This is a genomic window from Dysgonomonas sp. GY75 (assembly GCF_015234155.1).
In the GTDB taxonomy this organism is placed as follows: Bacteria; Bacteroidota; Bacteroidia; order Bacteroidales; family Dysgonomonadaceae; genus Dysgonomonas; species Dysgonomonas gadei.
Genome location: NZ_JADCLQ010000017.1, coordinates 115,344 through 173,014, shown reverse-complemented (window position 1 = coordinate 173,014; position 57,671 = coordinate 115,344). Strand labels below are relative to the sequence as shown.

At 36.9% G+C, this 57,671-nt stretch carries 54 protein-coding genes and 2 tRNA genes (2 of these 56 cut by a window edge); 12 read left to right on the top strand and 44 right to left on the bottom strand.

Annotated elements, in window-relative coordinates; all coding sequences use genetic code 11:
• The 6 genes from IR083_RS09880 to IR083_RS09855 all read right to left on the bottom strand — a co-directional run.
• On the bottom strand, positions 1–1,190 hold the 5' portion of the coding sequence (locus tag IR083_RS09880) for a tetratricopeptide repeat protein (RefSeq protein ID WP_194224166.1). It extends 226 nt beyond the left edge of the window; the window shows 1,190 of its 1,416 coding nt (coding positions 1–1,190); the start codon lies at positions 1,188–1,190; the stop codon falls past the left edge of the window.
• A 327-nt stretch (positions 1,191–1,517) separates the two neighbouring features.
• Complete coding sequence (locus IR083_RS09875; protein ID WP_006800678.1) at positions 1,518–3,212, bottom strand: glutamine--tRNA ligase/YqeY domain fusion protein; 1,695 nt, start codon at positions 3,210–3,212, stop codon at positions 1,518–1,520.
• 109 nt (positions 3,213–3,321) lie between these two features.
• Positions 3,322–3,582 carry a hypothetical protein gene (locus IR083_RS09870; protein ID WP_194224165.1) on the bottom strand — a complete coding sequence of 87 codons (261 nt, stop codon included), beginning with the start codon at positions 3,580–3,582 and terminating at the stop codon, positions 3,322–3,324.
• Between the two features lie 167 nt (positions 3,583–3,749).
• Positions 3,750–4,562 carry an SDR family oxidoreductase gene (locus IR083_RS09865; RefSeq protein ID WP_044216480.1) on the bottom strand — a complete coding sequence of 271 codons (813 nt, stop codon included), beginning with the start codon at positions 4,560–4,562 and terminating at the stop codon, positions 3,750–3,752.
• 121 nt (positions 4,563–4,683) lie between these two features.
• Entirely contained in the window at positions 4,684–5,262 is a 579-nt protein-coding gene (locus tag IR083_RS09860) for a Crp/Fnr family transcriptional regulator (RefSeq protein WP_006800681.1), read from the bottom strand.
• A 39-nt stretch (positions 5,263–5,301) separates the two neighbouring features.
• A complete protein-coding gene (locus IR083_RS09855) occupies positions 5,302–5,760 on the bottom strand; it encodes a hypothetical protein (RefSeq protein ID WP_006800682.1) in 459 nt (152 codons plus the stop codon).
• Between the two features lie 450 nt (positions 5,761–6,210).
• On the opposite strand from IR083_RS09855, the gene galE reads away from it, so the two are divergent.
• A complete protein-coding gene (galE, locus tag IR083_RS09850) occupies positions 6,211–7,245 on the top strand; it encodes a UDP-glucose 4-epimerase GalE (protein WP_194224164.1) in 1,035 nt (344 codons plus the stop codon).
• A 56-nt stretch (positions 7,246–7,301) separates the two neighbouring features.
• Here the strand turns inward: galE and IR083_RS09845 are convergent, their stop codons facing one another.
• Positions 7,302–8,162, bottom strand: a complete 861-nt coding sequence (locus IR083_RS09845; RefSeq protein WP_194224163.1) for a GyrI-like domain-containing protein — start codon at positions 8,160–8,162, stop codon at positions 7,302–7,304.
• Between the two features lie 263 nt (positions 8,163–8,425).
• Between IR083_RS09845 and IR083_RS09840 the strand changes: the two genes are divergently transcribed.
• Positions 8,426–9,046, top strand: a complete 621-nt coding sequence (locus IR083_RS09840; RefSeq protein ID WP_194224162.1) for a porin family protein — start codon at positions 8,426–8,428, stop codon at positions 9,044–9,046.
• Positions 9,047–9,108: 62 nt separating this feature from the next.
• Here IR083_RS09840 and IR083_RS09835 read toward each other — a convergent pair whose 3' ends face one another.
• The 3 genes from IR083_RS09835 to sppA are packed head-to-tail and all read right to left on the bottom strand — an operon-like array spanning position 9,109 to position 12,752.
• The gene (locus tag IR083_RS09835; protein ID WP_194224161.1) at positions 9,109–9,924 is read right to left on the bottom strand and encodes a purine-nucleoside phosphorylase; all 816 of its coding nucleotides are present in this window, start codon (positions 9,922–9,924) and stop codon (positions 9,109–9,111) included.
• Positions 9,881–10,981 (bottom strand): tetraacyldisaccharide 4'-kinase, encoded by a 1,101-nt coding sequence (gene lpxK, locus IR083_RS09830; RefSeq protein ID WP_199343218.1) that lies wholly within the window; start codon positions 10,979–10,981, stop codon positions 9,881–9,883. Before lpxK ends, IR083_RS09835 begins: the two co-directional genes overlap by 44 nt.
• Before the next feature lie 16 nt (positions 10,982–10,997).
• The gene (gene sppA / locus IR083_RS09825; RefSeq protein ID WP_194224160.1) at positions 10,998–12,752 is read right to left on the bottom strand and encodes a signal peptide peptidase SppA; all 1,755 of its coding nucleotides are present in this window, start codon (positions 12,750–12,752) and stop codon (positions 10,998–11,000) included.
• A gap of 557 nt (positions 12,753–13,309) precedes the next feature.
• Between sppA and IR083_RS09820 the strand changes: the two genes are divergently transcribed.
• The 7 genes from IR083_RS09820 (at position 13,310) to IR083_RS09790 (ending at position 18,655) form a co-directional block, all read left to right on the top strand.
• Positions 13,310–14,044, top strand: coding sequence for a GDSL-type esterase/lipase family protein (locus IR083_RS09820; protein ID WP_006800689.1), 735 nt, complete (start codon positions 13,310–13,312; stop codon positions 14,042–14,044).
• A gap of 7 nt (positions 14,045–14,051) precedes the next feature.
• Positions 14,052–14,564 carry a hypothetical protein gene (locus tag IR083_RS09815; protein WP_194224159.1) on the top strand — a complete coding sequence of 171 codons (513 nt, stop codon included), beginning with the start codon at positions 14,052–14,054 and terminating at the stop codon, positions 14,562–14,564.
• A gap of 88 nt (positions 14,565–14,652) precedes the next feature.
• Positions 14,653–15,342, top strand: coding sequence for an SGNH/GDSL hydrolase family protein (locus tag IR083_RS09810; RefSeq protein ID WP_006800691.1), 690 nt, complete (start codon positions 14,653–14,655; stop codon positions 15,340–15,342).
• 144 nt (positions 15,343–15,486) lie between these two features.
• Positions 15,487–16,590: a redox-regulated ATPase YchF gene (ychF, locus tag IR083_RS09805; protein WP_006800692.1), complete on the top strand. Its 1,104-nt coding sequence runs from the start codon at positions 15,487–15,489 to the stop codon at positions 16,588–16,590.
• Between the two features lie 17 nt (positions 16,591–16,607).
• A complete protein-coding gene (locus tag IR083_RS09800; RefSeq protein WP_194224158.1) occupies positions 16,608–17,429 on the top strand; it encodes an alpha-1,2-fucosyltransferase in 822 nt (273 codons plus the stop codon).
• Positions 17,430–17,452: 23 nt separating this feature from the next.
• Complete coding sequence (locus IR083_RS09795; protein ID WP_194224157.1) at positions 17,453–17,887, top strand: GNAT family N-acetyltransferase; 435 nt, start codon at positions 17,453–17,455, stop codon at positions 17,885–17,887.
• A gap of 114 nt (positions 17,888–18,001) precedes the next feature.
• Entirely contained in the window at positions 18,002–18,655 is a 654-nt protein-coding gene (locus IR083_RS09790; protein WP_194224156.1) for an HAD family hydrolase, read from the top strand.
• Positions 18,656–18,829: 174 nt separating this feature from the next.
• On the opposite strand, the gene IR083_RS09785 is transcribed toward IR083_RS09790, so the two are convergent.
• The 9 genes from IR083_RS09785 to IR083_RS09745 form a co-directional block, all read right to left on the bottom strand.
• Positions 18,830–20,146 (bottom strand): sensor histidine kinase, encoded by a 1,317-nt coding sequence (locus IR083_RS09785; protein WP_194224155.1) that lies wholly within the window; start codon positions 20,144–20,146, stop codon positions 18,830–18,832.
• A 4-nt stretch (positions 20,147–20,150) separates the two neighbouring features.
• Entirely contained in the window at positions 20,151–21,515 is a 1,365-nt protein-coding gene (locus tag IR083_RS09780) for a sigma-54-dependent transcriptional regulator (RefSeq protein WP_194224154.1), read from the bottom strand.
• A 235-nt stretch (positions 21,516–21,750) separates the two neighbouring features.
• Positions 21,751–23,235, bottom strand: a complete 1,485-nt coding sequence (locus IR083_RS09775; protein WP_006800698.1) for a TolC family protein — start codon at positions 23,233–23,235, stop codon at positions 21,751–21,753.
• Positions 23,236–23,248: 13 nt separating this feature from the next.
• Positions 23,249–24,520: an ABC transporter permease gene (locus IR083_RS09770; protein ID WP_194224153.1), complete on the bottom strand. Its 1,272-nt coding sequence runs from the start codon at positions 24,518–24,520 to the stop codon at positions 23,249–23,251.
• A 2-nt stretch (positions 24,521–24,522) separates the two neighbouring features.
• On the bottom strand, positions 24,523–25,779 hold the full coding sequence (locus tag IR083_RS24895) for an ABC transporter permease (protein WP_006800700.1): 1,257 nt from the start codon (positions 25,777–25,779) through the stop codon (positions 24,523–24,525).
• A gap of 23 nt (positions 25,780–25,802) precedes the next feature.
• Complete coding sequence (locus IR083_RS09760) at positions 25,803–27,062, bottom strand: ABC transporter permease (RefSeq protein ID WP_194224152.1); 1,260 nt, start codon at positions 27,060–27,062, stop codon at positions 25,803–25,805.
• 2 nt (positions 27,063–27,064) lie between these two features.
• Entirely contained in the window at positions 27,065–28,315 is a 1,251-nt protein-coding gene (locus IR083_RS09755) for an ABC transporter permease (RefSeq protein WP_194224151.1), read from the bottom strand.
• A 79-nt stretch (positions 28,316–28,394) separates the two neighbouring features.
• The gene (locus IR083_RS09750; RefSeq protein WP_006800703.1) at positions 28,395–29,063 is read right to left on the bottom strand and encodes an ABC transporter ATP-binding protein; all 669 of its coding nucleotides are present in this window, start codon (positions 29,061–29,063) and stop codon (positions 28,395–28,397) included.
• Between the two features lie 33 nt (positions 29,064–29,096).
• Complete coding sequence (locus tag IR083_RS09745) at positions 29,097–30,341, bottom strand: efflux RND transporter periplasmic adaptor subunit (protein ID WP_194224150.1); 1,245 nt, start codon at positions 30,339–30,341, stop codon at positions 29,097–29,099.
• Positions 30,342–30,608: 267 nt separating this feature from the next.
• Between IR083_RS09745 and IR083_RS09740 the strand changes: the two genes are divergently transcribed.
• Complete coding sequence (locus IR083_RS09740) at positions 30,609–32,420, top strand: VWA domain-containing protein (RefSeq protein ID WP_194224149.1); 1,812 nt, start codon at positions 30,609–30,611, stop codon at positions 32,418–32,420.
• Positions 32,421–32,767: 347 nt separating this feature from the next.
• Here IR083_RS09740 and IR083_RS09735 read toward each other — a convergent pair whose 3' ends face one another.
• The 25 genes from IR083_RS09735 to IR083_RS09615 all read right to left on the bottom strand — a co-directional run bounded on the left by IR083_RS09735 (position 32,768) and on the right by IR083_RS09615 (position 56,395).
• Entirely contained in the window at positions 32,768–33,382 is a 615-nt protein-coding gene (locus tag IR083_RS09735) for a hypothetical protein (RefSeq protein ID WP_194224148.1), read from the bottom strand.
• Between the two features lie 14 nt (positions 33,383–33,396).
• Positions 33,397–33,942, bottom strand: coding sequence for a hypothetical protein (locus IR083_RS09730; protein WP_194224147.1), 546 nt, complete (start codon positions 33,940–33,942; stop codon positions 33,397–33,399).
• A 94-nt stretch (positions 33,943–34,036) separates the two neighbouring features.
• Positions 34,037–34,459 carry a hypothetical protein gene (locus IR083_RS09725; RefSeq protein ID WP_194224146.1) on the bottom strand — a complete coding sequence of 141 codons (423 nt, stop codon included), beginning with the start codon at positions 34,457–34,459 and terminating at the stop codon, positions 34,037–34,039.
• 393 nt (positions 34,460–34,852) lie between these two features.
• On the bottom strand, positions 34,853–35,194 hold the full coding sequence (locus IR083_RS09720) for a hypothetical protein (protein WP_194224145.1): 342 nt from the start codon (positions 35,192–35,194) through the stop codon (positions 34,853–34,855).
• 4 nt (positions 35,195–35,198) lie between these two features.
• Positions 35,199–35,642 (bottom strand): hypothetical protein, encoded by a 444-nt coding sequence (locus IR083_RS09715; protein ID WP_194224144.1) that lies wholly within the window; start codon positions 35,640–35,642, stop codon positions 35,199–35,201.
• Positions 35,643–35,760: 118 nt separating this feature from the next.
• Positions 35,761–36,108: a DUF2845 domain-containing protein gene (locus tag IR083_RS09710; protein WP_194224143.1), complete on the bottom strand. Its 348-nt coding sequence runs from the start codon at positions 36,106–36,108 to the stop codon at positions 35,761–35,763.
• A gap of 644 nt (positions 36,109–36,752) precedes the next feature.
• The gene (locus tag IR083_RS09705; protein WP_194224142.1) at positions 36,753–37,802 is read right to left on the bottom strand and encodes a DUF3871 family protein; all 1,050 of its coding nucleotides are present in this window, start codon (positions 37,800–37,802) and stop codon (positions 36,753–36,755) included.
• 166 nt (positions 37,803–37,968) lie between these two features.
• Positions 37,969–38,241 (bottom strand): hypothetical protein, encoded by a 273-nt coding sequence (locus tag IR083_RS09700; RefSeq protein WP_194224141.1) that lies wholly within the window; start codon positions 38,239–38,241, stop codon positions 37,969–37,971.
• Positions 38,242–38,720: 479 nt separating this feature from the next.
• On the bottom strand, positions 38,721–40,376 hold the full coding sequence (locus IR083_RS09695) for a hypothetical protein (protein WP_194224140.1): 1,656 nt from the start codon (positions 40,374–40,376) through the stop codon (positions 38,721–38,723).
• A gap of 27 nt (positions 40,377–40,403) precedes the next feature.
• Positions 40,404–40,976, bottom strand: a complete 573-nt coding sequence (locus tag IR083_RS09690; protein WP_194224139.1) for a hypothetical protein — start codon at positions 40,974–40,976, stop codon at positions 40,404–40,406.
• Between the two features lie 49 nt (positions 40,977–41,025).
• Positions 41,026–42,786, bottom strand: a complete 1,761-nt coding sequence (locus IR083_RS09685) for an AAA family ATPase (protein WP_194224138.1) — start codon at positions 42,784–42,786, stop codon at positions 41,026–41,028.
• 63 nt (positions 42,787–42,849) lie between these two features.
• Entirely contained in the window at positions 42,850–44,061 is a 1,212-nt protein-coding gene (locus IR083_RS09680) for a site-specific integrase (RefSeq protein ID WP_194224137.1), read from the bottom strand.
• A 100-nt stretch (positions 44,062–44,161) separates the two neighbouring features.
• Positions 44,162–44,234: transfer RNA gene (locus IR083_RS09675), tRNA-Gly, on the bottom strand.
• An 8-nt stretch (positions 44,235–44,242) separates the two neighbouring features.
• A tRNA-Tyr gene (locus IR083_RS09670) sits at positions 44,243–44,325 on the bottom strand.
• Between the two features lie 36 nt (positions 44,326–44,361).
• Positions 44,362–44,859 (bottom strand): 6,7-dimethyl-8-ribityllumazine synthase, encoded by a 498-nt coding sequence (ribH, locus tag IR083_RS09665; RefSeq protein ID WP_194224136.1) that lies wholly within the window; start codon positions 44,857–44,859, stop codon positions 44,362–44,364.
• A gap of 55 nt (positions 44,860–44,914) precedes the next feature.
• A complete protein-coding gene (gene deoC, locus IR083_RS09660; protein ID WP_194224135.1) occupies positions 44,915–45,781 on the bottom strand; it encodes a deoxyribose-phosphate aldolase in 867 nt (288 codons plus the stop codon).
• Positions 45,782–45,891: 110 nt separating this feature from the next.
• Positions 45,892–46,218: a nucleotide pyrophosphohydrolase gene (locus IR083_RS09655; protein ID WP_194224134.1), complete on the bottom strand. Its 327-nt coding sequence runs from the start codon at positions 46,216–46,218 to the stop codon at positions 45,892–45,894.
• A gap of 93 nt (positions 46,219–46,311) precedes the next feature.
• On the bottom strand, positions 46,312–46,764 hold the full coding sequence (gene dtd / locus IR083_RS09650) for a D-aminoacyl-tRNA deacylase (protein ID WP_194224133.1): 453 nt from the start codon (positions 46,762–46,764) through the stop codon (positions 46,312–46,314).
• A 637-nt stretch (positions 46,765–47,401) separates the two neighbouring features.
• Positions 47,402–47,998, bottom strand: a complete 597-nt coding sequence (locus tag IR083_RS09645; RefSeq protein WP_194224132.1) for an HdeD family acid-resistance protein — start codon at positions 47,996–47,998, stop codon at positions 47,402–47,404.
• Positions 47,999–48,246: 248 nt separating this feature from the next.
• Complete coding sequence (locus tag IR083_RS09640; RefSeq protein WP_194224131.1) at positions 48,247–49,314, bottom strand: acyltransferase; 1,068 nt, start codon at positions 49,312–49,314, stop codon at positions 48,247–48,249.
• A 39-nt stretch (positions 49,315–49,353) separates the two neighbouring features.
• Positions 49,354–51,153 carry an excinuclease ABC subunit UvrC gene (gene uvrC, locus IR083_RS09635; RefSeq protein WP_194224130.1) on the bottom strand — a complete coding sequence of 600 codons (1,800 nt, stop codon included), beginning with the start codon at positions 51,151–51,153 and terminating at the stop codon, positions 49,354–49,356.
• A 3-nt stretch (positions 51,154–51,156) separates the two neighbouring features.
• Positions 51,157–51,708 (bottom strand): adenine phosphoribosyltransferase, encoded by a 552-nt coding sequence (locus tag IR083_RS09630; protein ID WP_194224129.1) that lies wholly within the window; start codon positions 51,706–51,708, stop codon positions 51,157–51,159.
• 87 nt (positions 51,709–51,795) lie between these two features.
• Positions 51,796–53,670, bottom strand: a complete 1,875-nt coding sequence (gene mnmG, locus IR083_RS09625) for a tRNA uridine-5-carboxymethylaminomethyl(34) synthesis enzyme MnmG (protein ID WP_194224128.1) — start codon at positions 53,668–53,670, stop codon at positions 51,796–51,798.
• Positions 53,671–53,780: 110 nt separating this feature from the next.
• Positions 53,781–54,515: a copper homeostasis protein CutC gene (locus IR083_RS09620; RefSeq protein WP_194224127.1), complete on the bottom strand. Its 735-nt coding sequence runs from the start codon at positions 54,513–54,515 to the stop codon at positions 53,781–53,783.
• Positions 54,516–54,568: 53 nt separating this feature from the next.
• A complete protein-coding gene (locus IR083_RS09615; RefSeq protein WP_194224126.1) occupies positions 54,569–56,395 on the bottom strand; it encodes a YgiQ family radical SAM protein in 1,827 nt (608 codons plus the stop codon).
• Positions 56,396–56,525: 130 nt separating this feature from the next.
• Between IR083_RS09615 and IR083_RS09610 the strand changes: the two genes are divergently transcribed.
• Positions 56,526–57,251 carry a helix-turn-helix domain-containing protein gene (locus IR083_RS09610; protein ID WP_194224125.1) on the top strand — a complete coding sequence of 242 codons (726 nt, stop codon included), beginning with the start codon at positions 56,526–56,528 and terminating at the stop codon, positions 57,249–57,251.
• Positions 57,252–57,338: 87 nt separating this feature from the next.
• Positions 57,339–57,671, top strand: the 5' portion of a protein-coding gene (locus tag IR083_RS09605) for a VOC family protein (RefSeq protein ID WP_006800720.1). It continues 63 nt past the right edge of the window; only the first 333 of its 396 coding nucleotides appear in the window; it begins with the start codon at positions 57,339–57,341; the stop codon falls past the right edge of the window.

Here is a 57,671-nt window from a genome sequence, read left to right as displayed (position 1 = left end):
GGATCGAGTTCGAGCAGCTTCTCTGTATAAAAAGCAGCCTGCTGGTAATCTTCTTCCTTTATATATACCATCGCCAGCCTGTCCAACAGTTGGAAGTTTTCTTTATTCTGAGAGTAGATACTCAGGTAATAAAGTTCGGCTTCCTTATACTCCTCACGCAGAAACTCAACCTCTCCGGCAACCATATTCAGATCCAGTGAATAAGGATTATCCTTTAATCCCTTCTCTACTATTGCCAATGTCTTCTGATAGTCTCCCTTTCCCAGATAAAGGTAAGCACGCTTAGATAGCAATTCGGTGGTTTCTCCTTCTATATCTTCATATTTCTGTAAGCAGGACAACGCCTCATCATACATTTCCAACGATTCATAGCATTCTGCAAGCAGGAAATGGATGGAAGTATCATCCGGATCGGAAAGCAACAAGTCGTTGAATATCTCGATAGCCTCCCCTACCCTGTCTACCAGAGACAAACAGTGAGCCTTCAATTTCAACACATTGCCATCTGCATCATTAATAGTAAGCGCAAAATCGAAAGCATCGATAGCCTTTTCGAATTGCTCCTTCAGAGAGTATAATTTTCCGAGGCTTACCCAGGCTTCGTAGGTGTATGGTTCTATATCGAGTATCTTATTTGTGGCATCTATGGCTGCCTCAAAGTCTCCAAGCATCTCATGGGCATAAGCCAGGTCAGACAGTACTTCTATATTTTCGGGATTGTACTTCAGGCTTTCCTGCAGATATAACACGGCTTCTTTAAAACAATCGGCCTCTACGTGAAGAAATCCGAGTTCGGCAAGCATATTATCCAGAGGTTCGTCTTCTTCTTTCTCAAGCAACTCCTCCGACAGCGCAAAGGCATCCTGATACTGCTCCAGTTGCAAATAACACTCGATCTTTAACAGGTAAAGGTCAAAATCATATTCGGATGAAGAATCCAGAAGCTCCAGAGCCAGCTCGTATTCCCCATCATAAACAGCCAGTTTTGCCTTCTTTATAAGCAAAGGAGTATTACCCGGATGGATAGCCAGTCCGGCATTTATTATTTCGCGGGCGGTATCCAGTTCGTCTATAGAATCGAAGTATTCGGCCAGATCGCTGAATTCGTCCGCGTCGAAATAGGGACTCTTACCCGATTCATGGGCTTGCTGATATCGTTTTACAAGTGATGATATATCTTTATCCGGCATTCGGTGTTGTTTTAATCTTAAAAGGTTACAAAGGTAACACTTTTTCAGTGAACAGTTAACAGTCGGCGATTAACACAAAATCCCTCTTATCTTTATCGCCGGCAATTTTTAACTTTCCTCTCAAAAAAGTTACAAAAGTGACACTTTTGTAGTATTTTCTATCTATCTTTTTACCCTCATTGTAAGTCCTCCTTTGGGGGAAACAACTATTGACTACATTACATTCCGTCGATTTTCAATTCAAGAGAGCGAAGCGGAGTCAATGATGGGGCCAGCCAATCTTTCAAAGAACTATAAGCTATCGGCTAAATACATAGATAAAGATTTTTATTTATCTTTTGCTTTTGCCCACGAATCTTTAAGCGATACCGTACGGTTGAATACCATATTACTATCGGTAGTATCTTTGTCTACACAGAAATAGCCTGTACGCTGAAACTGGAATTTATCCCCCACTTTGGCCTCTTTCAAATATGATTCCATCTTGCACCCTGTAAGGACACGAAGTGAATCGGGGTTCAGCAGTTCGGTCAAATCCCTCCCGTCGTCGGCCGGATTCTCTACTATGAACAAACGGTCGTAAAGGCGTACTTCTGCATCGAAACAATCTTCGGTAGATACCCAGTGGATAGTACCTTTCACCTTGCGGCCGCTTTCAGGCATACCGCTCCTGGTCTGGGGATCGTATTCGGCATATACCTCCGTTACATTTCCGTCTTCATCTTTCTTACAGCCTGTGCATTTTACTATATATGCATTTTTGAGACGAACCTCATTGCCCGGTGTCAGGCGGAAATACTTTTTAGGAGCATCCTCCATAAAATCGTCCCTTTCGATAAACAATTCACGGGAGAAGAGTATATTATGGCTTCCTGCCGTTTCATCCTCCGGATTGTTTTGAGCATCCATTACTTCGGTCTGCCCTTCTGGATAATTTGTTATAACCAGTTTCACAGGGTCTAGCACAGCCGATACGCGGGTCGACTTCTTATTCAGGTCTTCACGTACCGCATATTCCAAAAGGCTTATATCGTTTATTCCGTCGTATTTGGTATAGCCTATACGGTCTATCAGGTTGTGAATAGACTCGGGAGTATATCCCCTGCGACGAAATCCGACAAGAGTAGGCATGCGCGGGTCGTCCCAGCCGGTAAGTATTTTTTCTTCTACCATACGTCTCAGATTACGTTTGCTGAGCAGGGTATAGGTAAACTGCAACTTGTTGAATTCATACTGACGCGGGCGGTATGTATCGGTAGCAAGCTGATCGATAAACCAGTCGTATAGGGGACGGTGTACCTCAAACTCAAGGGTACATATAGAATGTGTCACCCCTTCGAAATAGTCACATTGCCCATGTGCGAAATCATACATCGGATAGGCCTGCCATGTGGTTCCCGTACGGTGATGCGGGTGTTTGATGATACGATATATGATGGGGTCGCGAAAATGCATATTCGACGAGGCCATATCTATCTTGGCACGAAGCACCATACTACCTTCCTCGAACACTCCTTCATTCATCTTGTGGAACAAATCGAGGCTTTCTTCGATAGGGCGGTCACGATAAGGACTGTTAACTCCCGGTTGTGTAGGGGTACCCTTCTGTCTGGCTATTTCTTCCGCCGATTGTTCGTCAATATAGGCTTTACCTTCTTTTATCAGCTGTACGGCAAAATCCCATAATTTACCAAAATAGTCGGATGCATAGTAAACATTAGGCCAATCGTAACCCAGCCATTTTATATCCTCCATAATGGAATCTACATACTCCACATCTTCCTTTACAGGATTGGTATCATCGAAACGAAGGTTGCAAACACCTCCATATTCTTTTGCAATGCCGAAATCTATACAGATGGCTTTTGCATGACCAATATGCAGATAACCGTTCGGTTCGGGCGGGAAACGGGTCTGGACACGGCCGTCGTTTTTACCTGTTGCCAGGTCGTTTTCCACTGCCGCCTCTATAAAATTGAGGCTCTTTTTCGGCTCTTCTGCATTTAATATATTCTCAGACATATGGCTAAAATAAGTAATGGATAGAATCTAATGATGTGCTATCGAATTATAATTTGTTCTTGTTTCTTTGTAATAAACAGGTCTATGACCTTACGTTAGTTTTTTATTATCAGTTATTTGGAGACTCCCCGTGCATATAAGTATTGTATGCCGTCTGAAACTCATCATTTTTTTCTGTCCCTTTATAACGGGATAAAATCTCCTGCGCTTCTTTATATGCCCTTTCGGCTTCCTCTAAATCACCTTCTTTTACATATTCTATCGATTCTTTATTCAATTGAGCCGCTTTCCTGGCATCGCTGTCCACAGAGGAGCAGGCTGTGAATAAAATAACGAGAAAGATAAAAGTCAGTAAAAATGCAAGTTTCATATAAAAAATAAATTAGGGTACAAAGATAATTCTTTAGTAATAAGTTAGAAGTAATAAACAGTAAGTTTTTTAGACTTTACGTAAGGATGAAGGAAAAATGAACAATATTTAATAAATTAATGCGAATCAAGAGTTGAGATTACTCATTACCATAACTATCTATTTTTTTACAGCCTATTCATTCTTTTTATTATACGGCGAAATGTAGATAATGGAAGAAGCCAAGTAAGGAAAACAGCCATTTTTGTTGTAGTATCAGTCGGATATCTCAATTTGGAACTTTTACTATTAACTGCTTTGTAGACTGTTTTTGCATCCAATTTAGGAGAATATCCGTTTTTTAAAGTTTTAAGCTGCGAATCATATCCTTTTACAAAACTCTCCTGATATTCTTTAGGGTACTCTTCGAAATTAAGGTTTGAAAGCGATTCGTAGAGGTTCGTCTTTACTACGCCGGGCTCAACAACTTTAACCCGTATGCCCATAGGCTCTAGTTCATAATAAAGGCTTTCACTAAAGCCCTCAACTGCCCATTTGGATGCATGATATACAGATTGGAAAGGAAATGTTGCACGCCCGGCAACCGAAGATATATTGACTATCGTTCCGGATCTATTCTCTCTGAAATGTTTCAGTACTATTTTGGTTGTGTATAAAACTCCTTTAATGTTTGTTTCTATTATATCCTCAATAACCTCATCGGGAATAATTTCTAAAGGGTTGGTGGTATAGATACCTGCATTATTTACAATCATATCGATTCTCCTATAATCTTCTATGACCTGATCAATACAAGACTTCACGGAATCTCTATATTTTACGTCTAATAAATAGGTACTTATATTTTTATTATCGCCAAATATTGACAGGCTTTCCCGGCTTCTCATTGTTGCTGCTACATTCCAACCTTTATCTGCAAATAAAAGAGCTGTTTCTTTACCTATTCCGTTCGAAGCTCCTGTAATTAAAATTGTTTTCATATTTATCTTGTTTTTTGACAAAGGTAAATATGACGTTGTTCCCAACACCTTAACAAATGTTAGTTAATTCATTGTCCTTCTATAATTTTCACATGAATTGTCCGGTAATAGATACGATACCTCAAATTATAATTTCACTTCTTATTCTACTTAAAGATTCGGGTTGTACTCCTATAAATGACGCAATGTATTTTACGGGTACATTTTGAATTACATCCGGTTGTTTCCGGAGTAGTTTCTTATACTTATCTTGTGCTGTCAAGGTTAGCTGATCAATAACTCTTTCTTCTTTTTCTATTAATGCATCTTCTAATAATTTCCGCCCGAAACTATGCCACTTATAGCTTACGGAATATAGGTTTTCCAAATCTTTTTCTGTAATCCACAGATATTCACAGTCAGTAATAGCCTGTAAGGATTCTTCCGCTTTTGCTCCCAGAAAGAAACTTTTTAAAGACAATACGAAACTTTTTGGAGTATATAAATGTATTATTAGTTCGTTACCAGATTCGAGTATTTTGAAATATTTCAGATAGCCTGAGAGTATGAAATATGCTTTATCTGCTAATTCTCCTTCTTTAATAAGAGATTTTCCTTTCTCTGCGTATTCGTATTTAAAAAAGGATTGGATTAACTTCTTTTCCTCTTCCTCAAGGTTGATATAACTCGAAATCGCATCATATAGTTTGGAATATTTCATTTGCCTAGCTTCTTTTAATATTTTCAATAATTATACGGGTCATTTAAATCGAATTTTATCATAATTATACGGAATGCTTGTCCCTACAACAACATCTTCTATTTTGTCCATCATCAACCAGTCATCCATAGTTGACTGATGATCGAAATCAAGAGCGGGTTCTATCTCCCGAACATCGGAAAATTCGATAAGTATGAGGCATTTTTTATGCCAGCGTTCTTTCTGTTTATCTGTCAGATTGAGTTTTGATTGATTATGCTTAAGTATATTGATAGCTTGATCATCCGTAAGCTTCACATAATTCTCCACATGGGTAACAATCGCTTCGGCAGAAATCTTCTTTGTACCCTTTTGTATGAAGTAAAGAATTTCTCCTTCATTAACACGGCTATGAGGAAACTTGCGACCGGCTGCTCCCCGCACCACCATTGTTTTACTACCTTCAAGTATCTTATTCAATACTTTTGCTTTATCATCACAATATACTAAATGTACCATGTATTTATTTTATGAGTATTAACTTTAATATGGCAAATGAATCACTTCTTCCAAATTATCGGAAAAATCTGAGATGCTAATATATAGAAATTTGAGATACAGGAATTACTTTTGCGACAAAATACCATTTTTTAGTGACGAAACCATGTATTTAAGAGGTATCAAATAGGATAAAGAACGTTTTTTTACTTCCATTTCAGCTACATTTCCGATTATTATAATGTAAAGGGAATACCAGCTTATATATTGATAGATAAACAAAGAAAAATTATTGCCAAATGAGAGCATATAGGAGAAGAACAGTTGAGGGAGTTGGATAAAATACTAAAAAACAAATAATAAAGAGAAAGAAATATCTATTCTATCTATACATTCTTATAAACTTTCTCTCTTCGTTTTTACTTTATTCTCGATTTTGTATCTTTACCTCCTAATTAAAATACACTAAGAATGAAAGGGAAAATACTTGTAACAGGCGGAGCCGGATATATTGGTTCACATACTGTTGTAGAACTGCAAAACGCAGGGTATTCGGTTGTTATAATCGACGACTTATCCAATTCTACAGCCGACTCTATTGACGGAATAGAACGCATCACAGGCATCAGGCCTGTTTTCGAAAAACTGGATTGCAACGACTTCGAAGGGCTGAGAAAACTATTTACTGCTCATCTCGACATCAAAGGAATCATACACTTTGCTGCGAGTAAGGCCGTAGGCGAATCGGTACAAAAACCATTACTTTATTACAGGAATAACCTGAATTCCCTTATCAATCTGCTCGATCTTATGCCGCAGTTTGGCGTTAAGAATATTGTTTTCTCATCGTCTTGTACTGTATACGGTGAACCGGATGTGAACCCTATCGATGAAACTGCCCCTGTAAAACCGGCAGAATCACCATACGGAAATACAAAACAAATCAATGAGGAAATAATTAAGGATTTTGTACGTTCAGGAGCCGATATCAAAAGTATCATCCTGCGCTACTTCAACCCGATAGGCGCACACCCTTCTGCCGAAATAGGTGAATTACCGAATGGCGTTCCTCAAAATCTTGTTCCTTATATCACACAGACAGCTATCGGTGTACGGGAGCAAATGAGCGTATTCGGAGACGACTACAATACACCTGACGGTTCTTGTATCCGCGATTTTATCAACGTGGTAGACCTTGCCAAAGCGCATGTAATAGCTATCGACCGTATGTTGGAAGACAAATCGAAAGAGAAGGTAGAAGTTTTCAACCTGGGAACAGGTCGTGGAGTTTCTGTTCTGGAACTTATCAATGTATTTGAAAAGGTGTCGGGAGTAAAACTAAATTATAAAATTGTAGCTCGCCGTGTAGGTGATATTGAAAAGATATGGGCCGAACCTAAACATGCTAATACAGTGCTTGGATGGACTGCTAAGGAAAACATTGAGAATACAATGGATTCGGCATGGAAATGGCAATTAAAGCTGAGAGAGAAAGGGATTATGTAATTCTATTTTTGAAGATAAAAGAGGGTTGGATTTTATTTGAATCCAACCCTCTTTCTTTATTCTACCGGAATATATATTTCCGTTTTCAACTTATCAGGTGCAGTACTTTCCGGATCATTTACATATTTCTCAAATAAAGGGGCATTCCGTACCTGATATCCACTTTCCGGAAACCATTTTCCGTAAATAGTATCATAAACACTGCTTAACTGGTCGTAAGGTCCCTGATAATGGAATACCGCATACTTGCCTCCCTCTATTTCTTTAACACCTATTTCTCCTTTTGCTACAGCCGGTTTATGTATTACAAGGCATATATCTGTCCGTAGTTTATGTGATTCGGTCACTTTAGGATCATCATAATAAAAACAAATATGCTCTATGCCTGCCGAAAACAGCTTGTTTTCTTTTACAAACTGCCAGAGACGTTTCCATGTACCGGGAAAATCAAGCGAAGAATACTCCCCGAATAGCCGGATATAAATGGCTTGTTTAGTTTCTACCTCCTGTATTTTCGGAGCTTTCAGATTCAGGTTCTCATTAATTAGTAATGGTTTCATAATCGTGTAACTTTTATTGTTTCTATAATCTGTAGGTGAAATATTATAGAACTGCCGGAAAACCTTGGTCAGCGAAGAAGGTGTAGCATACCCCACATTGTATGCAATATCCTGTACAGGAAGTTCTGTGTACCTCAACAGCCGGGCTGCAGTCTCGACCCGTATCCGTACCACGAAAGCCCCTATCGGTTCACCTACAATAGCCCTGAATATCCGATGGAAATGATATACTGAAAAGTTGGAAACTTCGGCCAGTTTATTCAGATCCATTTCTTCATCCAGATTACTACCGATATACTCGATAACGGTATTGATACGTTTGGCATATTCTTCTCTGGTGATTGTTTTCTGTTCCATAGTCTATAAATGTTTCGATACAAAATTATACACCATTCATTTCATTATCTTTTCCAATCTTGCTAACTTGCGGAATGAATTTATCCTGCTGAATCAGTAATCAGATCTGTTGACAAATATATTTAGTTAAAGTATAATTGCCAAAACTCCGTTCCACCCATACCTGCCAAGCGCTCTTTTTAATCTTTTTTGTTAAACAGAATTATTTATTTAATTTTAAAACGTCTTACAACATACATTAATTTATTAAATCAATTAATATTATGAGAATTATTAGAAATTCTATTGTGTTGCTTATCGGTATGGTAAGTAGTATAAGCATGTTCGCACAACTCCCTGTATCGTTTGGTGTAAAAGCCGGAATGAATCTATCGGAGATACAAAAAATAGATGATAACGTTAAAGTAGGCTTCAATATCGGATTAACTGCAGAGCTTGCATTACCAAGTAACTTTTACCTGATGTCAGGTCTGGAATTTACAACCAAAGGAGCCAAAAGTAAAGAAATAAATGTTGTCTCTCCTGCCGGAAGTAATCCTATCAAAAGTAAAATTACATATAATGCTATGTACCTTCAGCTACCTATACATGCGGGGTATAAACTGGACTTAGTACCCGGTACTAAACTCATATTCCGTGCAGGACCCTATCTGGCTTACGGTGTAGGAGGAAAAATAAAATGGGGTGTAGAAGGTATTGAAGATCAGGATATCTTTAGTGATGATAGTAATCGCTTCGATTTTGGAATTGGAGGTGCTGTGGGTATCGAATTCCTGAATAAAATAAGCGTTAGTCTGGGTGCTGACCAGGGTTTAACAAAAATATTTAAAGATACCAGTACAAAGAACCGGAGCGCACATATCAGTGTAGGATATAAATTCTGATAGAATCCGTAAACTTATATAAAAAATAACAGGGTGTTCAGATCTAACACCCTGTTATTTTTTTAATTTATCTTTTTTATTACTTCCTGCATAATATATGCCATCTTCGGCTGGGCTATTTTAGCGGCTTCCTGCACATCTTCGTGTGTTACCTCCACTATCTTACCTATTACACCCAGATCGGTGATTATAGAGAATGCCAGCACCTTCATTTTGGCATGATTGGCTACTATAACTTCCGGTACAGTGGACATACCTACGGCATCGCCGCCTATAATACGGAACCAGTTATATTCGGCCGGCGTCTCGAATGTCGGCCCCTGAGTTCCTACATAAACCCCATGTTGCAGTTTTATATTGTTTTCTTTGGCTATCTGCATCGCCAACAAACGAAGCTCCTTACTGTATGCATCGCTCATATCGGGGAAACGTACGCCGAGCTCCTTATAATTCTTCCCACGCAACGGATGTTCGGGGAAAGTATTGATATGATCGTCGATAAGCATAATATCGCCTATATCGAAACTGCCGTTCATTCCACCGGCCGCATTCGACACAAAAAGGTATTTAATGCCCAACGCCTGAAATACCCGGATAGGAAATGTTACTTCCTGCATGCTATAGCCTTCGTAATAATGAAAGCGTCCCTGCATGGCTATCACATCTTTACCTCCGAGTTTCCCGAAAATAAGTTTTCCACTGTGGCCTTCTACTGTGGAAACAGGGAAGTTCGGTATGTTTTCGTATGGGATATCTTTTTTGTCGCTTATCTCGTGTACCAGTTCGCCAAGTCCTGTACCCAGTATGATGGCGATATTGGGAATAGTCTGTACTCTACTTCTTATAAAGCCTGCGGTTTCCTGAATTTTCTCTAACATGTTTATATATTTTTTCTTTAAAATCGTCCTCTTTATCCAAGAATGTGACCTCGATAGGCAAATAGTACATATGCCTTTTTATTTCTTCATCTATATTTTCGTTCAAAACAAGACGGGTAGCATCTTTTTCCGTCACCAGAATAATCTTATTTTCGGACGGTATTCCCGCAAATTTGTTTACAATATGTTGAATGTCTTTTGCCTTGAAACTATAATGATCGGGATAGGTTAATGTATCTACTTTATCTGTATATTCCTCCAGTTTCTTTAATATCATCTTTGGCGATGCTATTCCGGTAGTCAGTAAGATATGTTTGCCTTTCAGGATATCTAACGGCTGTTTGAGGGCAGAATCCTTAAACACCGGCTGTAACTGTTTATAAGTAAATTGCGTAAAATATAATCCCTGATACGGAAAAGCATTTATATCGTGCGAAATGATACGATAATCGATTGGCTGCATATCATCGGGACATTTGGTTACGATTATCATATTCGCATTTACAAGAGCCGATGCAGGCTCTCTCAATCGTCCGGCAGGAAGCAATTCATCTTCATAGACAGGACGGTTGAAATCGGATAAAATAATGGTATAAGAAGGTTTCACATACCTGTGCTGAAATGCATCATCCAATAAGATCACTTCGGGAGGGTTTTCTAATGCCAGCATTTCTTTAATACCTCTTCTCCTGTTGGCGTCGACGGCAACTATAGCATCCGGAAATTTTTGTTTCATCTGGAACGATTCATCACCCAAATCACGACTGTCAGAATCTTCCGTAGCCAGCACGAAGCCTTTCGATTTTCGTTTATATCCGCGACTGAGTACCCCTACCCTGTATTTTTGCTGCAACAGGCGCACAAGATATTCGGTATGGGGAGTTTTCCCAGTTCCTCCTACTGTGACATTGCCGATGCAGATAACAGGAATATCAAATTCTTCATACTTAAGTATTCCCCAGTCGAAAAACTTGTTGCGTATGAATACAATCAACCTGTACAACCATGAAAACGGCAGCAACCATTTGTTGATATATACAGGCTGATTCTTTATCATTTTTCCTAAAAAGAACTTATCTGATATTAATATCGTAAGGCATACGTGCTTGGATAAAGTCCTGCTCTTTTATTTCCTTGATTGTTTTGAACAGTTGATAGTCACTACCAAGATATTCTTTCATGGCCCGTGTGGTCAGTTCTTCTTTCTGATCGCTAAGGAAGGATTCGAAGAAGTCCCTTTTCTTAGGGAAACTGTTTAAAGAATAATCTTCGAGATTTGCCAGTTTAGCTGCTTCTTCAATAGCTTTGTCTATACCTCCCAATTCGTCTACCAAACCTATTTTTAAAGCCTGGTTACCGGTCCATACACGGCCCTGTGCGATAGAATCAAGGGAATTTTTATCAATGCCGCGTCCATCCGAACAACGGGTAAGGAATAAATCGTATCCGCGCTCTATATAATTTTGAAGTATAGCCTTTTCATCATCACGCATAGGACGTGTCAGATCGCCGAAATCGGCAAGCTTATTCGTCTTCACATTATCGAATGTAAGACCTACTTTCTTTGTAAGGCCCTCCACATTCGGGAACATTCCGAATATACCGATAGAACCTGTCAATGTATTTGGCTGAGCTATAATTTTGGAAGCATTACAAGATATATAATATCCACCAGAAGCTGCATAGTCTCCCATGGATACTACTACAGGTTTCTTCTCTTTCAGGTCGGTGACAGCTTTCCAAATCTGCTCGGAAGCATAAGCGCTGCCTCCGGGAGAATTTACACGGAATACAACGGCTTTTACCTTGTCGTTGTCTTTCAATTTCTCCAGTTCTTTTACAAAGCGTTTGCTTGTAATACCATCCGTACCCGAACCATCGGTTATAGAACCTTCGGCATACAATATAGCTATGATATCTTTCGATTTGCTTTTGTTTTCGAATGGTACGGTGGTCATATCTTTTACCGAAGCCAGACGTACATCTTTGGCCTTTTCTACTCCTGTGAGCAGTGTTTTCAGATATTCTCTTACTCCCGTTTCATACATCAGTGTATCCACCAGGCCATCCTGTACACATACTTCAGATTTTTTGAAAAGGGCAAGTGAGTCGGTAATCACATTTAATTTTTCCACAGAGATATTCCTCGAAGCTGATATTTCACTTGTGATAGTCGACCACATATCACCTATATAAGAAGATACCTGCTCACGGTTCGCATCACTCATTTTATCAAGCATAAAGGGTTCTACCGCGGATTTGAATGTACCCACTTTGAATATCTGCATCTCTATACCTATTTTATCCAGCAATCCTTTGTAAAACATAGGTGAAGCTGAAAGCCCGTGCAGGTCAAGGTGGCCTTCCGGATTCATTATTAACTTATCAGCTACAGACGAAAGATAGTAACAACCCTGTGTATATACATCACTGTAGGCAACAATAAATTTTCCGCTTTCTTTGAAATCTACCAACTGATCTCTCATCTCTTTAAGAGAAGCACTGGATGCGGAAAAAGCTCCTGCATTTATATATATACCTTTTATCTTATCGTTCTCCTTTGCCTTTTTTATAGACGAAATAATATCATCGAGTCCGATTTGTGGTTCGCTATTTTGATTCAGCATAGCGAGTAAAGGATTTTCTTCTTCTATCCTTTCGGACAATATACCTTCAAGTTTTAATGTCAATACTGTATTATCTTTCAATGTATAACTCTCTTTGGCCGACATTGCTGCCAAAACAATAAAAAATATAAGGAAACAAATTCCTAATACTATCGAACAGCCTAAAATAGAGGCTAATAAACTTTTAAAAAACTCTTTCATCTCGTAGTTTTTATATTTAAATAAGTAACAAAATTATATATTTATCTGGTAATATGCTATTTAAAATCTATAAATCATTAAAATTTATAATTATTGATTGTATGTTCATAACCTGTTGATAACTGTTGATATATTTTTTAAATAAAAATCATGGTTTATCGGAACTAATCATCATATATGAAATAAGTCGCAAATAACAATTAAAAATCACATCAATTTATCAGGACACATTTCAAAGGATTATCAACAGTGATAAGCAAAACAGAAACAAGTTATTTTTCAACAAATATAGTTATCAACATTGTTTTAATAAAGTTCACAATACGCTATATACAAATAATTTGCCTAATTTTATACCGGTTAATAACTCACAATCTTATGCAAACAGATTTTTAATAATGAAATATGCAAGCTTTTTCCAAAAAAACAATGAACACAATTAACAGCCTATAATGATCAACATGATTTTTTTTAAAGTTTTAAACAAAAAGAATAATATTAATATAATTTGGTAATAACTCCGTAATCCGAAAAAGAAAGAGATACAATAAGAATATATGAATAAAGGAAAATTTTTCAGAATTATTTTAGTCTTGTCTATAATATTGAATATTGCGACAGTAGCTTATATAGGTATCAACTATTATATAAACAGAAAAAACGGCAATATTTTTAAACTAAATGCCTATGCATGGGCCAACAGCCAGTTGGAAGCTCCCGAACCGGGTGAAAACCGGGTAGTATTTATAGGTAATTCCATTACTGAAAACTGGGTACACCTGAGATATAAGTTTTTTAAGGACAACAATTATACCTGCCGTGGCATTGGCGGGCAGACCAGTCCTCTGCTTTTGCTTCGTTTCCGTCGGGATGTCATAGAGCTTAAACCCAACATAGTGGTTATAAATGCAGGCATAAACGATATAGCCGAGAATACAGGTGAATATGATCCTGTATTCACGATGGATAATATCAAATCCATGGCTCAACTAGCACAAATAAACGGGATAAAGGTTATACTGACATCTGTACTGCCTTCGAGCGGATATGGATGGAAAGGGCATATAAGGAATATTACGCAGAAAATAAAAGACCTCAATGTAGAAATAAAGGCTTATGCCGAAGAAAACGGCTATGAGTATGTGGATTATTACACAGCTATGGTTAATGATCAGGACAGAGGAATGAAAGAAGGATATAGTTTCGATAGCCAACATCCAAGTGAAAAAGGCTATTCGGTTATGGAACCTCTGATACAGAAAGCTATAAATAATGTATTGAATCAAAATTGAAAACGATATGAAAAGAGCATTTTTATTATTTTCCTTATTGGTGAGTATGACGGTTGCCGGATTTTCTCAACAGTTCGATCCGTCGAAACTGTCCGTTGGAGGTAACTTCAGTTTACAGTTTGGAGACTATACTGTTGTGGGTATTTCGCCGCAGATAGGATATGATTTTTCCAAATATCTTACTGCAGGGGCAGGTTTCGGATATACTTATTTTAAAGATAAGCATTACGATTATAAATGGAATAACAGTTATCTGAGTTTCGATGTATTCGGACGTTTTTATCCTGTCGAATATCTGGTTATCAGTGTACAGCCCGAAATGAGCCGTATGTGGCAGAATATAAAATATAATAACGGTATGGAATTCAGTGAAAGTAAATTTGTACCTTCGTTCCTCATTGGTGGAGGTGTGCGCCTTGGCGGTATGATGGCCATGATACAATACGATGTGGTGCAGGATAAAAATTCACCTTATGGAGATAATATATTTTATAGTGTGGGATATACATTCAGATTTTAAGCTCATATTTAGTAAGTAAAACACCTAAATATAGATATATCATTAAATCCTTTTAATCTCTTATATATTATAAAAACTTTAATTAATCATGAAGAAACTTATTTTAATGGCTTCGTTTTTTTCTCTGTTCAGTTTGTTTTCCAACGCCCAGAATTTTAATGAATTGATAAATTTGAAAAGGTATGCTAAAGCTAACAGCGAATTACCTGCACCTGCTAAAGGTGAAAACAGAGTTGTATTCATAGGTAATTCTATTACCGACGGGTGGGCGTCTCAGCGTCCCGATTTCTTCAAATCCAATAATTATGTGGGTAGGGGGATAGGTGGTCAGACCAGTCCGCAGCTTTTATCCCGTTTCCGTCAGGATGTTATTAACCTGAAGCCTGCGGCTGTTGTAATTAATATAGGTACAAATGATGTGGCTGAAAATACGGGACCTTACGATGCTGATTTTACACTCGGTAATATAAAATCAATGGCAGAACTGGCGAATGCCAATGGTATAAAGGTTATCCTGTCATCAGTAACTCCGGCAGGAGAATATCCATGGAGAAAAGAGATTAAGGAAGTACCTCTTAAAATTGCTGCATTGAATGCCGGTATTAAGGAATATGCCTCATCTAATGGATTTGCTTATATAGATTACTATACCCTTCTGAAAGATGAAAACAGAGCTATGATCGCCGCATACACTACCGATGGCGTACACCTTACAAAAGAAGGTTATGCTGTAATGGAAAAGGCAGCAAAGGCTGTGATAGATGAAGTACTGAAATAGTAGAAATATAGATTATAAGTGAGCCTTTTAATAATAATATTAAGAGGCTTTTTTATGTAATAAGAAAAGTTTAAGATTGCCAATATTAAAAGCGATAAATAAAAAAATAGTAACTTTGTACCCAAAATAATTTAAAACTGAATAATGGCATTACAATGTGGTATAGTAGGCCTTCCGAATGTAGGAAAATCTACTCTTTTCAATTGCTTGTCGAATGCGAAGGCACAATCGGCAAATTTTCCGTTCTGTACTATCGAACCGAATGTAGGGGTTATTACTGTACCTGATGAAAGGTTGAATAAACTTTCGGAACTGGTAAAACCTAATCGTATAGTGCCTACTACTGTCGAAATAGTAGATATAGCAGGCCTTGTAAAAGGTGCAAGCAAAGGAGAAGGATTAGGGAATAAGTTCCTTGCCAATATCCGTGAAACAGATGCCATATTGCATGTTCTTCGTTGCTTCGACGATGATAATATCACACATGTCGATGGTAGTGTAAATCCTGTACGCGATAAAGAGATTATAGATATAGAACTGCAATTGAAGGATTTGGAAACTATCCAATCCCGTATACAAAAAGTAGAAAAGCAGGCTAAAACAGGAGGCGATAAGGATGCCAAACGTGCTTACGATATTTTGTTACAGTTTAAAGAAGCATTGGAACAAGGCAAGTCTGCCCGCACAGTCAAATTCGATAACAAAGAAGATGAGAAAATAGCCAGAGAAGTTTATCTGCTGACCTACAAACCTGTACTTTATGTATGTAATGTAGATGAAGCCAGTGCTGTATCGGGTAATAAATATGTGGAACAAGTACGTGAATCGGTGAAAGAAGAAGATGCTGAAATACTGGTTGTAGCCGCAAAGATAGAATCGGAAATAGCTGAATTCGAATCGTACGAAGAGCGTGAAATGTTCCTTTCCGAAATAGGATTGCAAGAATCCGGAGTGGCACGTCTGATTAAGTCAGCTTATAAATTACTAGGCCTGCAGACATATTTCACAGCCGGAGTTCAGGAAGTACGTGCATGGACATTTACAGCCGGATGGAAAGCTCCTCAATGTGCAGGCGTGATACATACCGATTTTGAAAAAGGCTTTATCCGTGCAGAGGTAATTAAGTATAATGATTTTATTACTCTGGGTTCCGAAGCTGCAGTAAAAGAAGCCGGGAAGATGAACGTGGAAGGTAAAGAATACATCGTTCAGGACGGAGATATAATGCATTTCCGATTTAATGTGTAAAAGATAACCTTAAGGTTATGATAATAAACTATGATTCTCCAGGTCAGTTATGCAACAGAATATGGTCATTGTTACCGTCTATTGCTTACGGGCTCGAATATAAAGAGAAAGTCCTTGCGATAAATCTTGATAAGTATTCGGTAGACTTTGAGAATCTGAATAGTAATAAATATATCCGGTTTGCTTCCCGGAAACTTGTCCAAAGATTCCTCTTATCTATGAAAGCGAGAGGATATATACAAAACGGAAAGCCTAATATTTTTTCGAAGTTGTTTAAGCTCAATCTGATAGAAGGCTGGTCGAACCGCTTGGGCAATGAAGAATTGGTAATAAAACATTCTGGTGAAATAAGGAAGATATTCACATTCAGGAGTGAAGTGACAAGTGCAGTAGACACTGTATTCTCAAAGTTCGATAATACTATTATCATTGGTGTGCATATTCGCAGGGGCGATTACGCTGAATGGAATAATGGTATTTATTATTATACTGATCAGGAATATCTTCATGTGATGAAGGACATAGAAAAGCAATTTGATGATAAGGGACAAAATATAAAGTTCCTGCTGTGTTCGAATGAAAATCTGGATATTGAGTATTTCAAAGAATTGGATTGTTTTATAATACCAGATTCGTCAGGGCCTAAAGATTTGTATGCTTTGTCGAAGTGTTCGTATATAACAGGGCCGCCGAGTTCATATTCGCAGTGGGCTTCCTATTTAGGGAAGAAACCTCTCAGGCTGATATTAAAAGCTAATGATAACGTCTTATTATCGGAGTTTTCGCAGATTATAGCATTGAATAAATTTGAAAACGGAGACGTTATTAATATAGATTAAATAAACCTTAAAATAACACTGATATGATTAGTCCAGCAGACAAAAAAGATTACCCGGTACTGATAGCTGTATGGGAAAGCGCTGTAAAAGCTACTCATGATTTTCTGTCAGACGAAGATTTTGAATTTTATAAAAAACATATACCCATTTATTTTGAGCATGTGTCGTTATACAAATATAAAGATGACAAAGGCGTCGTTAAAGCATTTCTTGGAGTGGCGGACAATAGCATCGAAATGTTATTTGTAGATAATGAAAGCCGGGGATCAGGTGTAGGTAAGATACTACTCGACTATGCCGTAAATAAGCTGAATGCCAGAAATGTGGATGTCAATGAACAGAATAAGCAGGCGTTGGATTTCTATTATCATTTTGGTTTTAAAGAAGTAAGCCGCGACGAATATGATGGTGAAGGAAAAGGTTATCCTATCTTACATTTAGTTAAGCCGGAAGAATAATAAAGAGAAAAAATTAGTTTACTTTGTACATCATTTGTTTACTTATAAATGAATGCTGCATATATAAAAAATAATAAAAAGGTCTGAGACCTTAATGTTTTTAATATCTGAAATATGGCTCAAAAAAATAAAATCACTACGGTATTGTTCGGTTTAGATGGAGTTGTTGTAGACACAGAACATGATTATGACAATTTTTGGAGTAAAATAGCACAAGATAATGAACTGAAAATAAGTAACTTTCCTGATATAATAAAAGGAATGACCCTAAACTCGATCATAGAGCTTTATTTTGCTATCTCCAGTCCTGAAGAAAAACAGGCTATAAGACAGGCATGCTATGATATGGAACAATCTATCGATTACAGAAAGATAGTGATTCCGGGTGTACTCGATTTTATCAGATATATCAAAAAAGAAGGCTATAAAGTAGGTTTGGTAACCAGTTCTCCTGCCAGCAAAGTAAAAGTTGCACTTGCTCAACTATCGTTGGAAGATGCGTTTGATACGGTTATTACATCCGATAGTATAAAGAAAGGTAAACCCGATCCTATGGGATATGTTTTGGCTAAGAACAATTTGGGTGTTTTGTCTTCCGAATGTGCCGTATTTGAAGATTCATTTACCGGAATTAAGGCTGCTACGTATGCATTTATGCGTGTGATAGGGATTTCCACTACATTATCGGCCGATTATCTGAAAGATTACACTTATGCGGTTGTATCTGATTTTTCGGATACAGATAAGTTGAAAACACTTTTAGGATAAAAATAATAGTTAGATATATGATGAAAGAGTACCTGTGTGTACTCTTTTTTCGTTTCTTTCCGGCGGTTTAAAGTAAATATTTAGATTTTTATTATTTCAAAGAACGATAAGCTGACAACTATAAACTGACAGCTCATTATATTGATAAAATTTTTCTGACAAAATACAAAATAGCTAGAATTTCTTATTCTCAGGGAAATAAATATCGAATCTTGTCCATCCATTCTCAGACTTCAGATCAAATTTACAGTTGTGATTTATCAGTACCTCACGCACGAACATCAGACCTATCCCCTGTCCCGACGACTTTGTAGTAAAAAATGGTGTAAAAAGCTTTTGCTTTACATCATCGGGTATTCCGGGACCATTATTTGCAATTTGGATGGATAAAGGGTTCGATCGTGTAACTATTCGTATCTCCCCGTTCTCCCCGATAGCTTCATAAGCGTTTTTAATCACATTTACGAGTACTTGCTCAAATTGGATACCATCCAATCGGATAACGTTATTATCTTCCGTTAAATCCAATTTAAGACCTATATTACGGTGTTTACATTCGAGCCGTGTAAGTGCATCTACCGAACGTGCGAGTTCATTGAGGTCTGTTTCTGCCAGGGAAGGCTCAGGTATTTTAACCACTTCGGCAAAGTTGCTGATAAAATAACCCAGATGCCTGCACCTGTCGAAAGATGCATCTACCGCAGGAAGAACATCTGCCAGTTCGTTATTATAATTTTGCCGTAAGATATCCGATATTACATTCAAAGTAGAACTGACAGCGCCCACCGAATTATTTACTTCATGCGCCATCATGCGGATAATGTTTTCGTACGATTTCTTTTCTATTTCCAGCAGTTCATGCGTAAGTTCTTCTATCAGTATAAACGGATGGGAAAATCCCCTGTCGATAAATGAAGAGCGCATGCAGCGGTACATGGTGATACCCGAACTCCTGATAACTACATCTTCGCTTGCTTTAAGCATTTCCAACTGACTGCCTATGCTGATACCCGAATCCGAGAGTTTCTTCCCTTTTACTTCGTTTATATTATTGATGTCGAGTAAACGCAGGCCTGAAGGATTGATCTCGGATATATGGTCATCAAAATCAAGGATAATTACTCCCTGTGGCGATGCCTGTATAAGCAGATCCAGAAAGTGGTTTTTTTCCCTTACTTGTAACCGTTCGTCTTTTAGCTGGTCCATCATTTTGTTGAAAATAGAGATCAGCTTATTGGCTTCACTATCGGAGATAAGGCGTAAGCGTGTCGAAAAATCCTGTTCTTTCAGCAGTTCCATCCCATCAGCTATTATCTGGTAGGGTTTTATGAGCCGGTAATATAAAATGATGAACAGGATAATAGCCAGAATAGCCACACCCTCTATTATCATAAATTTATATATATCCGTTTTATAAAAAAGGAACCCTATGGAAAGCAGTGCCCCAAATACTAATATAACCAATAGCCAAAAGAGAATTTTCGATTTCATACGATTATTGTTCGTTGGTGCTTATACCATATTTTTCCATACGCCTGTATAGAGCCTGACGTGTCAGTCCCAGAGCCATTGCCACTTTAGAATGATTGCTCCCATATAGTTCTATCGCTTTCAATATCATGTTTTTTTCCAGTTCTTCAAGAGGATAAACGGAATCGGTTAATCCCGTAGAAGGACCGGGTATCTCAGTATATTGTTCTTTAAAATCCTTATCAGTAATAAGATCCTTACCAGATACGAGGATAACACGGTCGACCAGGTTTTTTAGTTCACGGATGTTTCCCGGATATGGAAGCCTTTGCAGGTAATTCATTGCATCGGATGAAATTTCTATACTATTCAGTCCGTTCAGTTCTGCTTGTTTCTTTGCAAAATGATTGACCAGTAAAGGAATGTCTTCTATACGTTCACGCAACGAAGGCACACGAATAGTGATTAAGTTTATACGATAAAACAGGTCTTCGCGGAAAGTACCTTTCGATACCATTTCGGCCAGATTTCTGTTCGTAGCACTTATCACACGTATATCTACCTGCTTTTGTTTGCTATCGCCCAGCGATTCAAATGTTTTATCCTGTAATACCCGCAGCAGTTTTACCTGACAGGTGGCATCTAGTTCTCCTATCTCGTCCAGAAATATACTGCCCTTATTCGCCAGTTCGAAGCGCCCTACCCTATCATAATGCGCATCTGTAAAGGCTCCTTTCTTATGGCCGAACATCTCGCTTTCGAACAATGATTGGGAAATACCTCCCAGATTGACCTTTACAAATGGATTCTTGCTGCGGTTACTATTTTCATGTATTGCCTCGGCTATAAGTTCTTTTCCTGTCCCACTCTCGCCTGTTATCAGTACAGATGCATTGGTTTTTGCTATACGTGAAATGGTATTGAACACGTTTTGTAAAAGGGGCGATTTTCCTATGATTTTGTCACTCCGGAAAGTCTTTATTGTTGAACTACTGCCAGTTTCCGTTTCTTTTTCTGTTTCTTCTTTCAGCTGTATGGCAGTTTGTATGGTATTCAGCAAAGCCAGATTATTCCAGGGTTTGGTTACAAAATCGAATGCGCCTGTTTGTATTCCCTTTACAGCCAAACTGATAGAACCCCATGCTGTAATCAGTATCACGGGTATACCGGGTGCGAATATTTTCACCTGACGAAGCAATGTAAGGCCTTCTTCACCACCGGTACCTTTTGTATAATTCATATCCATCAGGATGAGGTCGGGTAGGGTAGTGCGCACAAAGTCAATGGCTTCTTGTGGGGAAGCGACATTTGCTGTCTTATATCCTGCCCGGTTAAGAACCAGAGTCAGTGAGGAGCGTATGGCAGCATCATCGTCGCAGATTAATATCATAGATTATCTTTTTTGAATCAGTAAAAATAGTTATTTCCAGTATATTGAATCGAAAAAGGTAACAAAAGTAACACCTTTTACACATTTTCAATGGTTGTTACTTTTTGGTTTCCTTGGTCATTAACTCTGTATTTCTCATAAAAGGTAACAAAGGTTACACATTTTCATTCATTTGCTAACTAATTCATTCTTTCAAAGAGCTAAAATAACAGCTTACTGTATAGATAAACCTTATTTAATTTGTTGCACTTCCATAGTCAACAAAAATCTCCCTGTCGCTGATGAAGTCATATAGCGTCAGACTTCTTATCTGATAATAATAAGACCATAGCTGATACATCTGCTCTATATAATTCCTGCGTGCTTCATCTTTCGATGATTGTGAATCATTCAGGTTCAATACATCTATTTTTCCCAATACGAATGCTTCGATAGATGTATTGTAGCGCTGTTGGGCTATCTTGTCAGTTTCTTTGGCAAGTTCGAGTTGCTTCGACTGGCTGTTGAAATTCTGTACCCGCAGGAAAACGTTCTGATTAAAGTCCATTTGCTCTTTTTCTATTCGTGAGTTTTCTACATCACGTTCTGCTTCGGCGATTTTTACTTTCCCTTTTCCTTTTCCCCAGTCGAGGATAGGTATTTTTATACCTACATTTACTATCTGGTTATTGCGCCAGTTGTTACTGTTGAATGCACGGGAGAATGTATCTTCCTGCCCCGACATGCCGAAGGATACAAACAGTTTTGCATTCCACCGGTCGGCCTTTGCCTGACTTACGTCACGGTTAGCTTCGAGCATCCTTTTCTGTACATTCTGGGTAAATGAATTGTTTTCCCGGGCCAAAGCTATTACCTGCGCATACGAAAGGACAGGTAATTTATCTGCCAGTGATTGGGGTATTACAGGTTCCAATATAATATTTTCCCCATAATTCAGGAAAGAGCGCAGCTGAAACATACGCGCATTGAGTGAAGCCTGAGCATCGGTAAGATACGATTCGGCTTTAAGCAACGATACTTTCAGCTGTAATAAATCGTTTTCCGAGATCTGTCCTATTTTTCGCTTGGCTTCGGCAATCGTATATAGTTTCTCTGAGTTTTTAAGGTTTTGCTGTGCTATTTCCATATTTATCTGTCCCAGCAACAGATTGAAATAGTACTGTATGGCCGTATTGGAAACTTCTTCCATATCTCCTATAAGTTTTTGCTGCGCTTCCTTATATTTTACAGGTTCTATACGTTGAAGCCATTTTACACGGTTGAATCCGAAAATAGGCTGTTCTAATGTAACGGATGCCGGTATGCCCATATAACGTGTAGAGCCTCCTTCCCCATATTGCTGTAAACGTTCGAAGCTGCTTTCTACAGACAGGATACCTCCTGTGAGAGGAATGTTCTGCGATATGGACAGGCCCCCGTCTATCCGGCTGTAATCATTGCTTACATAGGTGTATGTTCCGTCCGTATTCTGGAATTGGTTGTACGACTTTGAATAATAGGGTAGGGTAGAGTTGAGAGTTACTTCGGGTAACAACTCGGCTTTATAGGTACGGTAGCCCCAGTAACTGGACTTGTACTGGTTGCGTGCCACAACTGCATCTACCGAATTGGATACACTGCGGTTAATGGCATCCGTCAGGCTGATAGCAATAGTGTCTTGTGCAGTCAGCCCGGCAGAGAACCAAAGAGAAATTGCTATGGTAGAAAGAGTTTTTTTCATAATCCTTTATTTTTTATTCATCCCTTAGTGCTATTGCCGGTTGTATCTTCGATGCTCTCTTTGCCGGATACCATACGGCAGCGATAGCTATTACGGCCAGTATAATAAACGTGAGCCCGTAATTGATGAAATATTGCGATATGTGTATAGGATTCCATTCCCTGTTGATAGATGGTACTCCTATGTCTTTTAATACATCTACTAATGTCACATTTATGCAAATAACTGTGGCTATTATACTTGCCAGAAACAACAGAATCAACGTTTCGGTCATAAACAATCTTTTTACCCTACTGTGAGATGCACCCAGTGCGATCCGTAATCCTATCTCGCTCCTGCGGGATTGTATACGGAACCAGAATGTACCTACAACAGCGAGGAATATATTGATAAGCAGAAATGCACTGATAGAATAGATGCTTTTCAGGTTATTATCCCAACCATTCCATTTTATATAATTACTGCGTATATCTCTGAAAGATTGTACCGATGACAGGAAGTAGGGGCCTACAGCAATCTGTTCCTGCATATTTTTAGAAAATCTTTCTTCAAAACCCTTAGTTGTTCCGGGTTTTACACGGACACTGATTTCTATGGAAGGTGTATAAAGCAGGTCGCCTTCATCCCTTCTCAGAGGTATATATACCATCGTGTTGTATGCGTCGAACTGGCTTCTCTTCGATTTATTGGCGACCCCTGTTACCTTCAAACGTAGATAATCCTGACTGTTGTGATCTCCGTAATTTATTGTGTCTATCTGGAATACACTTTTTTTCAGGAGTATGTTATCCACATCTCCGGAAACAACAGCTTCGTTCATATTATCTCCGGAAAAACTCTTTCCTTTTTCCATATTGATTCCGAATACATCGAAAAATTCAGGAGTAACACTTTTTTTCTGAGGATAATCTATTACCGTATCTATAAAGAATTCCCGGCTCATCCATGAACCAGAATGAGGTACCGCCGCAGAGGATATACAGGCGTTCTCTATTTCGGGATATGCTTTTATACGATCGAAAATAGTCCATATATTTTCAAATAATTCAGCCTTTTTTTCTTCGTCATCGGAATTAATAACTGACTGTCCTTCATCCTTTATTCCCAGATTTATAGCATAGACTTGTTCTATATCGAACCCTTCCGGTTCTATATACTTCTTGGCGAGAAAATAGATGTAATCGACACAAAACCACATAATACAGAAGACCAGAATAAGCTCGATCAATATCCATATATTCACCTTTCTTTCTGTCCAGATTATTTTGAGAGTATGAAGTATCATATTTATACATTTTTTTGATTAAGAGAATCTACTATTTTCATTGTGGAGGCACGATATGCAGGTAGGCCGGCCGATAACAGGTTGAGAAGGAAACATGCTGCAAATACTCCCAGAAATACCGGAGCTGATACTAAAGCGCCTATTGGTATACTACTGTCTGTACCAATATCGAGCAACCATTGTTTGAGCCATATTACTACCAGATAGGAAAGGATCAGGCCGATGATACCTCCAATGAAAGAAGTAATCAGATTTTCATATATTACCTGAATGAGTATCACGTATTTTTTTGCACCGAATGCTTTTCGTATACCGATCTCTTCGGTGCGCCTTTTTATACGCGACATACTGAAGCTGGAAAGGTTGACGGCAGGTATAAGCAAAAGAATCAATATGATAAAAACCATTTTTCGTGTTGCTTTGCCGTCCTCCGGATCTTCATTCGAATACCGGGCCAGTTGCATTTGTTTATGGTCGTATGGCCCTCTCAGAGTCAGATCCCATTCATTATCCACGGCATTGAATTTCCGTTCGGCAGCCCTGAACTCTTTCCTTAGCAAATCAAAATCTGCCTTGTCTTTCATCAGAAAAAGTATAAGAACCTGCCTGCTTTCATATCCGCTTTTAGATGTATAAGGAATATAAATTTCGCCATATGCGTAGGTGAAGGCCTGTGATACATCTTGTATAATACCTATGACTTTATATTCTTTAAAATCTATTTCTATATTTTTCCCTATTGGATTTGTGTTACCGAATACTTTTGTCGCCATGCTTTCTGTAATTACAGCATTTCTTATACCCGAGTTAAATTCTTCCTGATTGAATGGTCTGCCTTCGATGAATGAGAAAGAAAGCACTTTCCAGAAGTCGGCATTTGTCAGTTTTGTTTTAGCCAGAAAGCGTTGGTTATTATTGTTCTCCTTCACCATATACTGGTCTCCACTCCATGTATTATCTATGACGGCAGTATATTCCGGACTTTTTACCTCCGACAGATAATTCTTATAGACATCATATGGGAGATTACCGCTCCACATACGGTCTTTCTTTTCTTTACCGTATTTAGTGAAATGTTTTATGTACATCGTCCTGTCTCTGTTAATTTCGGGAGCGATACTTATATTTTTTATAGAATCGGTTACTACGATCACCATTATCATCATAATAGCGAGGGCTGTACCTATAATGGTTATAATACTCACAAACTTGTTTAGTTTGAGTATCTCTATGGCTTGTTTGAAGTAGGTTTTATACACGGCTTCTATTTTTATGTTGTTTTTTACTCATCTCTCAGTGCTTCTGTTGGTTGTATATCCGATGCTTTCTTTGCAGGATACCATACGGCAACAATTGCTATCAGTGCAAGGAAAAGGAATGTAAATCCATAGTTTATAAAATATTGTAAAATACCTGCGCTTTCTCCTTCCCTGTTAGGTATAGGTACATTGATGTCCCTGATTACATCTGTTACCGATACATTTATACAGATTATGGTTGCTACGATACTTGCCAGAAACAGCAATAAGATAGTCTCCAATACAAACATATTTTTTACATTCGATTTTGATGCTCCCAATGCGATACGCAATCCTATTTCACTCCGGCGCGATTGTATGCGGAACCAGAATGTCCCTATAATGCCGAGGAATATATTTACAATAAGGAAAGCTGTGATAGAATATATGCTTTTGAAATTGTTTTCATAACCATTCCAGTTCATATATTGCTCCCTGTCTTCTTCTATCGATATTACTGATGAGAGGTAATAAGGGCCTACTTCCAGTTGGTTTCGCATATCTTTAGTAAATTTCTCTTCGAAATTCTTATCGGCTTCCGGTTTTACCCTCACACACACTTCCCTGTATTCGGCTACATAATGGTGGTCCTTTTTCATAGGCCTGTAGAGGACGGCACTATAATTCTCATATTCATTTCTTTTGGTTTTAACAGCTGTTCCTATAACAGTCTCTTCATGTTCTCCTCCGGGGTTTGTACATTTTACTTCTTGTGGAAGTTTATTGGCTATCAGTCCGTCCCGTCCGGGGCTTATTATGATAGGCCTGCCTACAATTACATTATCCCAATTGAAGGGAGAGCCCGAAAGGATATCTATTTTGAATACATTGAAAAATTCGGGAGTTATGGTTTTAAATTGGAAATACGCGCTTACCGAATCTATCATCATGTCTCCATTCGACCAGGAACCGGAATAAGGATAGGCTGAACTGGAATAACTTAGATACTCTATTGCCGGATAGCTTTTTATGCGATCATAAATAGTCCATATATCGTCCCTCATCTCATTTTTCTTTTCTTCATCCGATGAGGCCAGTATTTCGCGTCCTTCATCTTTCAGATCTATTCCTATCCGGTATGTATGTTCTATATTGAATCCCCGGGGTTCAAGATATCGCTTTGTCATAAAGTATAAATAATCGGTACAAAACCACAATATGCAAAACACGAGAATCAGTTCCAGTAATATCCACGCATTTACCTTACGTTCTGTCCAAATCAGTTTTAAAATGTGCTTTATCATGGTTATAAGTTATTTCGGTTAAGAGAATCCACTATATTGACCTTAGAGGCTCTGTAAGCCGGAATACCAGCCGAAAGAAGGTTCAGGAGCAGGCATACGAGAAATACAGCGAGGAATACCGGGAACGACACTAACGTTTCCAGCGGGATAGAACTATCTTCTCCTACATCCAGGAGCCATTTCTTCAGCCACATTACCACAGCAAAAGAGAAGATAAGTCCTACGACACCCCCTATAAGGGATGTAATGAGGTTTTCGTATAGTACCTGCATCAGTATGACATCTTTTTTTGCTCCGAATGCTTTTCTTATTCCTATTTCTTCTGTCCGTCTTTTTATTCGCGAAAGGCTAAAGCTGGACAGGTTTATGGCCGGTATGATCAATAAGATGGCCAAAACAAATATAATTTTCCTTATATTTCCTTTAATGTCCGGATCGCCGAGAGAGTTGGTCATCTTATGCACCGCGTGACTATACGGCCCTAAAAGTTTAAGTGTCCATTCTTCGTCTGTCGCATTATACTTCCGCTCGGCTGCACGTACTTCTTCTACAATAGAGTCAAAGTCTTTTTTGCTTTTTGCCAAAAATAAAATCTGAAAAGATCCCTGTTCGTAAGCAGAGCGTGATGTATATGGAATATAAATATCTGTAGAGGCATATTTGAATATTTGTGATACATCTTTCACTATTCCCACTATAGTATACGGTTTAAAATCGATGTGAATGGTTTTACCTAAAGCATTTTGATTCCCGTAAAGTGTTTTTGCTGTTTTTTCTGTTACAACGGCCTTTTTCAGACCGGATTTAAAATCCTCTTCACTGAATGGGCTACCTTCGGTAAACGAAAAAGACATGATTTTCCAGAAATTTGCATCTGTCGATTTCAATTCAAAAGGCATTCGTTCCATCAGGTCTTCAGATGTTGTTACCTGACTTTTGTTCCATGCATTAGCTTGTATGCTGATTAATTCAGGAGACTTCATTTCCGACAGATAGTCCTTGTATACCTGGTAACTGGTATTACCATTGCTTTGCCTTCCTTTGTTGTTTTTCTGTTCTTTTATTTCGCCGCGGATGTACATCGTTCTGTCGCGGTTGACTTCGGGTGCTACACTTATATTTTTGATAGATTCGCTGACTATGAGAACCATAATCATCATAATAGCCAATGCCGTTCCCGCAATAGTTATTATACTGATAAACTTGTTCTGTTTCAGCATTGCAATGGCTTGTTTGAAGTAGATCTTATACATGATATGTGGTTTTCAATTGTCGGATAATCATATTAATACGAATTTGTTATTACCTGTATTTCTGTTGCCGGATAAAGGTCTATTCAACTCTTCTGCCATCAAAGAAGCGGATAATCCGTTTTGTGGTTTTGGCGATATGTTCATCATGCGTTACCATCACTATGGTTGTGCCTTCGTTGTTCAGTTCAAATAACAGGTCCATGATTTCAGCTCCCATTTTGCTGTCCAGATTTCCGGTAGGCTCATCGGCAAGTATGATCTGCGGGTCGCCGATGATAGCACGGGCGATAGCTACACGTTGACATTGCCCGCCCGATAGTTGTGACGGGAAGTGTTTCATACGGTGCGATAAACCAACTTTCTCCAATACTTTTTTAGCCATCTCACGCCGACTGCTATCTCCCGATTTGCGATAAAGAAGGGGGAGTTCCACATTGTCGAGCACATTGAGCGAGTTTATCAGATGGAAACTTTGAAATACAAAACCCAGAGTTTTATTCCGGAACTCCGCCATCTCTTTATCTTTCATATTATGAGTTTCGGTATTACCGATAAGCACTTTACCCTCGCTGGGTACATCGAGCAGTCCCATGATGTTCAGCATTGTACTCTTTCCACATCCCGAAGGCCCCATTACGGAGAGGAAATCTCCTTTCTGTACTTCCAGATTTACATTTTCCAACGCTACTGTCTCGACCTCTTTTGTGCGGTAAATCTTTGTTATACCTTGTAAGTTGATGATTGACATAATTTTATGAATTATAGGTTATTGATTTCTTGTTTATTTTATCTTTATTGATTTCTTCCCCTTATATTGGCTCATATCAGAGACAATTACCTGTTCTCCCTGATTTAATCCATTGATCACTTCTACATATTCGAAGCTGCTCTCTCCCAGTTTCACTTTACGAATCTCTGCCTGCCCGTCTTTTACTACCCATAGTTCATATTCTCCTGCACCGATGTAGTAGGATGCATTTGGTATGCGTAAGGCATCTTCCTGAATGCCATGCGATACAAATACGTCGGTTTTAAGCCCACTTCGCAGGCGTGAATTCCCTGCGTCTTTCAGCATAACTATGAATTGGATAACCCCATTTTTTACAGATGGCGTAATGTTGACGACGGTCCCTTCCAGTTGCAATTGTCCGATTTTGATGATTGCTTTTGCTCCTGTGCTTAATTTTTCGGCGTAGCTGTCTGCTATATCGGCTTCTACCTTAAAGTGGCTTAAATCGGATATAATCGCTATTTGCGTGCCTGCTGATACCTGCGAACCAATCTGGTTGTTTACATAAGTCAGGGTTGCCTTTTGCGGCGACAGTATCCGTGCATCTTTTAGCAGGCGTGCACTTTCGGCTAACGATTTTTCAAAAATGCTTATTTCCAGTTCCTGTACTTTTGTTTCTGCAGAAGCGTTTTTCTTCTGATTCTCTATTTGTTGTTTCAGCTGTTGAAGCTCGAGTTTGGCTACTTCATAGTTCAATGCTGCCTGACGCACTTTATCTGTTGTGCTTGCTCCGATACTGTCGAGGTATTGCTCATTTTTGAGTTCGGTCTGCATCTGTTTCAGGTTCATGTCTTTCACCTGCATCTGCATTTGCAGTTCCGATATTCTATTTTCGAGGGTAATCTTCGATTGGATCAGCTTGCTGGCCTTCATCTCTTTCTCGTCCAGTTTTTGGTTATAGTCCGTTTCTACGGAAGCCAGTTCCAGTTTCAGGATGGGTTCACCGGCGAGTACCGAATCCCCTGCATTTTTATATACTTCAAGTATCCGGCTGTTGATGGGGGAAACGATAATTTCTTCGGTCAGAGGAATCACTTTACCCGATGCGTTTACTGTTACTTCTATTGTACCTTTATCCACTGTACCTATCGTTATACTTTTATAGGAGAGTGTGCTTTCCAGTATATTCATTAAGAAAATAATAACAATTATTATTGCCAATGCAATTATTCCATACCGGAGTATTAATTTCCGTTTTTCTTTTCGCTGTATACTGAGTGGTATTTCCCTGTCCATTTCTGAAATTATTTAGTATTGCATACTTTATTTATCAATGAATATGCCAATAAGTCAATATGTTTATTTTCAATGTTTTGATGATATCCAGATTGTCCGTTTTCGGACAGTTGTGTACGGAAAGTAATATTCGGGCCAGCATGTTTTATTGCTATTTTCTTTTATTGGATGCTTTATATTTAACTTTCCTCATTATATTTATGGAATTTATATCAAAACGCAATCTATCTTCTAAACTACTTAATCATTAATCTAATTATTTATGCTATGGGACTACAAACAAAACGATACATTATCCTGTTTTTAACCTGCTGTTTTTTCATGTTCTCTTATACTATACATGCCATTACTGTAACAGGTACAGTGCGAGAAGATAATGGAGATGCGCTGATAGGTGTATCGGTGATGGTGAAAGGTACTACAAAGGGCACGGTAACAGATGTTAATGGAGAATATACCATCGAAGCTAATATAGGAGATCAGCTTCAGTTTAATTATGTGGGATTTATATCACAAACAATTAAGGTAACCGGATCAAAACATGATGTAGTGCTAAAAGAAGACAATAAATCGCTTGATGAGATGGTAGTAATAGGCTACGGGGTATCATCTTCAGATAGTTATTCTTCATATTCCTACAGCGAACCAGTACCTCCTGCCTATTTCGATAATACTGAAAGTTACAGGGCATTTACTGATAATAAGTTTGTCAAGGTTTCTGCTGAGCCTCTTTCTACTTTCTCCATAGATGTGGATAAGGCTTCGTATAGTAATATGCGCCGTTTCATCAATAAGGGTGAAGTGCCTCCTGCAGATGCTATCCGTGTAGAAGAGCTGGTAAATTACTTTAAATATGATTATCCGAAGCCTGAGGGGGATGACCCTGTAGCATTCGGGATAGAGGTAGGGAAATGTCCATGGGATGGTAAACACCGTTTGGTGAAGATAGGTCTGAAAGCTCGAGAGATAGATACGGATAACCTACCTGCGACCAATTTTGTATTCCTGATTGATGTTTCGGGTTCGATGGATTGGGATGGCAAGCTCGATCTGGTAAAATCATCTATGAAGCTTCTGGTAAATAATCTTCGCCCTATCGACCGTGTTGCTATAGTGGTATATGCGGGCGCAGCGGGACAGGTTTTGCCTTCTACTCCAGGCAGTGAGAAGTCCAAAATATTGGATTCTCTGAACGATTTGATTGCAGGTGGTTCTACAGCAGGCGGTGAAGGAATAATGCTTGCATACAAAATTGCGAAAGAGAACCTTATTAAAGGAGGAAATAACCGTATAATCCTTTGTACAGACGGGGATTTTAATGTAGGTGTATCCAGTAACGACGGATTGGAGAAGCTGATTGAGAATGAACGTAAATCGGGTGTATTCTTATCAATACTCGGTTATGGAATGGGCAACTATAAGGATGATAAAATGCAGACACTTGCTCAGGCTGGGAATGGTAATCACGCTTATATAGATAATATGCAGGAAGCAAATAAAGTATTGGTTTCCGAGTTTGGAGGGACTATGTTTACTGTGGCTAAAGATGTCAAGTTACAGATAGAGTTTAACCCTCTGAAAGTTGATTCCTATAGGCTGATAGGTTATGAAACCCGTTTGCTGGAAAAAGAAGATTTTAATAATGACCAGAAAGATGCTGGAGATATGGGTATGGGACATACTGTGACAGCTTTCTACGAGGTAATACCTGCTAAAGAGAAGAAAGATAAGAAGAGTAAGGGAGAAGATACGTCTGTAGATCCGCTCAAATATCAGACAATGTCTCCTACAGGTTCGGATGAGTTGCTGACAGTTAAATTAAGATATAAACATCCCGAAAGTGAGGAGAGCAAGCTAATGTCTGTGCTTGTGATAGACGATGGCCTGGATAATGTCTCCGAGGACTTTAAATTCGGATCTGCGGTGGCTATGTTCGGTATCATGCTTCGTGATGATAAGCAACATGGTTCAGGTGACCTGTATAAGGTTATTTCACGGGCCAGATCGGGTTATGGAAAAGATGAGGATGGGTATCGAAGGGAGTTTGTTCGATTGGTACAGTCGCTAACCGGAGAGTGATAATTTAATCAATTAATATAAAGAGAGTTATCAGAATGATGGCTCTCTTTCTCTATGAGTTAGCTACAAAGAAAAAAGACACTCACATTTCTGTAAGTGTCTCTTCATCAGAGCGGAAGACGGGGCTCAAACCCGCGACCCTCAGCTTGGAAGGATTTTCTATTATAATCTAAATAATAGCAATACCTTCTTATTATAAGATACTTACAGAGTTTGTAATGTCACTCTTGCTTTCTTGGGTTACTTGATGGGTTACTTTGATAAAAAAGTAACTGAGATTGATTAATAATTTTATTGTTAATTCACTCTTTAAAATTTCCTAACATAATGGATAAGAAATTATGTTATTATAGTTTAGTATTAAAGTATATACTTATAGAGTCATATAATATGTATATTCCTTTATCTTCATCTATTGAGCTTGCATATAAATATAATTTTTTAAAAGTATCTGAGATGTGAGGATATGGATTGTTAAGAAATCTATTTCTATTATTAGTGGTGTGTTCTTTTATCATGTCATAATCAATAAATGAGGATGAGGGTGGTAAATATTCTTTAAACTTTTCTTGTAATTCTCTAGTCCAATTAATAGAATTACATACTATCAATTCCCAGTGTATTTTATCTTTACATATATCTAATAGTTCAGCATCCCAGCATAATACAGACTGATTGAGCCAAAGCAGACCCCAATTCCACCTATCAGAAAATTTTTTAATTAACTCTACAGACCATTTTATTTGCTTATTTAAAGAAACTTTTTCCCAGTCTAAAATAGTATCCCATTCTTCTAACTCATAGGCATCTAATGGAAATGGATAATACAAAGAGAAGTCTTTTATAGGAGAATTAAGCATATATAGCTCCTTTATTTTCTCCTGCATATCTATTCTAATATCATCTTCAAAACCTATTCGTACTATTGTGTAATCTTTTTTAGTTATTGTTTCTATTATCATATGTTTTTCTTTTTTTAAGCTATAAAGCTCATGTTATATTGTATTTTCTTTGACTTACATTCAGGGCAAAATACAGGCATTTCTCTTTCTAATATACCTCCGCAACCACAATATAGATGTTTATTATCCTGCCAATCTTTGATAGAATGGAATTGCCCACATGATTGACATTGTAATCCTGTTGATGAGGTATTTAAACCATGTATAAAAGAGAGTATTTCTTCCTGATAACTACAGTTTAAACATTGAATCTGTCCTAAACCACCCATTCTCCAGAAGTATAGATTATCATCTTTAATATCCGTCTTTTCTCTTTTTCTATTCTTCCTATCATATTTTATTAACAGGGGGAGTAGTAATGGAGTCAATATAAAAAACATGATTATCATTACAATAAGTAAAAGAGAGATAAAAATCTTTATTGCTAACCTTTTATCTTTATAACTATAACTTGTGGGATTGATTATAAAGTCTTTCCACTGATTCCTTACAGCAGGAATAAATGTAATTATTAAGGCACAAATAAGCAGATAAATTATAATGTAAGTAAATATGTTCATTTCTATGACAGTTTAAGTTTTTAGTAGTTATTTTACTCAATGCCTTTACTTTCTATACACTATATATTAATTATTGTTGCCTCATTTAATATTATTATTGCTTAATCCAATATCCTCTTGTTCCCCAAGTCCTACCCTGAATACTATCACTATTTATAATAAGAAATGTAGCAGGTGTATAGATATAACTTTTTATTTCACCTGTCTTACCTTCTATATGTACAAGTATCTTACTTTTATTAGTAAGTGTAGTATCAATATCAGGCATAAGTATATAAGTATCTATCTTAACATCATATATATTATCTTCATAAGCAAACTGAATATTATCTTTATTGCCAAATTCCAACTTTTTATATGATAATTCATGTTTATAAGTATTATTAGCTACCATGTCAATATACTTATTATCCATGAGTTTCTCCACAGGAATTATTTCCTCTTCCATATTATAGCTTTCTGAACATGATGTCAGTGGTAAGCTAAATATTACTAATAGGTATAATATTATTTTCATATAGTTTAAATTTTTTGATTGTTCACATGTATCCATGATGTTATCTTTATAATTTATTCATAATTGGAATATACTTCTTCTAAGTATTTGATAATTTTATTTATATACTCTTTTCTTTTATCTGAGGCATACATTCCATATCTATTTATAAAGGTTTGATATAATTGATTGAGAGGTTCAATTGACTTAATTATATCTTGTCCTACATGTGTGAAATCATGTTCAAGTATATTTAATAGTAATCATTAGTTTTTACCTCCTGTTACATTTAAAATATCTCCACAATTATTTTAATCTCTATCAAATGAATAGTGGAGAGAGAAGATTAAGAAGGAGATTGTAGCTTGTATGGCTGAATTATTTTCCTCTTATCTTTATTTCTTGACTATAAATTTAATGTTGATTATGGTTTTTGATATATCTATTTTTATTTAGTTCAAATAAGTGATCATCAAAGGCTTTCCCTCCTGATTCTTCATATTCTCTAGCAGCTTTTTTTAATTCTATTTCTACATTTATCATTCTGCCTTCCCTATAAGCCACTGAAATTTTTTCTATCACATTTATAGTATAGATACAGCAAATTTTTCTATCTACTTCCCATTCATCAATTAATTCTCTTGCTTCTCCATACCATTTTTTTAATCTATATTGTTTATAGTAATAAAAGGACAAGCAGCATCCTATTAGGGCAGTAATTATCAGAATAGATATTTTAAACACCTTATTTTTCATAATTTTATTCTATTAATTTAAATTCAAAGACATTCATCTCTTTATTATTGAAGTTAATATTCTTAACTGTAATAGTAACTAAATAAGAGAAAAGTGTGCTTTCATTCTTAATCTCATAGTACCATTTGAATGGTGATAAAACCTTATAATTCTTCTCAAATTCACCTATATAATATAGAAATTCATTCCCTCCATTAGGCATTATTACACATAAATTGAAAATGTTTTCTTTGTTAAAATAACAATATGTTTTGGAGCTTTCACCTTCAAATGCAATTACATCATTATACTCTGTAAAAAGTTCATTATTTAATTCACAGATTCTTTTACATGTATCTTTTATTTCATCTTTTTTATATCCAAGTAAATTGAACTGGGCAGATATATCTAAATTTAATAGACAAAGACTAGTCAAAATCAAAAATAGGATTCTAAATATTTGTTTCATTTTTAGTTTGTTTAAATATAATAAGCTTACTCTATATCAGTTTTCAGCATCTCTGTTGTTCTAAATATCTTATAATAGGATATGTCAAAAAATTGACACATCCTAAATAATCAAGATATTACCAAACAAATAATGTATTATATTGTTGCTTGTTATGTTCTTCATCTCCTTGTTCAATAGCAACTAATTTTCCATTCTTGAAAATAAACATATGATTTGTTACTGTTGTGCTCCAAGACCAACCACCATCATCCCAAGTCTTTTCTTTATAGTAATATATCTCTTGTAAGTTTTCTTCTTTATCATATTTCGCTGATGTCTTATAAGGTTTACCACATATTTGAATAACTTGCTCTTTATTCATACCCAGAGTTACTTTTTGAGACAATGTTGTTTGGGTTTTACAGGAATTTGATAATCCTAAAATGATACATGATAATATTATCAGATTTGTTAGTGATTTCATCAGTAATTTTTAAATTTTTATTTTTGCTTACTCTCTAAGTTTTCAGCATCCCTCTGTACCAGATACAAAAATAAGGCATGGTACTTGCCTTATTGAATTCAAGGTATCGCCAAACACCTAAGTCACAAATAAGTTAAGCCCATGCCTATATAACATGAACATCTACTTATTACTGCTGTGACTTTTTTCAAAAATTGGCGATTTTAGAATTACACAAGTAATAAAGCAAATGCTTTATATGATTATATTTTATCCTGATTTTTTATCTTACCATAAGCAACACATTTATGTTTATCCACAAATATATGAATTTTGAACGTGTAAATTGCTATTTAAAGAAAAAAATCAAAATATTGGCATGGGCTATATTTAAACCCTATTATTTAGTTATAAATGGCTCTGTTGTGATTGTTAATCATTTTGTAGCTAAAGATTGTTGCTCCTAAAGAGACATTAATAAAAAATACTATTTTTCATCTTTGAAAGATATAACTAAAGATAAGATTATAAATGATAAATTTATTAAATAATCCTTATTTCTGTTCACTTTTTCTTGCTTTTGGATGATTCATGACATATCACATGTAGGATAATATACCCTATAATGATTTTCACCACTATTTCTATAAATAGTACCATAATAATTAATCTATAAACCACTTATATCCATTATCACCATGCAAAGCCTTACTAATACCTCCTACAAATTCAGTAGCATTCAAAGACCTATCCAACAGATTGTCAATATAACTGTTCTTATTAGCCCCTGTAAACAGATTATAGACTTTCCACAAGTTTATAGCATCTGCACCCTCTTCTATTCTGAAATTCTTATCATTGTAATAGGCTTTGGCTACTGCATTAATATGAGTATCTCCAAACTCCATACTAGGTAATAACTTCTTCTGTGCATTAGGTAAACATTGATAGAGCTTACTTTTGCCTATTAACTGTGCAAACTGATGCTCTGTTAAGTAAGAATTCTGAAAAGAAGACATAAGTTGCAAATGCCTGTTTGGGTTATATTGCTGAAATAGTAATAATGTAGCCTTAAATAGTTCTTCCAAACTCATAACTCTTAATTCTGACTTGTAACCATCTGTAGATACGCACATATTGCAACAAACCAGATTTTTAAAGCCTATGAATATCTTGAATTTCTCAACACTCTTTTTAGAATAGAGATTTTCATGGTTATAAGCCCTTACTCCCCCAATAGTCAGGTTTAACCTGTTGCCCTCAATGTCTTCATAGATAGAAGGTATCTCAAAACAGAAAGCCATCCTTTCATAATAAATAGTCTTATCAGTCTCTAATAGTTGATTGACAGACTTATATATTGCTTCTGGGATTCTTCCTTTGATAACATGGGATACTCTAATGTCAGGCTCTAAGAATCTCTCATTGGGAAAGAATTTATTAGCTGCATTCCAGACTGTTTCTATGAAATTGGGATGGCTGATTGTTATTTCATTGTCTTTAGAAAATACAGGAACAATACATTCATTCTTTAGATGAAATAAATCTGTTTCTTTAGTGTTAGCCTCAATGAAATGTTTGGCATTACTCTTCTCTAAAGTTCTTTCTGATAGAGGGGTGATGTCTATAATATTGGAGGTATAACTTAAACAGTTATTCCTGTTTTCAGGTAAGATAATAGTAGGTTTGACTAGTATTAACTGCATTGTTTCCATAGTTAACTGTATTTGATAAATTAATAATAATTGATTGCTTTTTCTTAGTATTTGAATAGCTATTTACTTTAAATTCATATCATAACTATTTTGTATTTAAAAGGCTGTAAAAAAACAGGTAAGGAATACTTAAACTCCTTACCCTTAAATGCTAAAGCACAGCATCTTATAGTTTGGCTAATGTTGTAGCTCCTGATGTTTCTCCCTTCTGATGCAAGAGAAAAAACATATCTCCTGTCATGGGTACACATACCTGAGATATAACAGGCATGGTAAGTTCTCCTGTAATTACTTTTTTGGAACAAGCTCCTGTTTCTGCTCCATAGGTAAAGAAGCATTTGCCTGTAGATTCATTCCTTTTGATTTCAATCTCATGCACTTGCTGATTGTTTTTGAAGTCATTTACAGACCATGTTTGTAAAAATTTTAGATTCTCCATATCACTTTCCTTTTTAAATTAATATTCTCATATAGGGGGGATTAACCCAATTTCCAAGTGATAGGGGGAGTTAAGTTTAGGTTATATGGCTTTTATGCACATGCTATAGGTTTGTTTTACTCCTCTTTAGCTGTTTAAATGGGGCTTATTTTATAGAATTAATCCTCTGTGAGGTTGTATTCAGGTACTTCTTGTTTATATAGTTATATTAGTAGGAAGTTAGATATTAAACAGCTGAAGAGGATTCAATAAAAAAGAATATGATTAATTTTTTTTATTTATACTGTGGCAATTGCCCCAAACACTATTGGCTATTATAGTTATATATATTTTATTGTTTAGAAAGATAAGGTTATTCATTTCTTGCTAAAAAAGTAGGGTTTTGTATATTCTTACTTAAGCATGTATAAATAAAAAGCTAACAGAGCATTAATTTTTTTGTTAGCTTGGTATGATTAGATTGTATTGTAATGCGATGATTAATTTATAGTCTGGTTGATTTGAGTTAATATATCTTGATGTTTTAGCCCTTCTTCTCTTAAAATTTCAGCTTCTAAGTGGGAAGGAACACCTATCACATTTCTTAATTCTTCTTGCATTATGTTCTTTACAAATTCTTCATATTCAATAGTGGTTACTATTGAATCATGTATAGTAAAGATTGGTATTTGTTGGTTGCCTTCCTCCCAGATTCTTTTACAACATCTATGTAATATAATCTCGCTTTCAATAGCTTGTAATAAGCAAGCTAATGTAGGGTGATTCTGGATTTTTATTATATAAACAAGTTTATATACTTGAGGGTATATCTCTGAGAATAATTTCTTTAGCCTTGCTTCAGGCTGATTGAAAAATTTATTATTAGAAAATAAAACTATATAGAACATGGTTTTAATTTGTTTTCTTGTTAAATTCTCTACAAATCTTTCTCTTACTATTCTCATTATATTTTCATATATAGAGCCTTCTGATGTTTTCAGCTTATACTCTTCTAAACTATTTATATCTAATTCCTCTAAATAATTTCCTATCATAATGGATAGGGAGGGGGTAATGAGGGATTGTATATTAGTTGGTAAATTATATATTGAGAGAGGTAAGGTTGAATTTTCTTTCCAAAATTCAGGATTAAACAGAATATTCATTAGATAAGGTTGGCTATTACTTATATCTATAGAAACTAGCTGATTCCCATTATAGGTCAAGAAATTCCTATAATCCTTTTCCATATTAGTTATAACAGAATGCAATCTATAAACATTAGTATCTATTTTAGCCTTGTAATCATGTATCTTAATAGAGCAAATATTATGCCTAATTGCTTTATATTGAGTTCTAGGAAACTTTTTACAAAAATCATTTCTTTTCTTGCTCCACTTATCCCTATTGACATCCCAATTATCATAGCCTAAAGCAAACTTTTTTCTCATAAGTAGATAAGCATATTTAGTTGCTTTAACAGTATCAATATTCAATGCTTTCTGATTATACCAATGAGTTAGGTATGGATGGTTTAATAATATATTAGGTTGAAAACAATTATTTGTTTTATTATAAACTTCTTCATGAATAGGCTGAATCTCATTTATGTCAAATCTACTATAATATACCTCAACTAAATCAGCACTCTCATATAGGGGAGCATACTTATAACCTATTGATTTTTCTCCAACTTCATAATGATTATCTGATACTAAAATATTTGTGTCAATTAGGTACTCAATATAGCTTAGATAATCCTTAAAATAGTTTCTAACAATGGCTGAATTGATAGAAACAAATCCATCTTCTGTAACAGAATCTTTATATCTGGCAGGGATTATATTTAATAAATCAAGAACATATAGCATTCTTTCTTTATCAAAGCAAGAACCTATTTTATTCCTTTTATTTACAGTATAAATCTTGCCATCAATTTCAGTAAAATTATAGTTAGTTAAAGGGTATCTAAGAATATGATTATCTATATCTAAATTATTAGGGATAAGAGCATAATAACCACTATGCTTAGTTGCAACAGCTACAAGAACAATAGCAGCCTTTAACTCTTGATTACCTAATATAGAAATATAATCTTTCTTTCTCTTCAATAACTTATTCTTTATATATTTTAATAAACCCATCACTCTATCCATTATGTTAGGAAATTATAATAAACGTTATTACCAGAATTTTAATTGTTCATGTGGAATTTTATTTAGTTCCTTCTCAACCTTTTCATATAGTCCATACATATCATCTATTTTATCAGTTAATGAATCAATGTGTTTTCTGAAAGCTTTATCACATTCAGATAATGATTTTCCTCCCTTTCCTAAACCTTTGTAGAAATAATCTTTATTTAAGATATATCTTTTATCTTCAAACTCTTTATCAGTTGGTATAAACCAATAAGGTTCTTGAATCATATCTGTACATTCATAATGCAAAGCTTTCATTTTTCTTAAATATGATTTAGCTCTCTTTCCACTATATCCTTTGAAGTGTACAAAATCAATCTCTTTCCTTATAGTATAAATTAAATTTGAAATCTTTGAATAGGTATTATTACTTATCATCCCTCTATCAAAACTTTCACTATAATACTTCATCTCTTCCAGAGAAATTATAGATTTAAGTTCATCCCATTTTTTCTTATTGAAGTCACTTATTGGATTTAGAAAATTCATTAAGAAAGCAATTATTCCTAGGAATGAACCTATAGCTGTAAATATTTCAAATGAAGTGACATTCATAACTATGTGTTTTTAAATTTAAAGTAAAAATAATCAGCTTAATGTAAACCTATTTAACCAAAATTGTTTTCACTTTATCAATCAGTTTTTCAAAAGATTTAAAATCTGCTATTGTTCCATTTTTTATAATATGTTCTTCAAATTTAAGTTTATTCAAATTTGTCACTACACCACCATCATTTTTAGGCGTTTTAGAATAAAAATTATCTGTAAATAAAGTCTCATTAAACATGTTCTCTATACCTGATGTAACTTTACTGTTATTAATATTTTTCTCCAATATATAGTAAAATGTACTATTCTCTTCTTCTAATTTTGTTGTTACATCACAATCATAGATAAACAAAACATTTTTAGAATGTGGTACTCTTTTGAAAAGTTCATAATATGTAGATAATTGGTTTTTACCTGTTCTATCTTTTAAATTATCTACGATATCCACTTTTGTCATCAACTCTGGAGATAGCAGCTCAAAGGCTTTATTGATATACCCAATATTGTTTCCTTCTGTAAATATTGTAAGCTCTTTTCCTCCTAAAGAATCTAATATATGCAAGCCTTCATCTAATGTTATAAAACCATCAGATAACACTCTTAATGCTTCATTATTATCAGTTTGTCTTATTGTTCTATTCCCTTCATTATCTCTTTCCATAACAAACAAACTATCTTTAGGAGCATAAGCTACTGTAGATGGAGAATGTGTTGTTATGATTATTCTTAAATTATTGCCTCCCTCTTCTGTGGGCTTAGACATTTCTTCTAAGATTTCAATCATCATTTTACACATTTTGGGATGTAAATGAGCATCTGGTTCATCAATTGCAATAGTATTGATTCTATTGCCATTATAGTCTCTTACCATAGACCATATTATTAGCTTAACAATAAGTTGTTCTCCACTAGATAAGAATTTATAATCTACAATTTCTCCCCTCTTCCCTTTAAATTTTAAAACTACTCTATCTTTTGTTACATTCAAATCTGTTGAATTTTCCTTAATAATCTCTTCATAAGGATTTATCATAGAAAAATAGTCAAAGTTATATTTCTCAAATAACTTATTTATTAGCTCATGGGGTTTAGGTTCATCTTCTAGTTTTTTTAATTCATCATATTTCCCATCTTGAGGATACTTTATTCTTAATCTATTTTTAATTTGCTCTTGTTGTGCTAAAAAAATAGAGAACTCTTCTATTTCTGTTATTCCATTATAGATATGAGAGGCATGTTCCTTCAGTTGTTCTAAAGTGAGTTTTTCTACTTTAACTCCTAGATGTCTGGCTATTCTATCTAGTTCTAAATCATATATTTTATCATCTAATAAGGTTATTTGCCTTTCAATATTTTTTATTTCATTTTTATGAAAGTTGATATCTTTTATTATAGATATTTTTTCTCTTTCATCTGTAGCTATTCTCAAATTTTTACTATAATGTTTTTCTAGAGTGTAATTTGCATCTTTACTCTGCTCTAATTCAAATTTTTGCTGCTCTCTATCAGTAAATGATGTTGCATATTTTATAAACCCATCATAGTTTTTAACTATTTTGCTTTTCCTCTCCACTTGCCTTTGAATATTGAGACCTTGTGTTATTTTCTCAGGGAGAATTAAATTAAAAATATTTCCTTCTGATTCTTTAATACTTCCAGAGTATGGATAATCATTTAGGTTATATAAAAAGTATAAAAGATGGCTTTTTCCCACACCATTTACTCCTGTTATAATTGAAAACATGGGGATATTCTCCCATTTAAAACCTTTTTGAAGAGATAGCCATTCTTCATGTAATTCTAAAGATATGTTCATGATATTAATTTTAACATAAAGATACACCTAACTTTTAATATTATATAAGCTAGGTGTAGATTTTTAAAGCAGATTTTTCATAGCCTCATCAATTTGGCTATTCTCAAAGCTATCTAAGTATATCTGAGTTACTTTCTCATTACTATGGCCTAATGATTCAGATATAATAGAAGTAGATACACCAGACCTTTTTAATACTGTAGCATAGCTATGTCTTGCAACATAAGTAGTTAGACTAATATCAAGACCAAGCTTTGCAGCTATCTGCTTAAGAGAAGAATTTATTTGCTTTATCTTCTTTTGAATACGGCTATATTTTTGCATGGGGGTTTTGTGTCTTTGTTTATCCAAAATGGGAAATAAATAACCTCTTTTATCATCAGCATATTTATGTATCAGTCTGATAGATTCTTTTTGCAATGGAATATTTATTAAAGTGTTAGTTTTCTTGCGTGAATATTCTAATCTTCCATTAACTACATTTTCTGCTGTAAGACTGGCAATATCAGTAAAACTTATGCCACCTTGCAGATAGCTGAAAATGAACACATCTCTACCTAGCTGAATCACTTCCTTTTCATTGGATAAATCTAGTTCCAGTATCTTCCTGATTTCTTCTTTGCTTATGGCTCTTTTCCTCGTTTTAAGATTGAATTTAGACATCTTAAAGTTCTTGAAAGGGTAATCCTCATTTCGGACTAAATTTTGCTCTATAGCCTTATTAAATGCACTTCTGAGGGTTCTAAACAGCAAACTCATTGTAGTTTCTGCTTTATTGCAACTAATCAGGAACTTTTCATACTCATTGAGCCATGCAAGGTCTATCTCTGTAAATAGGAAATCTAATTTGTCAATCTTTTTAAATGTCCTGATTGAATTATAAGAATCTCTGTAGATGTTGCTATTACCAATTTTGCCAATCTGCTTATAATAGGCTATTAGTTCCCTATAGAATATATCTACTGTTTTAGTTACTGTAACTTGCTCTGTAGTCTTTATGAGAGTGGATGCAGTAAAGTTCTTATGAGAGGTCTTAAACTCTAATACTTGTGTCTGATATTCAGCTTTCTTATCCTGAATAATTTTAAGAATATGTTCCCTATTAGGGCAATTGGGTTTAGGTTCATTTTTCTTAAAATCCCAATACTTTGGATTAACAGAGATACCTAAATACTTGTAACTTTTCTTAGAATCTTTGGATATTCTTACTACTAAAGGATGTTCTCCATTTGATAAAGTCTTTGATTTGTAGCATATAACACTGATTGTAGCCATGTGATTTTGGGTTACTTCTCAGGTTACTTTTCACTCCAAAATCACCCATTTTCCCCAACAAAAAAAGACACTCACATTTCTGTAAGTGTCTCTTCATCAGAGCGGAAGACGGGGCTCAAACCCGCGACCCTCAGCTTGGAAGGCTAATGCTCTATCAACTGAGCTACTTCCGCAAAGTATGTGGGCAGTGAAGGATTCGAACCTCCGAAGACGTAAGTCAGCTGAGTTACAGTCAGCCCCAGTTGGCCACTTTGGTAACTGCCCTTTTATCTTTAGCGAATGCAAAGGTAATATATTTATTTATTCCTCCAAATTTCTACGATAAAAATCTATCATTTTTAGTGCTGTGATCGCGCATTCATCCCCTTTGTTGCCATAACGGCCTCCGGCACGTTCTTCGGCTTGCTGCATATTGTCGGTAGTCAACAGCCCGAATATGAACGGTATATCGTAACGGATATTCATATCGGCAATGCCTTGTGTCACGCCACTGCAAACATAGTCGAAATGCGGAGTATCGCCTCTGACCACGCAGCCCAGTGCGATTACTGCATCTATTTGCTTGTTTTCTACCATATGTTTCGAACCGAATATCAATTCAAAGCTGCCCGGAACAAAATCAATCAGGATATTTTCTTTTTTTACGCCATGCTTTATCAGCGTATTGTAAGCGCCCTGGAGTAGGGGAGTGGTTATTGCTTCGTTCCATTCCGAGACTATGATTCCTATTTTCATATCCCCGCCGTTCGGAACTGTTTCGGGATTATAAGATGATAAATTGTGATATGCTGTTGCCATAATTATTCTATTTATTTTTGAGCAAAGATAAGTTTTTTTTAAATACGTATGCTTCTTATTCCTTTATGCTATCGAGCAAACTATCAGCCAGGCGGCTTGCCCCTATACGGAAATACTCATTGTTCAAATATTCTTCGCCCAGGACCTCTTTTACAATAGTGTAATACTTAACGGCATCTGTGGTGGCAGAGATACCTCCCGACGCTTTAAAACCGGCTTTCCGGCCTGTTTTAGCCGTGTATTCCCTGATAGCCGTACACATTACATATGCGGCTTCCAGGGTAGCGCCTTCGTAACCTTTACCTGTAGATGTCTTGATAAAGTCGGCTCCCGAATAGAGGGCCAGAAGGGAGGCTTTCATTATGTTTCTGGCAGATTTCAGCGCCCCTGTTTCCAGTATGACCTTTAATTTTGCTTCACGGCAGGCATGTTTTATTTCATCTATTTCCTCGCTTAGTTCCTCATAGTTTTCATCCATGAAAAAGCCCAGATTGAGGACTATGTCGATTTCGTCCGCGCCGCTGGCTACCGCGAGCGCCGTTTCGGCTATTTTCACTTCTGTAAATGTTTGTGACGAAGGGAACCCTCCGGCAACAGAAGCAATTTTCACATCGGCGGTAAGGGCTTCCTTCACAGTCTCTATGAAGTTGGGATAAACGCAGATAGCAGCTACATTTGCCAGATCGGAAGCTCCATCCTGCCCGTTGACCTTTTCGGTAAACTTCCAGATGTCTTCACGTGTATCGGTCGTGTTCAGCGAGGTGAGGTCTATGCACGAATACAACCTTTTGTACACCTCTCTATTGTCATTCTGGGCAAATTTCTTACTGATTATTTCCTCTACTTTTTCGGCTATATCAGCATCTTTGAGGTCTGTTTTATACTTTTTCAGTGTATCGGTATATTTATTTATTTCTGCCATATTATTATATTTAAAAATTTCATATTTCAAGATTTCAGAATTTACAAAATCAGATATATCAATGTAAATAATTTCTTTTTCTTACTAAAGTAATGGGTAGCTCCACGATCTTATTTCAATTTTTCATTGTTTTTATGTCTGTCCCTATCCCTGTTCGTTTTCTTTTCCAGATTTTTTTGAAAAGCCTCCGTCAGGTTTATTCCTGTCTGGTTGGCTAAACATATCAGTACCCAGAGTACATCAGCCATCTCGTCCCCCAGATCTTTGCCGAGATCGGATTTCTTGAATGACTGATCGCCATATGTGCGCGCCATAATACGCGCCAGTTCACCTACCTCTTCGGTGAGGATGGTCATATTCGTCAGTTCGCTGAAATAGCGGACTCCGATTGTTTTTATCCAGTTATCAACTGCCAGTTGAGCTTCTTCTATTGTCATTTTTAGTTACGAGTTAGTTTGCCCTCTGGGCAGTTACAGGTTACGAGTCAACGAGTTATGAATGATGGACTTGCTTGCACGATTTTCCTCTTTTCATTCTTTTACTTTAGAGTCTATCCATATCGTTACAGGACCGTCATTTATCAGTTCTACCTGCATATTTGCCCCGAATTCGCCTGTGCCTATATCTTTACTCAGCTTTTCGCTCAAAGTATCGCAAAACCCTTCGTAGAGCGGGATGGCTGTATCGGGCTTCGATGCACGGATATAAGACGGACGATTTCCTTTCCTGGTCGATGCATGCAGTGTGAATTGCGAGACCACCAGCATATCGGCGTCCGTGTCCAGGGCAGAGAGATTCATTACGCCGTCTTTGTCATCAAAGATACGAAGGTTTGTTATTTTATTACAAAGCCACTCTATATCTTCTTTGTTGTCACCGTCTTCTATCCCGAGTAAGATAAGGAGCCCTTTTCCTATCTGCGATTTTATGCTGTTTTCTATTGTTACGGATGCTTTTGTAACACGTTGTATCAATACTCTCATTATTATTCTTGTTTTAGCTGCGCTTGCAAATGATTTTCCTGAAAAAGTAACATAGAAAATAATTAAGAATCAAGAATGAAAAATTAATAATCCGTTTGTTTGCAGCTTCTGTATAAAACTTGACAAACCTGACACTTTTTACAGTATTTTCTATCGAATCTTTTGTCTGACTGTTTCTAACAGACCTGTAACAAAGGATCGTCTCTGCAAAGAACTCTAAAAGGTAACAAAGGTAACACTTTTGTATCATTTTTCTTAATGTCACTTTTTCTATATTTTTTGATGTCATTTGTTTTCGGTTTCTTTTCTCTATATTGATAAAGTTTCCCTGTTTTTATAATGGAGACCGATCTGCGATAAGTGCAGCCGGGAATAATAGAAGAGCTATATGTAACAATAATGCTTTAGCTATCTGATTGATAAAAGATTAAGAGGGTGTGTAAAAAGTATTTTCAGATTCTATTTACATACGCTACGCTCCTGTGACCGTTGGTTGTCATGTTGAACGGAGTGAAACATCTCGTTTTTTAGGCTTGAGATTATTCACTCCGTTCAGCATGGCAATAGAGAGTAACACTTTGCTAACGCAATATTACTTTTGATATATCCTTTTCATTAATTCTGGTATTCCTGTTTATTATTCTTTGAAATCTTTTTCTATTTTATCCATTTCTTTATGTAAAGATTTTAATTTAAATCCTAAATATATACGGAAGAAACCGTAAGAGAAAAATGAAATACTAACCAATGCTATAATGAAACCTGTGGTAAATGCAGGGCTCATGATAAAGATAAAGGACATAATGACCCCCAGTATGGCTAATGCCATCAACCATCCCCATCCGTTCACGCCGTTGCGTTGTAATTCGGCTGCCGAACCTATTGCCCATATAGATTGGAACATAACCCAGAATCCTACGAAATAGGTGAGCACCAGTGCAATAACTTCTACAGGCATAGCGATGAGGATAAGCCCGAAAATCAGGTCTATAATACCGCTTATGAGCGTCCATCCCCATCCTTTGAGGACTTTCTTGTTAGATAATGCGAATGCGATTTCGAAAATACCGCTGACAAAGAATGTGACGGCAAATACCAGAGTGAGCGCGACCAAGGTGGTTAGCGGTGTTATCAGGGACCAGATGCCAAGAGCTACGGCTAGTATTCCCACGAGTATTGAAACCCACCAGAATTTCACAGCTTGTTTTGCTGAATAGAATAAGTCGTTTTTCATAATTCTGTAAGTTTAGATTGTTTTTATACCGGATGTTATCTTTAGATAAACAGTTAACATATCCAAAGAGTTCTCAAAGATAATTGTTCAGGGAAGAATAGTATAATAAATTATGGCCTGAACGGGTTGGTCTGATAACAATAAGATCTATCTTTCGATTATTTAGAGTCAACAATCTATTTATCAATAGAAAAAGTCTTTTTACTTTCCGGAAAGGGAGATCTTTTATACTCTCTTGGACAATCTGTTCAGATAATCCATTTGTTAAGGACAGGTATCTTTCTGATTATAAGCACAACACACAGGGATGCTGAATATACAAACAAGGCCAGCACAGGTACAGATATTGCAGCGGGAAATAGACTGGTGTTTATATTCAACATGTTGAGTGCGATATTGAAAAAATCGTGGACAAGGTATATGCCCAGACTGCAATTGGCCAAAAGGGTAATATACCGGTTATTCCTGTACCTTTGGAGCCTTTCACTGTTACTGATAGTATTTTTTGCAAGCACAAAAATGAAAAACGCAAAAATCATTGTATGAGGGCCCATATTCTCGAAGTACTGGGTGCTGCCTCTTAATTCCACCATACCCCAATATGTGGAGGTTCCCAGTACATATACGATGTTTAGTATTCCAACTGTGTACAGTATTTTTTTCTGTAGAGAACTGAGGTCATATCTGGAAAAAAAGTATCCGGCAAGAAAATATCCTGTATATGAATATAAATCATATACTCCGAAGCTGATATGTACATTATAGGCGGCATTTATCTTTGGTATGACCGAGCCGAAAATGAAATAGATAACAAGAAAATAGAAATAATGTTTCTTTTCGGCGTGGGCTGTAAATACGCGGAGGAGCGGGGAGAGGATATATATTGCGATAATGGCATACATAAACCAAAGATGGTGCCATGGTGTGCCTAATGCTATTTCAGTATAGATCCTTTGCCAGTCGTTGAGAGTTACATCTTTGATATTCAATATCATGGATGTAATAGGGGAGAGTGTCCTGTATAGGATGCTCCAGAAAACAAGAGCTATTACTAATCTTGGCAATGCTTTGGTATACAGTTTTTTAAACGACAGAGCATAATTAGGGTCGAGTATAATAATGCCGCTGAGCATAAAGAATACCGGGATACACCATCTGAGCATTGTCATATATGTATTCAATGCGAGCCATTCAGTAGTTCCTACCGTGCTATACCATCTTACACCACATACATGTATTATGAAAACAGCATATATTGTTAAAGTTCGGAGTATATCGGCGTATAATACCCGGTCTTTAATTGGTTTTTCTCCCATATTGTGTTCAAATTACTATGAGTAAAGTTAGTAAAATATTCAATTGTTTTTCTCCTCGAAATACTTTCTTATCAAAGCAGTCTTGAACTTTCCTATAATTTTCTCAAGTTCTTTGTCTTCTGCCAGCTTTATTCTTTTTACACTTCTGAACTCTCTGAGAAGCAGCCTTTTAGTCTCGTCTCCGATGCCTTTTATATTATCCAGTTCCGATTTTACCTGGCTTTTACTCCGTTGATTTCTGTGGAATGTAATACCAAATCGATGGGCTTCATCTCTAAGATGTTGAAGCACTTTTAACGATTCTGAATTTTTATCCAGATAGAGAGGAATTGAATCTTCGGGATAGTAAATCTCTTCCAGCCGTTTGGCGATGCCTACTATTGCGACCTTCCCATAGATCTCCAGCGCTTTAAGAGACTCGCAGGCAGCGCTTAACTGTCCCTTACCTCCGTCTATAACAATGAGTTGGGGCAGGGGAGCTTCTTCTTCCAGCAACCGGCGATAGCGGCGGTAAACGACTTCACGCATGGTTGAAAAGTCATCAGGCCCTTCTACTGTTTTTACATTAAAGTGGCGGTAGTCTCTTTTCGACGGTTTTCCCATTTTGAAGACAACGCAAGCTGATACAGGATTCGTTCCCTGTATATTTGAGTTGTCGAAACATTCGATATGGGTCGGTAACTCCTTGAGGTTTAAATCTTTTTGTATTTCTTTCAGTATTCTTACACTCCGTTGCTCGGGGTTAAGGCTTTCCGCTTTTTTTAATTTGTCTATTTTGTACTGTCTTACGTTTTGTGTCGAAAGAAGCAATAATTTTTTCTTATCTCCACGCTGGGGAATTACAAATTCTACTCCTTCCAGCGTGAGGTCCGGATAAAATGGAACGACGATCTCTTTAGCCTTCGATCCAAACCGTTCTCTTACCTCTATAATACCCAGGCCAAGAAGTTCTTCCTTCTCTTCTTCCAGCCGTTTGCGATATTCGAATGTATAGGCTTGTATTATTGCTCCGTTGTGTACATTCAGGTAATTGATATATGCTGCGCTTTCATCTTCATCGTAACTGTATATATCTATATTGTAGTTTATATTACTTACAACGGTAGATTTATTTTTGAAGTTCTCAATAAGCAGATATTTTTCTTTTAATTTATTGGCTTCTTCAAATTCCTGATTTTCGGCAAGCTCGAGCATTTTTGCATAGATCTCATCACTCACGAGATTTGTATTCCCTTTCAGGATCTCTTTTATCGATTCTACATTTTTTATGTAGTTTTCCGGAGTCTGCAATCCTACGCATGGGCCGAGGCACCTTTTTATATGATATTCCAGACAAACCTTATATTTTCCCTCCGCGATCTTTTCCGGAGTCAAATTTAGCGAGCATGTGCGGATAGGATATAATTTGTGTACAAATTCCAAAAGAGTTTTTACGCTTAATACATTTGTATAAGGTCCAAAGTATTGTGAGCCGTCTTTCGAAATTTTTCTGGTTAGTTCTACTCTCGGGTAATATTCATTACGGATAACAATTGACGGGTAAGATTTGTCATCCTTGAGCATTACATTGTAACGCGGCTGAAATTCCTTTATCAGATTGTTCTCGAGTAAGAGGGTGTCTTCTTCCGTGTCTACAATGATATATTTTATGTCCCGTATTTTGCTGACGAGTATCCTTGTCTTTGGGCTATCGTGATTTTTTGTAAAGTATTGCGAAACCCTTTTTTTTAGATTTTTAGCTTTACCTACATATATAATGATCCCTTTGTCATCAAAATATTGATAACAGCCCGGTTTGTCGGGAATGTTCTGTATTATATTTCTGAGGTATTCATTCATTTCTTATATGGAAAACTGTATCAATGCCTTAATGTCTACATCTTTTGGGAATAGTGTACGTCCTTTTAACTCTTCCAGCTCTATTATAAAATTCACGTGGATATTTTTCACACCCATTCTTTTTACCAGATTATAGGCGGCAAACATGGTTCCTCCTGTTGCAAGCAGATCATCGTGTATGAGGACAACGTCATCTTCAGATAATGAATCTTTATGGATTTGGATTTTATCCACACCATATTCTTTCTCATATTCTTCTTCGAATACTTCAGCCGGAAGTTTTCCCGGTTTTCTTATAGGTACAAATCCTGCTCCAAGTTCAAGAGCCATTATCGGACCCATGATAAATCCTCTTGATTCTATCCCTACTACCTTAGTGATGCCTTTCCCTTTATATTCTTCCAAAAGAACATCTGTCAATATGGATAGAGATTCTTTCGTGTTGAATAATGGGGTTACATCTTTAAACTGGATTCCAGGAATTGGAAAATCAGGAATGTTTCTTACTGTGTTCCTTAAGAAAGATAGCTTCTGCTCTTTTGTGAATTGCTCCATTTTTGTCGTTAATATTTATATGTTCCACGTGGAACATTCTTTTTTTTGTCTTATGATTTTAGCGTGTTCCACGTGGAACATCTTGTTTTATCTACCCAAAAGTACCAATAATATTGAGATATCATTCGGTGAAACTCCCGGAATCCGGCTTGCCTGAGCGATTGTTTCAGGGTTTATTTTTGTCAACTTTTGGCGCGCTTCGGTGGAAAGGGAGAGTATCGCTTCGTAATTGAACTTCCCTTTTATCTGGATGTTTTCGAGGCGGGAGATCTTATCTGCGATCAATTGCTCTCTCTTGATATAGCCGTCATACTTGATGATTATTTCGCAGGCCTCTTTGATCTCTTCTTTTCTGTTTGGTATCTTATCCAGTTCCGCTTTGAATGCTGGTACAAGTTCGGCGATGCTGTCTATTGATATCTGCGGGCGTGTGATTACATCTTTCAGTTTCAACCCGTGCTTTAATGGGCTTGTCCCAAGTTTTTCCAACCCTTCGTTTATGTACTCAGGCTTCAAGGAATAATTGGCGGTGAAATCGATGATCCTGTTCATCTCCTCTTTCTTCTGGTTCAGGAGATCAATTCTCTCTCTCTTTGCTAAGCCCATATTGTAACCCTTTTCGGTAAGGCGTGCATCTGCATCGTCTTGACGAAGTAGTATTCTATATTCCGCACGGGAGGTAAACATACGGTATGGTTCGTCAACGCCTTTGGTTACCAGATCGTCGATTAATACGCCGATGTATGCTTCGTCTCTTTTCAGGATGAATTCGTCTCCCCCTTGTGTTTTTATATGAGCGTTTATTCCCGCGATCAATCCCTGGCCGCCTGCTTCTTCATATCCGGTAGTGCCATTTATCTGTCCTGCGAAAAATAGGTTGTCGATTAGCTTCGTTTCCAACGTATGTTTTAGTTGTGTAGGATCGAAGAAGTCATATTCGATTGCATAACCGGGTCTGTAGATGTGTATATTTCTGAATGCCGGGATTCTTTGTAGTGCTTCAATTTGAGTATGGAGTGGGAGAGAGGACGAGAATCCATTTAAGTAATATTCTTGTGTGCTTTCTCCTTCCGGTTCCAGAAATAATTGATGCGAAGTTTTCTCCGCGAATGTTACAACTTTAGTTTCTATACTCGGGCAATAGCGTGGCCCTATACTTTTTATCTGTCCGTTGTAAAGGGGAGAATCATCCAATCTATCGCGTAAAGTGGAGTGTACTTCTTCGTTGGTGTAAGTAATCCAGCAACTAAGTTGTTTCAATGTGCGGGGTGCGAAGTCGAGATATGAGAACTTGTGGAAATCATCATCTCCTTTTTGTTCTTCCATTAAACTAAAGTCGACGCTTCTTCCGTCTATTCTGGCGGGAGTACCTGTTTTCATCCTGTCGGTAGTAAATCCAAATTCCCTCAATTGTTCGGTGATTCCGAACGATGCCGGTTCTGAAACACGTCCTCCTCCGAGCTGTGTTTTGCCTATATGCATTAGTCCGTTCAGGAATGTGCCGTTTGTGAGAACTACCGATTTTGCCGAGAAGTTTACACCCATCGCGGTCTTTACACCTGTTGCCGTTTTGTTTTCTATAATCAGGGATGTTACAGTGTCCTGCCATACAAAAAGGTTATCGGTGTTCTCGATGATCCCTCTCCATTTAAGTATGAATTGCGCGCGGTCGCTTTGTGCCCGTGGACTCCACATGGCAGGGCCTTTCGATTTGTTCAGCATGCGGAATTGGATGGCAGTAGTATCCGTGACAATTCCCATCTGTCCGCCGAGGGCATCTATCTCCCGTACGATTTGTCCTTTTGCAATGCCACCTACTGCGGGGTTGCAACTCATCTGGGCGATTTTGTTCATGTCCATTGTTATCAGCAGGGTTTTGGATCCCATGTTGGCCGCTGCGGCTGCAGCTTCGCAACCGGCATGGCCTGCCCCGACAACAATTACGTCATATTTGAAGTTCATATTTTTTTCTTTGGATAAAATTAATTAGGATGCAAAGTTAGTATTTTATTGTATTTTCTGCGATAATTACTTTATGCTTATGAATGCGCTGCTTTAGATATGATGGCTATTTAAATATTATTGGCATTTTCTATTGCCTGTTTAACTTTTTCGGGATCAGTCAGAAGCATGCTGTATTCTTCTTCGTTTGTAAAAAAAGGTGATTTGTATTGCATTCCTCCATTATACCTGCTTCGGAACGAGCCGTGAAATTCTTTCAAATCGGTAGCTCTAACCAGCTCGGAAATATTGTTCTCCGTAATTCCTCCACCGGGCATAATTATTATTCTATCGTTGGCCTGACTGATTAATTTCTTTAATATTTCTTTTCCTTCCGGTGCGGATTCCATCCCGCCTGATGTAAGTATACGGTCACACCCTAGTTCTATGATATCTTCTAACGAACTGAACAAATCGTTGCATCTGTCAAAAGCCCGATGAAAAGTAATAGTCATACGATATTTATGCGCAATTTTTACTAAATCCTGATTGCGTTCTTTATCGATATTACCATCTGTGTTTAATATTCCGAATACAACACCGTCGCATCCTGCTTTTCCACAGTGGTGTATATCCTGTTTCATTATTTCAAATTCTAAATCGCTATATAGAAAATCTCCCTCACGCGGACGTATGAGTACATTTAATTGAATGTCAATATGTTGTCTTGATTTTTCTATCTGTGATAGGGAAGGGGTAGTTCCTCCTTCGCTCAGATTATCACATAGTTCGACTCTGATTGCTCCTCCTTTTTGTCCATTTATAGCCGATTGTGTTGAATTGGCACAAACTTCAAGTGTAATCATATAATTATATTTGAATTAAATATTTGATATTCAGGTAATTGTTGGATAAACTATTAATAAATTGATAGTTTTTTCAACAGATCCTCTCTTTTTAATTTCTTCAAAGACTTGATAATCTGAGGTCTATAATTTTTATCGTACCAGAAAAAGTATTGACGCTGAGCCAGTTTCTGCTCTTTGGTTCGTGCCGTATATACTTTTTCAAGCGTATAGGGATGATAGCCGGTATAATAAATTTCGGTAGCTACTGTCATTGGTGAAGGTGTAAAGTCCTGAACCTGTTCCAGTTTAAAGCCCAAAGGCTTTGTCTCGGAGGCTAATTCTGCCATATCTATCTCTGTACAAGCCGGATGGGATGATATAAAATAAGGGATAAGCTGCTGTTTTAATCCGTTTTCGGAATTGATCTTATCGAATATTCTCTTAAATGTATGGAACTGCGAGAAGCTTGGTTTGCGCATACAATTAAGCACCTTGTCGGAAGTATGTTCCGGAGCAACTTTCAGCCTGCCGGATACATGGTTTAATATCAGTTCTTTTGTGTATTTATCGGATATTTTGTTTAACCGGTCATCATCATTCCGGTGCAACAACATATCATAACGCACCCCACTGCCGATAAATGACTTCTTGATTTTGGGAAGTGCATCCACTGCTTTGTAAATATCCAAAAGGTGTGAGTGGTCTACATCGAGGTTTTTGCATATCTTCGGATGAATACACGAGGGCCGTTTGCATTTAGCGCAAATGTTTTCATCCCTGCCTTTCATTTTATACATGTTTGCCGAAGGGCCTCCCAGATCACTCAGATACCCCTTGAAATCAGGCATTTCCGTGATTTGTTTTACTTCGTTCAATATCGATTTTTTCGAACGGGAGGCAATGAATTTTCCCTGATGAGCCGAAATGGTACAAAAGGCACATCCGCCGAAACACCCCCGGTGCATGTTTACCGAGAATTTTATCATCTCAAAAGCCGGAATGGTTTTTCCTTTGTATTTCGGATGGGGCAGGCGGGTATATGGCAGATCGAACGAGGCATCTATCTCTTTCTCAGACATGCGAGGGTAGGGAGGATTGATTATTACCGCCTTTTCATCGTATATCTGTATAATGCGCGAAGCATTCATCATATTCGATTGCTCTTCTACAATGCGGAAATTGCCTGCTTGTTTAAGTTTATCGGCAAGGCACTCTTCATGTGAAGCCAGATAGATATCCTTTCCATCGTGCCACTGTTTTAAAGCGTTTTTGGCGCATAGATATGCTGTTTGTGGTATATCACTCAATTCATCGAGGGATTTGCCGTTCTTGAGCTCCGAAACTATCTTTTTCAAAGGATTCTCACCCATGCCATACACCAGCAGATCCGCTTTTGAGTCGACAAGTATAGATTTATATAATTTATCATCCCAGTAATCGTAGTGCGTTACCCTGCGCAACGAGGCCTCTATCCCCCCTAATAATACAGGTACATCGGGGAAAAGCTCTTTTAGTATATTGCAATAGACAATGGAGGCTCTGTCGGGGCGCATTCCCGCCTTTCCATCAGGCGTATAAGCATCGTCGGAACGCAGTCGCTTGTTGGCCGTATAGTGGTTTATCATCGAGTCCATTGCTCCGGCTGTTACCCCGAAGAAAAGGCGGGGTTTACCCAATTTTTTGAAGTCGCGCAGATCGTCCCGCCAGTTCGGTTGCGGAACAATGGCTACCTTCAGCCCTTCGGCTTCAAGCATGCGTCCTATGACAGCCGCACCAAAAGACGGGTGGTCTATATATACGTCTCCCGAGAAAAGGATAACATCCAGTTCATCCCATCCTCTGAGTTCCACTTCTTTTTTTGTGGTCGGTTGCCAGTCGGTCAGTCGGTATTCTTTCATAATCAGCCACAAAGGTATTGCTTTTTCCAGATTTATGATTCAAATATGAGTATTCTTAACTTTTTAGTTCGTTGTTGAACATTTCCATTTATCTTTATCTCTTCCAAAATTAGTCATATAAAGCAAAGAAATGTACATTGAATATCAACCACATCCGTTTCTAAGTCAGTATATCGAAACCTACTGGTCTTCAATAGATTTTGCAGAGAAAGAGGTTTGTCGGCGTGTATTGCCTGATGGTTGCGTAGATATTATATTTTCATTTCACCGGCAGTCTCTTCCCTACATTGTGGGTACTATGACTACTTTTCTGGAAGTAGAATATCTGGGAGAGGTCAGGTTTATTGGGATTCGTTTCAAACCGGGAGGAATAGCGGCTTTTATCCGTGTGCCTGTAAATGAATTTACTGATTCGCGGGTCGAACTTTTTTCTACGGAATCGGTATTTGATAAATCTTTCAGTGAAGATATTCCCTGGGAAAGGAGTACAACAGATATTATCTCTTTTGTGGATAACTATTTATTAAGCCGGCTTCCTAAACTGTCTCTGTTGGATGAAAGGGTTGATTATGCCGTATCGCTGATAAAACAAGGCAAGGGAAATATACCGATACCGCTTATTGCAGAACAGGCCTGTCTGAGTAAACGGCAATTTGAACGCAGGTTTCTGGCCGGTATAGGAATCTCTCCAAAAGCATTCAGCCGTATTATCAAATTCAAGAATACTCATCATCTTTTAAAATCGGGGGCGAATCAAAGCCTTTTTGATCTGGCGGTCGACTGCGGTTATTATGACCATGCCCATCTGATAAAAGAGTTTAAACGGCTTTCGGGTTCTTTACCTTCGGAACTTTAAGATTGTCGTTTTTTTACACAAATACTATGGTCTGTATTCTCTACTTTTGGAAGTGATTTTCAAATATATAAACTTAAATATAGAGATATGGTATTAAATGATTCTACTCCGAACCTGATGGTCAGGAATGTTCGTCAGACAGTTGATTTTTATACAACAATCCTCGGTTTCAAACTTGTTGGTGCTGTTCCCGAATCGGGAAACGATTTGGTCTTTGCAATCGTACAGTCCGGAAATGTTATGTTTATGTTTCAGGAAGAAAACAGCCTGAAAGAAGAATATCCACAGCTTGCAAAATTTCCGCAGGGTGGGGGATTAACCTTCTACATTCATGTATCCGATATTCATGGGCTGTACGAAAAACTCAATGAAAAAGTCACTATTGCAAAAGAAATGCATGAGACATTCTATGGATCTACC

Excerpts from the sequence above, each read along its gene's own strand:
- uvrC (WP_194224130.1), bottom strand. The coding sequence starts at position 51,153 with ATGAATGAATACCTCAGAAATATAATACAGAACATTCCCGACAAACCG.
- IR083_RS09695 (WP_194224140.1), bottom strand. The coding sequence starts at position 40,376 with ATGGATAGAGTGATGGGTTTATTAAAATATATAAAGAATAAGTTATTG.
- IR083_RS09795 (WP_194224157.1), top strand. The coding sequence starts at position 17,453 with ATGATTAGTCCAGCAGACAAAAAAGATTACCCGGTACTGATAGCTGTA.
- galE (WP_194224164.1), top strand. The coding sequence starts at position 6,211 with ATGAAAGGGAAAATACTTGTAACAGGCGGAGCCGGATATATTGGTTCA.
- IR083_RS09685 (WP_194224138.1), bottom strand. The coding sequence starts at position 42,786 with ATGAACATATCTTTAGAATTACATGAAGAATGGCTATCTCTTCAAAAA.
- IR083_RS09800 (WP_194224158.1), top strand. The coding sequence starts at position 16,608 with ATGATAATAAACTATGATTCTCCAGGTCAGTTATGCAACAGAATATGG.
- IR083_RS09860 (WP_006800681.1), bottom strand. The coding sequence starts at position 5,262 with ATGAAATATTCCAAACTATATGATGCGATTTCGAGTTATATCAACCTT.
- IR083_RS09815 (WP_194224159.1), top strand. The coding sequence starts at position 14,052 with ATGAAAAGAGCATTTTTATTATTTTCCTTATTGGTGAGTATGACGGTT.
- IR083_RS09680 (WP_194224137.1), bottom strand. The coding sequence starts at position 44,061 with ATGGCTACAATCAGTGTTATATGCTACAAATCAAAGACTTTATCAAAT.
- deoC (WP_194224135.1), bottom strand. The coding sequence starts at position 45,781 with ATGGCAGAAATAAATAAATATACCGATACACTGAAAAAGTATAAAACA.
- IR083_RS09735 (WP_194224148.1), bottom strand. The coding sequence starts at position 33,382 with ATGATAATAGAAACAATAACTAAAAAAGATTACACAATAGTACGAATA.
- IR083_RS09770 (WP_194224153.1), bottom strand. The coding sequence starts at position 24,520 with ATGATACTTCATACTCTCAAAATAATCTGGACAGAAAGAAAGGTGAAT.
- IR083_RS09820 (WP_006800689.1), top strand. The coding sequence starts at position 13,310 with ATGAATAAAGGAAAATTTTTCAGAATTATTTTAGTCTTGTCTATAATA.
- dtd (WP_194224133.1), bottom strand. The coding sequence starts at position 46,764 with ATGAGAGTATTGATACAACGTGTTACAAAAGCATCCGTAACAATAGAA.
- IR083_RS09780 (WP_194224154.1), bottom strand. The coding sequence starts at position 21,515 with ATGATATTAATCTGCGACGATGATGCTGCCATACGCTCCTCACTGACT.
- IR083_RS09705 (WP_194224142.1), bottom strand. The coding sequence starts at position 37,802 with ATGGAAACAATGCAGTTAATACTAGTCAAACCTACTATTATCTTACCT.
- ribH (WP_194224136.1), bottom strand. The coding sequence starts at position 44,859 with ATGGCAACAGCATATCACAATTTATCATCTTATAATCCCGAAACAGTT.
- IR083_RS09840 (WP_194224162.1), top strand. The coding sequence starts at position 8,426 with ATGAGAATTATTAGAAATTCTATTGTGTTGCTTATCGGTATGGTAAGT.
- IR083_RS09610 (WP_194224125.1), top strand. The coding sequence starts at position 56,526 with ATGTACATTGAATATCAACCACATCCGTTTCTAAGTCAGTATATCGAA.
- IR083_RS09810 (WP_006800691.1), top strand. The coding sequence starts at position 14,653 with ATGAAGAAACTTATTTTAATGGCTTCGTTTTTTTCTCTGTTCAGTTTG.
- IR083_RS09845 (WP_194224163.1), bottom strand. The coding sequence starts at position 8,162 with ATGGAACAGAAAACAATCACCAGAGAAGAATATGCCAAACGTATCAAT.
- IR083_RS09875 (WP_006800678.1), bottom strand. The coding sequence starts at position 3,212 with ATGTCTGAGAATATATTAAATGCAGAAGAGCCGAAAAAGAGCCTCAAT.
- IR083_RS09785 (WP_194224155.1), bottom strand. The coding sequence starts at position 20,146 with ATGAAATCGAAAATTCTCTTTTGGCTATTGGTTATATTAGTATTTGGG.
- IR083_RS09700 (WP_194224141.1), bottom strand. The coding sequence starts at position 38,241 with ATGGAGAATCTAAAATTTTTACAAACATGGTCTGTAAATGACTTCAAA.
- IR083_RS09740 (WP_194224149.1), top strand. The coding sequence starts at position 30,609 with ATGGGACTACAAACAAAACGATACATTATCCTGTTTTTAACCTGCTGT.
- IR083_RS09730 (WP_194224147.1), bottom strand. The coding sequence starts at position 33,942 with ATGAACATATTTACTTACATTATAATTTATCTGCTTATTTGTGCCTTA.
- IR083_RS09790 (WP_194224156.1), top strand. The coding sequence starts at position 18,002 with ATGGCTCAAAAAAATAAAATCACTACGGTATTGTTCGGTTTAGATGGA.
- IR083_RS09755 (WP_194224151.1), bottom strand. The coding sequence starts at position 28,315 with ATGTATAAGATCTACTTCAAACAAGCCATTGCAATGCTGAAACAGAAC.
- IR083_RS09720 (WP_194224145.1), bottom strand. The coding sequence starts at position 35,194 with ATGAAAAATAAGGTGTTTAAAATATCTATTCTGATAATTACTGCCCTA.
- IR083_RS09640 (WP_194224131.1), bottom strand. The coding sequence starts at position 49,314 with ATGGGAGAAAAACCAATTAAAGACCGGGTATTATACGCCGATATACTC.
- mnmG (WP_194224128.1), bottom strand. The coding sequence starts at position 53,670 with ATGAACTTCAAATATGACGTAATTGTTGTCGGGGCAGGCCATGCCGGT.
- IR083_RS09710 (WP_194224143.1), bottom strand. The coding sequence starts at position 36,108 with ATGAAATCACTAACAAATCTGATAATATTATCATGTATCATTTTAGGA.
- IR083_RS09715 (WP_194224144.1), bottom strand. The coding sequence starts at position 35,642 with ATGAAACAAATATTTAGAATCCTATTTTTGATTTTGACTAGTCTTTGT.
- IR083_RS09655 (WP_194224134.1), bottom strand. The coding sequence starts at position 46,218 with ATGACAATAGAAGAAGCTCAACTGGCAGTTGATAACTGGATAAAAACA.
- IR083_RS09865 (WP_044216480.1), bottom strand. The coding sequence starts at position 4,562 with ATGAAAACAATTTTAATTACAGGAGCTTCGAACGGAATAGGTAAAGAA.
- IR083_RS09835 (WP_194224161.1), bottom strand. The coding sequence starts at position 9,924 with ATGTTAGAGAAAATTCAGGAAACCGCAGGCTTTATAAGAAGTAGAGTA.
- IR083_RS09750 (WP_006800703.1), bottom strand. The coding sequence starts at position 29,063 with ATGTCAATCATCAACTTACAAGGTATAACAAAGATTTACCGCACAAAA.
- IR083_RS09870 (WP_194224165.1), bottom strand. The coding sequence starts at position 3,582 with ATGAAACTTGCATTTTTACTGACTTTTATCTTTCTCGTTATTTTATTC.
- IR083_RS09725 (WP_194224146.1), bottom strand. The coding sequence starts at position 34,459 with ATGAAAATAATATTATACCTATTAGTAATATTTAGCTTACCACTGACA.
- IR083_RS09855 (WP_006800682.1), bottom strand. The coding sequence starts at position 5,760 with ATGGTACATTTAGTATATTGTGATGATAAAGCAAAAGTATTGAATAAG.
- IR083_RS09615 (WP_194224126.1), bottom strand. The coding sequence starts at position 56,395 with ATGAAAGAATACCGACTGACCGACTGGCAACCGACCACAAAAAAAGAA.
- IR083_RS09630 (WP_194224129.1), bottom strand. The coding sequence starts at position 51,708 with ATGGAGCAATTCACAAAAGAGCAGAAGCTATCTTTCTTAAGGAACACA.
- IR083_RS09760 (WP_194224152.1), bottom strand. The coding sequence starts at position 27,062 with ATGATAAAGCACATTTTAAAACTGATTTGGACAGAACGTAAGGTAAAT.
- ychF (WP_006800692.1), top strand. The coding sequence starts at position 15,487 with ATGGCATTACAATGTGGTATAGTAGGCCTTCCGAATGTAGGAAAATCT.
- IR083_RS09775 (WP_006800698.1), bottom strand. The coding sequence starts at position 23,235 with ATGAAAAAAACTCTTTCTACCATAGCAATTTCTCTTTGGTTCTCTGCC.
- IR083_RS09690 (WP_194224139.1), bottom strand. The coding sequence starts at position 40,976 with ATGAATGTCACTTCATTTGAAATATTTACAGCTATAGGTTCATTCCTA.
- IR083_RS09645 (WP_194224132.1), bottom strand. The coding sequence starts at position 47,998 with ATGAAAAACGACTTATTCTATTCAGCAAAACAAGCTGTGAAATTCTGG.
- IR083_RS09620 (WP_194224127.1), bottom strand. The coding sequence starts at position 54,515 with ATGATTACACTTGAAGTTTGTGCCAATTCAACACAATCGGCTATAAAT.
- sppA (WP_194224160.1), bottom strand. The coding sequence starts at position 12,752 with ATGAAAGAGTTTTTTAAAAGTTTATTAGCCTCTATTTTAGGCTGTTCG.
- lpxK (WP_199343218.1), bottom strand. The coding sequence starts at position 10,981 with ATGATAAAGAATCAGCCTGTATATATCAACAAATGGTTGCTGCCGTTT.
- IR083_RS09745 (WP_194224150.1), bottom strand. The coding sequence starts at position 30,341 with ATGGACAGGGAAATACCACTCAGTATACAGCGAAAAGAAAAACGGAAA.